At 60.1% G+C, this 57,217-nt stretch carries 50 protein-coding genes and 1 pseudogene (1 of these 51 running past the window's edge); 17 read left to right on the top strand and 34 right to left on the bottom strand.

Annotated elements, in window-relative coordinates:
• Positions 1-217: 217 nt before the first annotated feature.
• Entirely contained in the window at positions 218-916 is a 699-nt protein-coding gene (pyrF, locus tag ACWHXD_RS10175; protein ID WP_003190068.1) for an orotidine-5'-phosphate decarboxylase, read from the bottom strand.
• Between the two features lie 259 nt (positions 917-1,175).
• On the opposite strand from pyrF, the gene ACWHXD_RS10170 reads away from it, so the two are divergent.
• Both ACWHXD_RS10170 and ACWHXD_RS10165 read left to right on the top strand, forming a co-directional pair.
• Positions 1,176-1,940 (top strand): response regulator, encoded by a 765-nt coding sequence (locus tag ACWHXD_RS10170; protein WP_014717756.1) that lies wholly within the window; start codon positions 1,176-1,178, stop codon positions 1,938-1,940.
• The gene (locus tag ACWHXD_RS10165) at positions 1,940-2,971 is read left to right on the top strand and encodes a sensor histidine kinase (protein WP_044273032.1); all 1,032 of its coding nucleotides are present in this window, start codon (positions 1,940-1,942) and stop codon (positions 2,969-2,971) included. The genes ACWHXD_RS10170 and ACWHXD_RS10165 overlap by 1 nt, the downstream gene beginning before the upstream one ends.
• Before the next feature lie 564 nt (positions 2,972-3,535).
• On the opposite strand, the gene ACWHXD_RS10160 is transcribed toward ACWHXD_RS10165, so the two are convergent.
• The 9 genes from ACWHXD_RS10160 to ACWHXD_RS10120 all read right to left on the bottom strand — a co-directional run bounded on the left by ACWHXD_RS10160 (position 3,536) and on the right by ACWHXD_RS10120 (position 12,082).
• Positions 3,536-4,600 carry an AI-2E family transporter gene (locus ACWHXD_RS10160; protein ID WP_003190063.1) on the bottom strand — a complete coding sequence of 355 codons (1,065 nt, stop codon included), beginning with the start codon at positions 4,598-4,600 and terminating at the stop codon, positions 3,536-3,538.
• A gap of 72 nt (positions 4,601-4,672) precedes the next feature.
• Positions 4,673-5,491, bottom strand: coding sequence for a DUF4892 domain-containing protein (locus ACWHXD_RS10155; protein ID WP_098952220.1), 819 nt, complete (start codon positions 5,489-5,491; stop codon positions 4,673-4,675).
• A gap of 102 nt (positions 5,492-5,593) precedes the next feature.
• On the bottom strand, positions 5,594-6,448 hold the full coding sequence (locus ACWHXD_RS10150) for an alpha/beta hydrolase (RefSeq protein ID WP_098952222.1): 855 nt from the start codon (positions 6,446-6,448) through the stop codon (positions 5,594-5,596).
• Positions 6,445-7,248, bottom strand: a complete 804-nt coding sequence (locus ACWHXD_RS10145; RefSeq protein ID WP_056788499.1) for an alpha/beta fold hydrolase — start codon at positions 7,246-7,248, stop codon at positions 6,445-6,447. The genes ACWHXD_RS10150 and ACWHXD_RS10145 overlap by 4 nt, the downstream gene beginning before the upstream one ends.
• Positions 7,249-7,345: 97 nt before the next feature.
• Positions 7,346-7,789: a hotdog fold thioesterase gene (locus ACWHXD_RS10140; RefSeq protein ID WP_098952224.1), complete on the bottom strand. Its 444-nt coding sequence runs from the start codon at positions 7,787-7,789 to the stop codon at positions 7,346-7,348.
• Positions 7,790-7,819: 30 nt separating this feature from the next.
• Complete coding sequence (locus tag ACWHXD_RS10135) at positions 7,820-9,469, bottom strand: AMP-binding protein (protein WP_138763460.1); 1,650 nt, start codon at positions 9,467-9,469, stop codon at positions 7,820-7,822.
• A gap of 783 nt (positions 9,470-10,252) precedes the next feature.
• Positions 10,253-10,702 (bottom strand): phosphohistidine phosphatase SixA, encoded by a 450-nt coding sequence (gene sixA, locus ACWHXD_RS10130; protein WP_138763461.1) that lies wholly within the window; start codon positions 10,700-10,702, stop codon positions 10,253-10,255.
• On the bottom strand, positions 10,699-11,046 hold the full coding sequence (locus ACWHXD_RS10125; protein WP_003190047.1) for a DUF4389 domain-containing protein: 348 nt from the start codon (positions 11,044-11,046) through the stop codon (positions 10,699-10,701). Before ACWHXD_RS10125 ends, sixA begins: the two co-directional genes overlap by 4 nt.
• Before the next feature lie 10 nt (positions 11,047-11,056).
• Positions 11,057-12,082 carry an NAD(P)H-dependent glycerol-3-phosphate dehydrogenase gene (locus ACWHXD_RS10120; protein ID WP_044273025.1) on the bottom strand — a complete coding sequence of 342 codons (1,026 nt, stop codon included), beginning with the start codon at positions 12,080-12,082 and terminating at the stop codon, positions 11,057-11,059.
• A 195-nt stretch (positions 12,083-12,277) separates the two neighbouring features.
• Between ACWHXD_RS10120 and ACWHXD_RS10115 the strand changes: the two genes are divergently transcribed.
• The 5 genes from ACWHXD_RS10115 to fabB all read left to right on the top strand — a co-directional run bounded on the left by ACWHXD_RS10115 (position 12,278) and on the right by fabB (position 19,221).
• A complete protein-coding gene (locus tag ACWHXD_RS10115) occupies positions 12,278-14,398 on the top strand; it encodes a TonB-dependent receptor plug domain-containing protein (RefSeq protein WP_138763462.1) in 2,121 nt (706 codons plus the stop codon).
• 1 nt (position 14,399) lies between these two features.
• Positions 14,400-15,326, top strand: a complete 927-nt coding sequence (locus ACWHXD_RS10110) for an ABC transporter substrate-binding protein (protein WP_138763463.1) — start codon at positions 14,400-14,402, stop codon at positions 15,324-15,326.
• On the top strand, positions 15,323-17,224 hold the full coding sequence (locus tag ACWHXD_RS10105; protein WP_138763464.1) for an ATP-binding protein: 1,902 nt from the start codon (positions 15,323-15,325) through the stop codon (positions 17,222-17,224). The genes ACWHXD_RS10110 and ACWHXD_RS10105 overlap by 4 nt, the downstream gene beginning before the upstream one ends.
• A gap of 249 nt (positions 17,225-17,473) precedes the next feature.
• Positions 17,474-17,989 (top strand): 3-hydroxyacyl-[acyl-carrier-protein] dehydratase FabA, encoded by a 516-nt coding sequence (gene fabA / locus ACWHXD_RS10100; protein ID WP_003190035.1) that lies wholly within the window; start codon positions 17,474-17,476, stop codon positions 17,987-17,989.
• Between the two features lie 11 nt (positions 17,990-18,000).
• On the top strand, positions 18,001-19,221 hold the full coding sequence (gene fabB / locus ACWHXD_RS10095) for a beta-ketoacyl-ACP synthase I (RefSeq protein WP_003190033.1): 1,221 nt from the start codon (positions 18,001-18,003) through the stop codon (positions 19,219-19,221).
• Between the two features lie 696 nt (positions 19,222-19,917).
• Here the strand turns inward: fabB and ACWHXD_RS10090 are convergent.
• The 3 genes and pseudogenes from ACWHXD_RS10090 to ACWHXD_RS10080 all read right to left on the bottom strand — a co-directional run bounded on the left by ACWHXD_RS10090 (position 19,918) and on the right by ACWHXD_RS10080 (position 22,662).
• A complete protein-coding gene (locus ACWHXD_RS10090; RefSeq protein WP_414478951.1) occupies positions 19,918-20,781 on the bottom strand; it encodes a methyl-accepting chemotaxis protein in 864 nt (287 codons plus the stop codon).
• Positions 20,773-21,543 (bottom strand): annotated as a pseudogene (locus ACWHXD_RS10085) (MCP four helix bundle domain-containing protein); the annotation flags it as partial. The gene ACWHXD_RS10090 and the pseudogene ACWHXD_RS10085, both read right to left, overlap by 9 nt.
• A gap of 96 nt (positions 21,544-21,639) precedes the next feature.
• On the bottom strand, positions 21,640-22,662 hold the full coding sequence (locus tag ACWHXD_RS10080) for an amidohydrolase family protein (RefSeq protein WP_138763466.1): 1,023 nt from the start codon (positions 22,660-22,662) through the stop codon (positions 21,640-21,642).
• A gap of 139 nt (positions 22,663-22,801) precedes the next feature.
• On the opposite strand from ACWHXD_RS10080, the gene ACWHXD_RS10075 reads away from it, so the two are divergent.
• Both ACWHXD_RS10075 and ACWHXD_RS10070 read left to right on the top strand, forming a co-directional pair.
• Positions 22,802-23,218 (top strand): OsmC family protein, encoded by a 417-nt coding sequence (locus tag ACWHXD_RS10075; protein ID WP_003190027.1) that lies wholly within the window; start codon positions 22,802-22,804, stop codon positions 23,216-23,218.
• Positions 23,219-23,281: 63 nt separating this feature from the next.
• Positions 23,282-24,148: a pirin family protein gene (locus ACWHXD_RS10070; RefSeq protein WP_138763467.1), complete on the top strand. Its 867-nt coding sequence runs from the start codon at positions 23,282-23,284 to the stop codon at positions 24,146-24,148.
• A gap of 98 nt (positions 24,149-24,246) precedes the next feature.
• Here ACWHXD_RS10070 and ACWHXD_RS10065 read toward each other — a convergent pair whose 3' ends face one another.
• The 4 genes from ACWHXD_RS10065 to ACWHXD_RS10050 all read right to left on the bottom strand — a co-directional run bounded on the left by ACWHXD_RS10065 (position 24,247) and on the right by ACWHXD_RS10050 (position 28,077).
• Positions 24,247-24,975, bottom strand: a complete 729-nt coding sequence (locus tag ACWHXD_RS10065) for a dienelactone hydrolase family protein (RefSeq protein WP_138763468.1) — start codon at positions 24,973-24,975, stop codon at positions 24,247-24,249.
• Between the two features lie 182 nt (positions 24,976-25,157).
• Positions 25,158-27,062 (bottom strand): molecular chaperone HtpG, encoded by a 1,905-nt coding sequence (gene htpG / locus ACWHXD_RS10060; protein ID WP_032897536.1) that lies wholly within the window; start codon positions 27,060-27,062, stop codon positions 25,158-25,160.
• 89 nt (positions 27,063-27,151) lie between these two features.
• Positions 27,152-27,604 (bottom strand): PaaI family thioesterase, encoded by a 453-nt coding sequence (locus ACWHXD_RS10055; RefSeq protein WP_499083896.1) that lies wholly within the window; start codon positions 27,602-27,604, stop codon positions 27,152-27,154.
• Complete coding sequence (locus ACWHXD_RS10050) at positions 27,601-28,077, bottom strand: PaaI family thioesterase (RefSeq protein ID WP_032892630.1); 477 nt, start codon at positions 28,075-28,077, stop codon at positions 27,601-27,603. Before ACWHXD_RS10050 ends, ACWHXD_RS10055 begins: the two co-directional genes overlap by 4 nt.
• Before the next feature lie 157 nt (positions 28,078-28,234).
• Here ACWHXD_RS10050 and ACWHXD_RS10045 point away from each other — a divergent pair, with 157 nt between their 5' ends.
• Positions 28,235-28,492, top strand: a complete 258-nt coding sequence (locus ACWHXD_RS10045; protein WP_003190018.1) for a hypothetical protein — start codon at positions 28,235-28,237, stop codon at positions 28,490-28,492.
• A gap of 84 nt (positions 28,493-28,576) precedes the next feature.
• On the opposite strand, the gene ACWHXD_RS10040 is transcribed toward ACWHXD_RS10045, so the two are convergent.
• The 11 genes from ACWHXD_RS10040 to sdhC form a co-directional block, all read right to left on the bottom strand.
• Positions 28,577-29,317: a DUF599 domain-containing protein gene (locus ACWHXD_RS10040; protein ID WP_138763470.1), complete on the bottom strand. Its 741-nt coding sequence runs from the start codon at positions 29,315-29,317 to the stop codon at positions 28,577-28,579.
• Between the two features lie 231 nt (positions 29,318-29,548).
• Positions 29,549-30,862, bottom strand: coding sequence for a branched-chain amino acid transport system II carrier protein (brnQ, locus tag ACWHXD_RS10035; RefSeq protein ID WP_138763471.1), 1,314 nt, complete (start codon positions 30,860-30,862; stop codon positions 29,549-29,551).
• Between the two features lie 428 nt (positions 30,863-31,290).
• Positions 31,291-32,172 (bottom strand): succinate--CoA ligase subunit alpha, encoded by an 882-nt coding sequence (sucD, locus tag ACWHXD_RS10030; protein WP_003190013.1) that lies wholly within the window; start codon positions 32,170-32,172, stop codon positions 31,291-31,293.
• Entirely contained in the window at positions 32,172-33,338 is a 1,167-nt protein-coding gene (sucC, locus tag ACWHXD_RS10025; RefSeq protein ID WP_003190011.1) for an ADP-forming succinate--CoA ligase subunit beta, read from the bottom strand. The genes sucD and sucC overlap by 1 nt, the downstream gene beginning before the upstream one ends.
• A 204-nt stretch (positions 33,339-33,542) precedes the next feature.
• Entirely contained in the window at positions 33,543-34,979 is a 1,437-nt protein-coding gene (lpdA, locus tag ACWHXD_RS10020) for a dihydrolipoyl dehydrogenase (RefSeq protein ID WP_003190010.1), read from the bottom strand.
• Positions 34,980-35,078: 99 nt separating this feature from the next.
• Positions 35,079-36,299, bottom strand: coding sequence for a 2-oxoglutarate dehydrogenase complex dihydrolipoyllysine-residue succinyltransferase (odhB, locus tag ACWHXD_RS10015; RefSeq protein WP_003190009.1), 1,221 nt, complete (start codon positions 36,297-36,299; stop codon positions 35,079-35,081).
• A gap of 44 nt (positions 36,300-36,343) precedes the next feature.
• Positions 36,344-39,175, bottom strand: coding sequence for a 2-oxoglutarate dehydrogenase E1 component (locus tag ACWHXD_RS10010; protein WP_032892637.1), 2,832 nt, complete (start codon positions 39,173-39,175; stop codon positions 36,344-36,346).
• Positions 39,176-39,437: 262 nt separating this feature from the next.
• The gene (locus tag ACWHXD_RS10005; protein ID WP_003172807.1) at positions 39,438-40,142 is read right to left on the bottom strand and encodes a succinate dehydrogenase iron-sulfur subunit; all 705 of its coding nucleotides are present in this window, start codon (positions 40,140-40,142) and stop codon (positions 39,438-39,440) included.
• An 11-nt stretch (positions 40,143-40,153) separates the two neighbouring features.
• On the bottom strand, positions 40,154-41,926 hold the full coding sequence (sdhA, locus tag ACWHXD_RS10000) for a succinate dehydrogenase flavoprotein subunit (RefSeq protein WP_010211741.1): 1,773 nt from the start codon (positions 41,924-41,926) through the stop codon (positions 40,154-40,156).
• 3 nt (positions 41,927-41,929) lie between these two features.
• Complete coding sequence (sdhD, locus tag ACWHXD_RS09995; protein WP_003172805.1) at positions 41,930-42,298, bottom strand: succinate dehydrogenase, hydrophobic membrane anchor protein; 369 nt, start codon at positions 42,296-42,298, stop codon at positions 41,930-41,932.
• Complete coding sequence (gene sdhC, locus ACWHXD_RS09990) at positions 42,292-42,666, bottom strand: succinate dehydrogenase, cytochrome b556 subunit (protein ID WP_014717729.1); 375 nt, start codon at positions 42,664-42,666, stop codon at positions 42,292-42,294. The genes sdhD and sdhC overlap by 7 nt, the downstream gene beginning before the upstream one ends.
• A 365-nt stretch (positions 42,667-43,031) precedes the next feature.
• Between sdhC and gltA the strand changes: the two genes are divergently transcribed.
• The gene (gene gltA, locus ACWHXD_RS09985; protein ID WP_003172803.1) at positions 43,032-44,321 is read left to right on the top strand and encodes a citrate synthase; all 1,290 of its coding nucleotides are present in this window, start codon (positions 43,032-43,034) and stop codon (positions 44,319-44,321) included.
• A gap of 792 nt (positions 44,322-45,113) precedes the next feature.
• Here the strand turns inward: gltA and ACWHXD_RS09980 are convergent.
• The 3 genes from ACWHXD_RS09980 to ACWHXD_RS09970 form a co-directional block, all read right to left on the bottom strand.
• Complete coding sequence (locus tag ACWHXD_RS09980; RefSeq protein WP_032892639.1) at positions 45,114-46,772, bottom strand: cation acetate symporter; 1,659 nt, start codon at positions 46,770-46,772, stop codon at positions 45,114-45,116.
• Complete coding sequence (locus ACWHXD_RS09975) at positions 46,769-47,080, bottom strand: DUF485 domain-containing protein (RefSeq protein WP_003190001.1); 312 nt, start codon at positions 47,078-47,080, stop codon at positions 46,769-46,771. The genes ACWHXD_RS09980 and ACWHXD_RS09975 overlap by 4 nt, the downstream gene beginning before the upstream one ends.
• 232 nt (positions 47,081-47,312) lie before the next feature.
• Positions 47,313-48,164 (bottom strand): glycine betaine ABC transporter substrate-binding protein, encoded by an 852-nt coding sequence (locus ACWHXD_RS09970; protein ID WP_003233255.1) that lies wholly within the window; start codon positions 48,162-48,164, stop codon positions 47,313-47,315.
• A gap of 332 nt (positions 48,165-48,496) precedes the next feature.
• Between ACWHXD_RS09970 and ACWHXD_RS09965 the strand changes: the two genes are divergently transcribed.
• Positions 48,497-50,050, top strand: coding sequence for a glycoside hydrolase family 17 protein (locus tag ACWHXD_RS09965; RefSeq protein ID WP_138763473.1), 1,554 nt, complete (start codon positions 48,497-48,499; stop codon positions 50,048-50,050).
• A 105-nt stretch (positions 50,051-50,155) separates the two neighbouring features.
• Here the strand turns inward: ACWHXD_RS09965 and ACWHXD_RS09960 are convergent, their stop codons facing one another.
• Positions 50,156-50,527, bottom strand: coding sequence for a hypothetical protein (locus ACWHXD_RS09960; RefSeq protein WP_138763474.1), 372 nt, complete (start codon positions 50,525-50,527; stop codon positions 50,156-50,158).
• Between the two features lie 233 nt (positions 50,528-50,760).
• On the opposite strand from ACWHXD_RS09960, the gene ACWHXD_RS09955 reads away from it, so the two are divergent.
• Together ACWHXD_RS09955 and ACWHXD_RS09950 are read left to right on the top strand one after the other, a co-directional pair.
• Positions 50,761-52,059 (top strand): serine/threonine protein kinase, encoded by a 1,299-nt coding sequence (locus tag ACWHXD_RS09955; protein ID WP_138763475.1) that lies wholly within the window; start codon positions 50,761-50,763, stop codon positions 52,057-52,059.
• The gene (locus tag ACWHXD_RS09950) at positions 52,052-52,840 is read left to right on the top strand and encodes an MlaA family lipoprotein (RefSeq protein ID WP_003189993.1); all 789 of its coding nucleotides are present in this window, start codon (positions 52,052-52,054) and stop codon (positions 52,838-52,840) included. Before ACWHXD_RS09955 ends, ACWHXD_RS09950 begins: the two co-directional genes overlap by 8 nt.
• A gap of 56 nt (positions 52,841-52,896) precedes the next feature.
• Here the strand turns inward: ACWHXD_RS09950 and ACWHXD_RS09945 are convergent, their stop codons facing one another.
• The gene (locus tag ACWHXD_RS09945) at positions 52,897-53,811 is read right to left on the bottom strand and encodes a DUF808 domain-containing protein (protein ID WP_098952250.1); all 915 of its coding nucleotides are present in this window, start codon (positions 53,809-53,811) and stop codon (positions 52,897-52,899) included.
• Between the two features lie 134 nt (positions 53,812-53,945).
• On the opposite strand from ACWHXD_RS09945, the gene ACWHXD_RS09940 reads away from it, so the two are divergent.
• Positions 53,946-54,551, top strand: coding sequence for a TetR/AcrR family transcriptional regulator (locus ACWHXD_RS09940; RefSeq protein WP_032897537.1), 606 nt, complete (start codon positions 53,946-53,948; stop codon positions 54,549-54,551).
• A 213-nt stretch (positions 54,552-54,764) separates the two neighbouring features.
• Positions 54,765-55,223, top strand: a complete 459-nt coding sequence (locus ACWHXD_RS09935) for an REP-associated tyrosine transposase (RefSeq protein WP_138763480.1) — start codon at positions 54,765-54,767, stop codon at positions 55,221-55,223.
• Between the two features lie 110 nt (positions 55,224-55,333).
• Here the strand turns inward: ACWHXD_RS09935 and ACWHXD_RS09930 are convergent, their stop codons facing one another.
• Positions 55,334-55,774: a GlcG/HbpS family heme-binding protein gene (locus tag ACWHXD_RS09930; protein WP_073521695.1), complete on the bottom strand. Its 441-nt coding sequence runs from the start codon at positions 55,772-55,774 to the stop codon at positions 55,334-55,336.
• Positions 55,775-56,030: 256 nt separating this feature from the next.
• Here ACWHXD_RS09930 and gcl point away from each other — a divergent pair, with 256 nt between their 5' ends.
• Positions 56,031-57,217: the 5' portion of a glyoxylate carboligase gene (gcl, locus tag ACWHXD_RS09925; protein ID WP_003189987.1), read on the top strand. 589 nt of this gene lie beyond the right edge of the window; the window shows 1,187 of its 1,776 coding nt (coding positions 1-1,187); it begins with the start codon at positions 56,031-56,033; its stop codon lies beyond the right edge, outside the window.

Genomic DNA, 57,217 nt, shown 5'->3' with positions numbered 1-57,217 from the left:
AACCCTAGGTGGCCGTTACCTAAATAACGGATATGTACCGGGTCTAACTGCGTTGACTATCAGGCCGTCACGGGAGCAAGCTCCCTCGCCACAGGTCCAGTGTCGTCCCAAAATTGTGTAGATACCTATGGCCATCGCGGGCAAGCCCGCTCCCACAGGGGATCTGTTCCTTGCACTGATTCTGTGGGCAGCCCACATTTTTTGCTCACTCTAAAAATCAGGCGATCTCGGCGACGACCGCTGCCAACGCTTTTGCAGGATCCGCCGCCTGGCTGATCGGACGGCCGATCACCAGGTAATCCGAGCCCGCATCCAGGGCCTGGCGCGGGGTCAGGATACGGCGCTGGTCGTCCTGGGCGCTGCCGGTGGGGCGGATACCCGGTGTCACCAGTTGCAACGACGGGTGAGCGTTCTTCAGGGCCTGGGCTTCCAGGGCCGAGCACACCAGGCCGTCGAGGCCGGCTTTCTGCGCCAGGGCTGCCAGGCGCAACACCTGCACCTGCGGCTCGATATCCAGGCCAATGCCCGCCAGGTCTTCGCGCTCCATGCTGGTGAGCACGGTCACGCCGATCAACAACGGTTTGGGGCCGCTGCGCTGTTCCAGCACTTCGCGGCAGGCGCTCATCATGCGCAGGCCACCGGAGCAGTGCACATTGACCATCCACACGCCCATCTCGGCCGCGGCTTTGACGGCCATCGCCGTGGTGTTGGGGATGTCATGGAATTTCAGGTCAAGGAACACTTCGAAGCCTTTGTCACGCAGGGTGCCGACGATTTCCGCCGCGCAACTGGTGAATAATTCCTTGCCGACCTTGACCCGGCAAAGCTTCGGGTCCAACTGGTCAGCCAGCTTCAGTGCGGCGTCACGGGTGGGGTAATCCAGGGCGACGATGATAGGAGTCTGGCAGACGGACATTGGAATGGGCTCTCAGGCAAGTCGAAATCGGCGCGGATTGTAGCGCAAGCAGCGCCGTTGCGGGATCCGATGATCGGTAAATACCGATCAAGCGCCCAATACCGGCGATTCAAGGCAATTGTTTCAACCCCGATACATTCACGACACGCCCCCAATACGCCGCCCGGCTAGCCTCGCGCACATGACCGCCCGCCCAGCACTTCCAGCCCTGGAACTGGGCGCCTATGCTGACAGCCACAACCAGGCAGATGACCTCGCTATGCATACCCCTTGCGACCCTGTAAACGAAGCGCCAAAAGACGCGGTGATCGCCGAAGACAAGCGCTGGAACACCCGCGCACTGATTGTCGACGACGACGTGCCGATCCGCGAACTGCTGATCGACTACCTGGCACGCTTCAATATTCTCGCCTCGGGTGTCACCGACGGCACCGCCATGCGCCAGGCCATGCAAGCGGAGACCTTCGATGTGGTGGTGCTCGACTTGATGTTGCCGGGCGAAGACGGGCTGACCTTATGCCGCTGGCTGCGCGCCGAGTCGGACATTCCGATCCTGATGCTTACTGCCCGTTGCGAACCTACCGATCGCATCATCGGCCTGGAACTGGGCGCTGATGACTATATGTCCAAGCCGTTCGAACCCCGAGAACTGGTCGCGCGTATCCAGACCATCCTGCGCCGGGTGCGTGATGACCGCACCGAACAGCGGGCCAATATCCGTTTCGACACCTGGCGCCTGAACAGCGTCCTGCGCCAGCTGGTGGCCGATGATGGCCTGGTGGTGCCGTTGTCCAACGCCGAGTTTCGTTTGTTGTGGGTGTTTATCGAACGCCCGCGCCGCGTACTGAGCCGCGAACAGCTGCTGGACGCGGCCCGTGGGCGCTCCATCGAGGCTTTTGATCGCAGCATCGACTTGCTGGTGTCGCGCCTGCGCCAGAAGCTGGGGGATGACCCCAAGGCTCCGCAATTGATCAAGACCGTACGCGGCGAAGGCTACCTGTTCGACGCCCGGGATATCGGTTGATGCGCGCCCCCTTCAATACGCTGTTCGGGCGACTGTTCGGCCTGTTGTTGGTGGCGATTGTGCTGGCCCACGTGCTGGCATTCTTCTGGTTCCACCACTACGGCCCGCCGCCACCGCCCCGCGCGGCGTTCGTCGAACAACCGGACGGCAGCCTCACGCCTTTGCGCAAAGCGCCTCGCCCCTGGTTTGGCGGCCCGGTGGTGCCCCTGACGTTTCAATTTATCTCGCTGATCATCGCCGCCTGGTACGGCGCCAAACTGCTGAGCCGGCCGATCCAGCGCCTGAGCGCGGCGGCCGAGCGCTTGAGCGTCGACCTCGACAGCCCGCCCTTGGTGGAATCCGGCCCTCGCGAAGCACGCCAGGCGGCCTCCACCTTCAACCTGATGCAAAAGCGCATCCGCGAACAAGTCAGCCAGCGCGCCCGCATGCTCGGCGCGGTCTCCCACGACCTGCGCACCCCGCTCTCGCGCCTCAAGCTGCGCCTGGAACAGATCGAAGACCCCAAGCTGCAAGGCCAGATGCGCCAGGACCTGGACGACATGATCGGCATGCTCGATGCCACCTTGAGCTACCTGCACGAACAGCGCACCAGCGAGACACGGCATTGGCTCGATGTGCAGGCATTGGTGGAGTCTTTAAGTGAAAACGCCCAGGACCAAGGCCGCGACGTGCAATTTTCCGGCACCTGTACGCCATTGCAGGTGCAGCCGATGGCCCTGCGTTCCTGCCTGAACAATTTGATCGACAACGCCCTGCGCTATGCCGGCACCGCCCGGGTAGAACTGGCCGACAGCCGTGGCGCCCTGGTGATCCGGGTGATCGACCACGGCCCGGGGATCGCCGCCGATAAGCGCGAAGCGGTGTTCGAGCCGTTCTTTCGCCTGGAAGGGTCGCGCAACCGCAATTCCGGAGGGGTCGGTTTGGGGATGACCATTGCCCGAGAGGCCGTCGAGCGACTCGGCGGCCACCTGAGCCTGGAGGACACACCGGGCGGTGGGTTGACGGCGGTGATGTGGTTGCCGAGGGTTTAAGCACTCCCATTACCTGACGCGCCGCGATCCAAATGTGGGAGCTGGCTTGCCTGTGATTGCGCAGTGTCAGTCGATGAAGTGTTGGCTGGCCCACCGCTATCGCAGCATAGGTATCTACACAACCTTGAAGGTTGTTGCAGCCAACGGTAACCACGATGCGAAGCGAGCCGCTCTTGATCTTGCTCTTGATCTGCTTTTGATCTTAGGCGCCCCGTCAAACCACGCTGGCCGGAATTCGACAGGGATTTGGGGGTAAACCGGCAGGGATGCCGGTTTAGCCGCCCCGCGCCATGGATGGCGCGTGGCGGCGGCCCCCCAAATCACTGGCGGATTACGGGCACACCGAGCCTAAGCGAGGTGCCGAGTGGTGGGGCAAGAGCGTTTTGCTTACTTTTGCGCTTTTCAAAAGTGAGCCGCCGTCAGGGCGGAACCCTAAGTGGCCGTTACCTAAATAACGGATATGTACGCGGTCAAATCCAACATCCCGGTCGGCTGTCAGGCCGTCTTCGCAGGCAAGCCAGCTCCCACAGGTGCAGCGTCGCATGACAGTTATGTAGTCACCGATCAGTTACACGGCTTGTCTTCACGGCGCACCTGCGCCTGGCTCGCGCTCCAGTCTGTCAGCAGGCTGTAAGCCACCGCCAACAACGTCGGGCCGATAAACAGGCCGATAAAGCCGAACGCTATCAACCCGCCAAACACGCCCAACAACACAATCACCAACGGCAGGTTGCCGCCACGGCTGATCAGGTACGGCTTGAGCACGTTATCCACGCCGCTGATCACGAACGTGCCCCACACGCCCAGGAACACCGCGTAGGTGTAGTCGCCCTTCCACGCCAGCCACGCCGTGGCCGGGATCCACACCAGCGGCGGGCCCATGGGAATCAGGCTGAGCAAGAAGGTCACGATACCCAGCACCAACGCGCCCGGTACGCCAGCGATCAGAAAGCCGATCAGCGCCAGCAGCGCCTGGGCCGCAGCGGTGCCGATCACACCATTGACCACCCGCTGCACCGTACCGGCCACCAGTTCGATGTAATAGCCCGCGCGCTCGCCAATCAGACGCTCCAACAGGCGGTGCACAAACATCGCCAGGCGCGGCCCGTCACGGTAGAAAAAGAACACGAAGACCAGGCTCAGGGTCAGCTCAAGAATGCCGCCGCCGATTTGCGCACTGCGCGCCAACAACCAATTGCCGACCTGGCCCAGGTACGGCTTGATGCTCACCATCAGCGCCGCGCCTTGTTGATCAATACTGTCCCATGTCGCCACCAGGCGCTCGCCTACGAAGGGGATCGACCCCAACCAGGTCGGCGCCTCGGGCAAGCCGTCGACCTGGATGTCCTTGATCAGCGCCACTGCATCACGCACATGGTCCGCCAGGTTGAACCCCAGCCATACCAATGGCACTGCCACCAGCAACATCCAGCCCAACGTCAGGATGCCAGCCGCCAGGGATTCCCGACCGCCGAGCCAGCGGGTGAGCAAACGCATCAGCGGCCAACTGGCAAAGGCCAGCACCGCGCCCCAGAACAGCGCCGACCAGAACGGCGCCATGACCCAGAAGCTGGCACCAAACAGCACCAGCAGCAGGATTTGCACCAGCAGGCGATCGTTATTGAGCATCGGGTATCTCGAGAAGAAGGCTGTAGAAAGAGAGCTTAGGCGAACGGCGCGGGTCCGTTCGCCCTGTGGTGCTTAGCGTATCAGATGCAGATGCAGTCCTTGGGTTTCACCGCTGCCGGTTTCCAGACGGGCGGTGCGCACGCCCTTCTCTACCAGTGCCTGGCGCCAGGCCTCAGCCTTCGGCCCGCTCAGGCTGACGCGCAGGGTGGTGTCGAGGTTCAAGGCTCGGGATATCAAGGTCAGCCAGGTGTCATCCGGTTCGGCGCCCAGCGCGGGGAAATCCAGCTCGCCGGTGCTTTTGAGTTCACGCAGCAGGGTGGCCGAGGTGGGCAGCAGGTCGCCCAAGGGCGCGCTGGCGTCGAGTTGCTCCACATGCAGGTAGGCGCGGCGGTTACCACGGGTGATGCCGTACAGCGCGACCAGGGAATTGTCCTGCGGGGCGGCCAGGCGTAGCAGCAGGTATTCCTGTTGGCCGTCGGCGCCCACCAGCTTGGCGTTGCCGAACACTTCGTTGGCCCACAGGCTGCTTTCGCCACAATCGCGGGCCTTGCACCAGAACAACAACTGCGCACCCTTGGCCTGCAAGGCTTCGCGCGTTGCGGTAAAGGCAGCGCTGGAGCTGTGTTCGGCGGGCAGTTCATAGGTGATTGCAGTGGCCGGGCCGCGTGCGATGGCCTGGCCTTCGTAACGCAACTGGCCGCTGATCTTGCGAATCGCGCCCATGGGGTAGATGCGTTCCTTGTCTTCAGCGGGGCGGTAATCGACGATTTGCGCATCCACCTGGCGGGCTACCGCCGGCAGATCCTGGCTGCCCGGCAGGTCGGCGGCAAATACCAGGGGGCTGAAACAGCAAAGGCCAAGGGCACGGATACTTCCTTTACCCAGGCTCATCGGATCAGTGAGCCCTGGCCAATGTTGGTCACAGCGATATTGAGTGTGTTCATGGTTGACTCCCTTTCAATCCGCCCAGCCTCGGCAGTTGACCCCGCCAAGTCAAGGCGTGGAGAAGAACCGATTGAAACAGTCTGCAACAAGAGCCGCGCCGGGCTCGTCATTCAGGTGTAAATGATGGCCGCCTGGCAGCGTGGTAACCGTGAAGGGTAGCTGAGAAAGCAATTCGGGATGTTTCGCCAGCATGCCGTCAGCCGCGACCACCAACTGCGTAGGGCACCCTACCCGTCGCACGAAAGCCATGGCTTGTTCTTCGGTCAGGCGCATCGGTGACGCCAGGGTCAGGCGGCTGTCGCTGCGCCAGGTGTAACCGCCCGGTACCGGCATCAAACCGCGCTGGGCCAGGAGCTGCGCCGCTTCACGGCTGACCGCCACCACGCCTTTCATCCGCGCCTCAACCGCTCGATCAAGGCTGTTGTAGACCGGCTTGCGCTTATCTTGCAGGCTCAATTGCGCCTGCAAGGCCATGCCCAGGCGCTCGGCCGCGTTCTCGCCGCTGGCGGTCGGTGGGATCACGCCGTCGATCAGGCCCAAGTGCGTCACCCGCTCCGGCAAGGCTCCGGCTAATACCAGAGAGACGATGGCGCCCAGGGAGTGGCCAAGTAATGCAAAACGTTTCCAGCCCAGTTGCTCGGCCACCTGCAGCACGTCGTAGACGTAATCCCACAAGGCATAACCGGCGCCGGCCGGGCGGTGCGCCGAATGCCCATGCCCTGCCATGTCCAGGGCAACGATGCGCAAACCGTGCAACTTGGGCGCAAGGCGCGCAAAGCTGTTGGCGTTGTCCAGCCAGCCATGCAGGGCAATCACCGGCAGGCCGTCCTCAGGCCCGAACAGATGCGCGGCCAGTTCGATATGCGGCAGGCTCAGGCGAACCTCTTCGACAGGCGTGCTCATGCGCAATTTCGCTCACGGGCCTGCCAGCGAGCGAACAGCGTCTTGATCAAGGCAGCAGTGTCCTGAGGGCGTTCGAGCGGGAACATATGGCCGCCGGGCATGGTGAGCATTTCGCCCATGGGCAGGCGGTCGACGCCACTGGCATGGTGACGCATCACCACCCGGCTCTGGCGACCACGCACCACGGCCAGCGGCACCTTCAACTGGCGCACCTGGCCCGGGCTGGTGTGCGGCACGCCGCGATAGATGCTGATTTCGGTGGCCGGGTCGAACCGCAGGCGCAGGCGGTCGCCCACTTGCTGCAGGCCATGTTGCAGGTACGCGTCAAAGCAATCGGGGTCGAAGCCACGGAACAGGGTCTTGCCGGCGAAGTAGCTGCGCGCGGTGTCCAGGTCGGTGAATTCTTCGCGCCGGCCAAGGGTGCGCCCGGCTGGGGTGAGGCGGTCGATAAAGCCAAAGCGCTTGGCAGCGCGGATCACCCAGCGGTCTGCGCGGGTGAGCACCGGTGAATCCAGCATCACCACGCCCCGGTACAGGTGCGGGCAGCGCATGGCCGCGTGCAAATGCAGCACGCCGCCCAGGGAGTGGCCCACGCCCCACACTGGCTCTGGCTGCTGCTCCAGATGGTGGATGAGTTCGTCCACCAGGTTCTGCCAGTTATCATCCACCGGGAACCTGGGGTCGTGACCGTGCTGCGGCAGATGTGCCACTGCATATTCCGGGGCCAAGGCGGCAAACAGTTTGCCGTAGGTGGCCGAAGGGAAGCCATTGGCGTGGGTAAAAAACACGTGCTGCGACATACAGTTTCCATCAACCAAAACAGAGGGGGATTGTCACCATGCCCGGCGCCTACAGCAATGACTGTAACTGCCAGGAATGATGACACTCACGCCACGCCTATCGCGCCGGCTGTTGTTCACCCAGCGGCACCACGGCCATGGTCAGGCGTGAGACACAACTGGCCTTGCCCTCGTCGCTGCTCAAGCGGATGTCCCACACCTGGGTGGTGCGCCCGATATGAATGGCCTTGGCCACCGCCGTCACCCGCCCGCTGCGCACGCCGCGCAGGTGGTTGGCGTTGACCTCCAGGCCCACGCAATAGAACTTGCTGGCATCAATGCACAAATAGGCAGCCATGGAGCCGACACTTTCGGCCAGTACCACCGAGGCGCCACCGTGCAGCAGGCCGTAGGGCTGATGGGTGCGGTGGTCGACCACCATACTGGCGGTGAGGGATTCGTCGTCGAAGCTTTCGAAACGAATATCCAGCAATTCACCGATGGTGTTTTTCTGGATCGCGTTGAGGTGTTCGATATTCGGTTGGGTACGCCACAGGCTCATACGGTTGTCCTTGTTGGTTTTATTACGGCCCTAATCCTGCCACAGAACGGTTTCGCCGCGCGCGCTCCACGCTTGCAAATGTGGCCCGTACGTCGACTCGATCACGTTGCGCTTGATCTTCAAGGTCGGCGTGAGAAAGCCGTTTTCCACCGCCCAGTGATCTTTCACCACCACCAACTGCCCCATGCGCTCATGCTTATCCAGGCCGGCATTCACCTGTGCCAGCCAACGCTGAAGGCCACTGCCCAGGGCGTGGCGGTCCTCGCCCGGCCCCGACAACACGCACAGCCCGATCGGTGCGCTGAGCCCCTCGCCGACCACACACACCTGTTCAATCCGTGCATGTTCGGCCAGGCGGTTTTCAATCGGCGCCGGGGCCACGTATTTGCCTTTGCTGGTCTTGAAGATCTCCTTGAGGCGCCCGGTCAGGCGCAGACGACCGTCAGCGTCCTGCTCGCCCTTGTCCCCCGTGCGCAGGAAGCCATCTGCGGTGAGCGTATCCGCGGTTTTCTGCGGGTCCTTGAAATACCCCAACATGGTCGCGCCACTGTGTACCTGCACTTCCCCTGACGGGTCGATGCGCACTTGCACACCTGGGCAGGGCTGGCCGATCCAACCGAGCGTTTGCCCGCCTGGGCGACACACATGGGAATAGCCGCAGTTTTCGGTCATGCCATACACCTCCAGCACATCCAGGCCCAGGCGCTGATACCAACGCAGCAACGCCTCGGGCACCGGCGCCGCGCCGGACAGAGCGATACGCAGCGCATCCAGCCCCAGACCGGCGAGGACTTTATGGCCGACGCGCTTGCCGATAAAAGGCAGGCGTAACAGGGTATCAAGGCGTTTTTCCGGGATTTTGGCGTAGACGCCCAGTTGGAATTTGGTCCAGATGCGCGGCACACCAAACAAGGCCGTCGGCCGCGCCCTGCGCAGATCGGTGAGGAACGTCTCCAGGCTCTCGGCGAAAAAAACGGTTTGCCCGGTATAGATCGACGCCATTTCAACAAACATCCGCTCCGCCACATGGCACAGCGGCAGGTACGACAGCAACCGGTCACCCTCCCCCAGGCCGAACAACTCAGTACCGCGCGTGGCAGCAAAACCCAAGGCGCCGAAACTGTGCATCACCCCTTTAGGCAGGCCGGTAGTACCGGAGGTGTAGATAATAGTGGCCAGGCTGGCGGCATCCGGCAGCGGGTTGTCCTGGATAGGAGAACAGGCTTGCAGGTCCATCCAACTGAAATCGAAAGTCCCCTCCGGACACAGCGGCAGGCTGATAGTCGGCACCCCCGCAGGAACGCCAGGCGCCATCGCCGGCCAGTCATCGAGTTTACCGATCAACGCCAACCGCGCCTGCGAATGGGTCAACACATGGGCGACGGACTCAGCGGTAAGGTTGGGATAAAGCGGCACCGACACATGCCCGGCCATCCAGATCGCCAGGTCGGCGATGATCCAGTGGGCGCAGTTTTTTGAAATCAGCGCAATGTGCGAGCCCAGGGGCAACTTCCGCGCACGCAGCCAGTGCGCAGCGCAACGCGCCTGGTGGCCCACCTCGCCCCAGGTGAGGGTCTGCACCTCACCGCCGCCGATGGGCTGAACAAGAAAAACTTTACGCGGGTGCCGCGCTTCACGCTCAAAGAAGACCTGCAACGGCAAACGAAAAGCGACAGGCATGGGACGCGCTCCTTTGTGATCCGAGATACAGCCAACCAAGCACTTGCTTGGTTGACTGTATAGCACAGACAAAGGAAACGGCCTGCCGCTAACCACGATGCGAAGCGAGCCGCTCTTGATCTGGCTCTTGATCTGCTCTTGATCTGCTCTTGATCTTGATCTTAGGCGCCCCATCAAACCACGCTGGCCGGAATTCGACAGGGATTTGGGGGGTAAACCGGCAGGGATGCCGGTTTAGCCGCCCCGCGCCAAGGATGGCGCGTGGCGGCGGCCCCCCAAATCACTGGCGAATTACGGGCACACCGAGCCCCAGCGAGGTGCCGAGTGGTGGGGCAAGAGCGTTTTGCTTACTTTGCCGCTTTTGCAAAGTGAGCCGCCGTCAGGGCGGAACCCTAAGCGGCCGTTACCGCAGCAATGGATATGCACCCAATCCAACTGTGTTGACTGCCAAGCCGCCTTCGCGAGCAAGCCCGCTCCCACAGTTGGATTGTGGGGTGTCAGGTGGACAGGTGTCGGCTGGGAGGCTGTCATCGCAGGCAAGCCAGCTCCCACAGAGGGATCGTTGGGGTGTCAGGTAGACAGGCGCCGGCTGGCGGGCCGTCATCGCAGGCAAGCCAGCTCCCACAGAGGGATCGTTGGGGTGTCAGGTAGACAGGCGCCGGCTGGCGGGCCGTCATCGCAGGCAAGCCAGCTCCCACAGAGGGATCGTTGGGGTGTCAGGTAGATAGGTGTTGGCTGGCAGGCCGTCATCGCAGGCAAGCCAGCTCCCACAGTTGGAGTGCGTTAGGGATTCTTCACATCCACCAGACTCATCAACCCCGCCAACGGAAAGTCCCCCTCAAGCTGCGCCAAGCTGGCCGTATACATCGGCTGTGGCTGACGCTGATGCCCATGCTGCAAAAAACTGATCAGGTTGCCCACCAACGGTTGGTGGCTGACCAACAGCACGTCGTCATCAGTATCGAGCTTCTCCAGCACCTGTCGAACATCCTCATCGGGCGTCAGCCACGGCACCGTAAGGATCTCGCGCTCAAACCCCAGCACATCGCGCACCAACTGCGCCGTCTGCTGCGCCCGTACATAAGGGCTGGCAATAATGACGCCCAAGGGCTGGCCAATCAGGTGCGCAGCACTGCGCAAGACTTCGGCACGCCCATGCTCGGTAAGGTTGCGCTCGGCGTCCGTGCGCGCCTGCGCTTGGGCCTCACCGTGACGCAAAATCCATACCTTCATAGCTTCGGCTCTTCATCACGCACCGGGTGCGGTGCCGGCGGTACGCTGTGGGCCGCTTCACCTTCGGGCGCACGCGGGGTTGGCCAATCGGCGAACGGCCAAGGCTTTTGTTCAGTGTGGAAGCTGCCAAAGCGGCCGATCTGCGCCAGGAACTGGCTGAGGCTGTCGCCAAAATTCATCAGGCCCAGGTTCGGTGCGCCGTAGATCAGCCGGTAAATCAATTGCACCACCACCAGCGCGCCGAGCAGGAATTGCGCCACCTGCCATACCAGCGCAAACACCAGCATCCACAGGATGCGCAAGACAATCGACTCGTAAGGAGGGGCAGCTTTGGGATCGTTCATGACGCGTTCCTCAGTTGAAACCACTGGTGGAAATAAAGTCGACATCGGTCTTGGGCTCGGCCCGCATCAGCAACTCGATGACCTGGTTCAAGGTGCGCCCTTCGAACAGGATCGCGTGCAGCCCGGCGACCAGCGGCATATATACGCCCACTTCCTGGGCCTTGGCCTTCAAGACCTTGAGGGTGTTGACCCCTTCGGCCACTTCGCCCAGGCGCGTCACCGCCTCGTCCAGGCTCAGCCCTTGGCCCAGGGCAAACCCGACTTGATAATTGCGGCTTTTAGGCGATGAACAGGTGACGATCAGGTCGCCCACGCCCGCCAGGCCGAGGAAGGTCATGGGGTTGGCGCCCTGGTTCACCGCAAAACGGGTCATCTCGGCCAGGGCACGGGTGATCAGCATGCTCTTGGTGTTTTCGCCCATGCCCAGGGCCACGGCCATGCCGGCAATGATCGCGTAGACGTTTTTCAACGCCCCGCCCAATTCGACGCCGAAGCGATCGGCGCTGGCGTAGACCCGGAAAGTACGGCCATGCAGCACGGCCTGGACGCGCTCGCACAAGGCCTCGTCTTCACTGGCAACCACGGTGGCGGTCAATGCGTGCTCGGCAACTTCCCGCGCCAGGTTCGGCCCGGACAGCACGCCAATACGCGCCTGCGGGGCGATTTCGGTGAGGATTTCACTCATCAACTTGAAGGTGTGGGCCTCGATGCCCTTGGTCAGGCTGACCAGCAGCTTGCCGGCCAGGCGTTCGGCGTGGGGTGCCAATACCGAGCGCAAGGCGCTGGAAGGCAGCGCGACGAAGCACAGGTCGCAGGCCGTGAGGGTTTCCAGCAGGTCGGTCACCGGCTCGACAGCAGGATGAATCTTGATACCTTTAAGGTAACGGGGGTTTTCGCGATGCACGCGAATGGCTTCGGCCTGCTCGGGGTCGCGCATCCACTGGCGCACCGCGTGGCCGTTCTCGGCCAGCAGGTTAGCCACGGCGGTACCAAAACTTCCGCCTCCCAGGACCGCAATAGGGCGCTGTTCAGTCATATGCAATCCGTTAATCCATACCAGTGGCGATGGCGGCATTATACGGGGCGCCCGGCTTGCGGCCAGCCCCCGTATCAATTCGCGGGGTTGTCGGAAAATGCCATGCAGGTGCGAAGTAATTGCAAGTCCTACGACTGGCAAATAGCCGCGCCTCGGTTAACATGGGCGGCTATCCGCAATTAACAAGGCCGTGCCGTGTATCTAGGCCCCCCTCCTCGCTCATCACTGTTATTGATGCTGGCGTGCGCTACCTGCGCGCAAGCCGACGATCTATTCCTCGACAGCCAACCGCTGCCGCAGGTCTTGACCGCCACGCGCCTCAAGCAATCGGCCGCCGCCGTGCCCGGCAGCATGACGGTGATCGACAGTGAGCTGATCAAGGCCAGCGGCGCCCGGGACATCTCGGAACTGCTGCGGCTGGTCCCGGGGATGATGGTCGGCTACACCAGCGGTAACCAGGCCTCAGTGAATTACCACGGCACCAGCGCCAGCGATGCACGGCGCATGCAGGTGCTGATCGATGGGCGCTCGGTCTACCGCGCCGGCCTGGCCACGGTGGACTGGAGCGATATCCCGGTGGCCATGGAGGATATCGAGCGCATCGAGGTGTTTCGCGGCCCCAACACGGTCAGCTACGGTGCCAATGCGCTGATGGCGGTGGTGAATATCCTGACCCGCTCGCCGGCCAACAGCCACGGCTCGCGGGTAAAGGTCATCCGTGGCGAGCGTGGCATCAATGACTTCTATGCCAGCCAGGGTGTGGGCTGGGAGACCGGCGATTTGCGCTTGTCCCTGTCCGGGCAACAGGACGATGGTTTTGACAGCGACGCGGCCGGCGCCGACCGCCGTGACGGGCGCCGTCTCAACCGTTTCAGCCTGGCGGTGAGCCAGACCTTGAACGCGCAACAAAGCCTCGACTGGCAACTGAACGTCAAGGAAGGCACCAACCAACGCCCATACACCTACACCCCAGTGTTTGCCGGGATTACCGAAGGCGGCACCAATTCCGACGTCACCGCCAAAGACTACGCCGGCTCCCTGCGCTGGAACTTCGACTTCAACCCCGATCACAGCCTGTATATCCAGGGCTCGGCACAGCAATGGGACCGCAAGCAAATCTGGAAAGCCTGTGACGCCAAGGCCTCGTTCAGCCCTGAATTGACCCAGCTATGGCAGCTCAACCCCAACTATGCCGAATTGCTGGCGCGGCACATGGACACTTACAGCCAAGGCTCCGCCCCTCCAGGTAACGCCGCCGAACAGGCCTTGGCCAACCAGGTGCTGGACCAGTGGCGCAACGGCGCCAACCAGAGCGTGTGTGGCGATATCGACCAGAGCACCCGTGAAAGCCGCTACGACCTGGAGATCCAGGACACGCTCAGCCTCTCCGACAGCCTGCGCCTGGTCAGCGGCATGAATTACCGCTACGACCGCGCCGATTCCGAGACCTACTTCAATGGCACCCTGGACGACACCACCTGGCGCCTGTTCGGGCACCTGGAATGGCGCGCCAGCGAGCACTGGCTGCTGCAAGGTGGCGCCATGTACGAAGACACCCACCTGAGCGGCAACTCGCTGACGCCACGGGTGGCGGTCAATTACCTGATCAACCCCCGCCACGGCTTGCGCGCGGTTTACTCCGAGGCGATCCGCTCGCCGGACATGTTCGAGAACAACGTCAATTGGAGCTATCGCGTCACCAATCTCAGTTCGCCGACCTATGGGCAAAACGCCGGGCAATATTTTGTCGTGACGCGCGGCCCCGGCAACCTCGACAAAGAGTTGATGCGCTCGCGCGAGCTGGGCTACAACGGCTTCTTTGCCGAGCTGGGGCTGAATGTCGACGTGAAGCTGTTCTATGACGAAATCACCGACATGATCAGCTCGCCGCTGCGCAACAACCAATACATTGCCAGCAACGCCAACAGTGCGCGCTTTAGCGGTGCCGAGTCGCAGTTCGACTGGCGCGTGAGTAACGCCGACCGCCTGCGCCTGACCTATGCTTATGTAGACGCCACCTCCAGCAACCCGCGGGACAAGGCGCAAACCGCGCGTAACAGCGGCTCGGCCGGTTGGCTGCGTGAATGGGGCCAGGGTTGGTCCAGCGCCTTGTTCTACTATGGCGACGACGCGCTCAACCAGTATCGCTTCCAGCGGGTCGACCTGCGGGTGGCCAAGCGCATCGCCGTAGGCAAAACCAATGTGGAGCTGGCGGGCATGTTGCAACAACGCCTGGACAACCAGCCCACCACCTGGGCCGACAACAACTACGACCATCGCCACGTTCTCTACTTCAGCGCCGAGCTGGACTTCTGACATGGCCGATCAGTCACGGATGACCCTCTTGGTTTCACGGTTTTGGCGCCGTGGCCTGCTGCTCGCGTGCCTGTTGCTGGCGGCGCCGGCGTGGAGCGCCAACATCCTGCTGACGGCCGCCGAAGACAGCGCCGGCGTGCACGCCTTTACCCAGGCCCTTGCCCAGCAGCGCCCCGACGACCAGGTCAGCTTCACCCCCCTCAACGCGTTGCCGGCGCCCAAGGACTTGCCTGCCAGCACCCGCCTGATCCTCCTCGACCTGCCCGGCCTGGACTGGCGCCTGCAGGATGAACAAGGGCCGCCCACCCTGGTATTGCGCATCAGCCGCCTGCAGGCCCGGCAACGCCTGGGCAACACCCATCCGGCGAAAATCAGCCTGCTCTGGAGCGACCCGCCCCTGGACCGTCAGTTGCGCCTGATCGCCCATATCCTGCCCCAGGCCCAGCGGGTTGGCGTGCTTTACGAAGCTGGCAGCGAGTTCCTGCTGCGCGAACTGACTCAATCCGCCAAGCCCATGGGCCTGGAAATCGTGCCCCAGCTCTGGGAGAACACCAGTGACAGCCGGCCGCTGCAAAACCTGTTCAAGAACAGCGACGTGCTACTGGGCCTCGACGACCCGAACCTGTACAACCCCAAGACCGTAAAAAACCTGTTGCTGAGCAGTTATGCCCAACAACTGCCGTTGGTAGGGCCCAATGCCGGGTTTGTGCGGGCCGGCAGCCTGGCCAGCACCTACAGCGATCAGGCCGACTGGCTCGCCGTGCTGAATCACCTGCTGGACCAGCCGCCGGCCAATTGGCCGCACACGCTCTACCCGCAACACTTCAAAGTCGTGGGCAACCCGCAAGTCGCACGCTCACTGGGCATCGAACAGGTCGATGAAGTCGCCGTTGCCGCCCGCCTGGCAGAAGGAGAAAAACGCCCATGACCTTGCGCCGTCGTTGGGATATCAACACCCGCACCCAGCTCATTACCCTGGGCCCCGCGCTGCTGTTGACCCTGCTGCTCATCACCTTCTTCACCTTCGTGCGCATCCAGGATTTGCGCCAGGAGCTGGACCACACCGGTCAATTGATCGCCAACCAGCTGGCGCCTGCCACTGAGTACGGCGTGATTTCCGGCAACAACGATGTGCTTGAAACCCTGCTGCGTGCGACCTTGGCCACCCCCCATGTGCGCTTCCTCGAGATCCAGGACAGCGCCGAGAACATCCTGGTGTACGTGGAGCAGCCGTCCGAGCGACATGATCGCTCGCTGTCGGTGAAGGTGTTCCAGGCACCGATCCGCCTGCAACACATTCAGCTCAACAATGACTTTTTCCAGGACAACCTCAACGAACCCAAGGCCCCCCGCGCGGACTACCTGGGTCGGGTGATCGTGGGTATGTCCAACGATGCGTTCAGCCAGCGCCAGCAGGAAATCCTGTTCAAAGCCGGGATCCTGGCGCTGTTCGCCCTGCTGTTTACCTTCCTGCTGGCGCGACGCTTGTCGGCGAGCCTGTCAAAACCGATCAGCGCCATGGGGCATGCGGTCAAGGCCATCCAGCAAGGCGACTACAAAACGCCACTGCCGATCGTCGATGACTCGGAATTGGGCGACCTCTCGCGGCATATCAACAACCTGGCCGAGGGCCTTCAACAGGCCAGTCGCGAACAGCAGCAAGCCATGGCCCAGCTGATCCAGACCCGTGAAGAAGCCGAGCGGGCGAACAACGCCAAGTCGGATTTCCTGGCGATGATGAGCCATGAACTGCGCACGCCCATGAATGGCGTGCTGGGCATGCTGCAACTGTTGGAAACCACCGAGATGACCGACGAGCAGACCGAGTATGCGGCGCTGGCGTCCGAGTCCACCGAGCATTTGCTCAAGGTGATCAATGACATCCTTGATTTCTCGCGTATAGAACGCGCCGCCCTGGAACTGGAACATATTGCGTTCAACCTCGCCGACCTTATCAACAGCTGCGCCCAGGCTTTCCAGCACAGCGCCCAGCAGCGTGGGCTGAGCCTGGAACTGCCGATTCCCATGGGCATGGAGGCCCTGCGGGTGCGCGGCGATCCGACACGGATCCGCCAGATCCTGGTGAACCTGATCGGCAACGCACTCAAATTTACCGAACGTGGCAGCGTGACCGTCGAGCCCCACTGGCAAACCCTGGACCATGAGCTGGTGTGGTTCACCTGCACCGTGCGCGACAGCGGCATTGGTATTTCCACTGAGCGCCTGGAATTGATGTTCGATGCATTCCAGCAGGCCGACAGCTCGATTTCCAGGCGTTACGGTGGAACAGGCCTGGGCCTGCCGATTGCGCGCACCCTGGCCGAGCGCATGGGAGGTACCTTGCGCGCCCAGAGCGAAGAGGGTCGAGGCTCGGTGTTCACCCTGGAAATTCCGCTGGCCATCGACCAGCAGCATGTGCCGGTGGCCGCGCCTGACGCACTCGGCAAAGCCAGCGCCGGCGACGGGCGCCACGTGCTGCTGGTGGAAGACAACCCGGTCAACCGCACCGTGGTCGAAGCGATGCTGCGCAGCCTGGGCTTTGAAGTCAGCCTGGCCACGGACGGCGCCGAGGCGATCCGCAGTGCCGAGAGCCTGATTTTCACCGCCATCCTGATGGACTGCCGCCTGCCCTTGATCGACGGCTACGAAGCCACGCGGCAGATTCGCCAACTGCCCGGCTGCGCCGACCTGCCGATCATCGCCCTGACCGCCAACGCCTTGCAGGGCGACCGCGAAGCCTGCCTGGCAGCCGGAATGAACGATTACCTGGCCAAGCCGTTCAAACGCACGGATTTGCAGCAAATCCTGCAGCGCTGGGTGCAATAGCGCCGCGCCATCAGCCAACTGCGACTGGCGTGAAAGACGAAAGTGCGGCAGTCTTAGGCACCCGAACGGGCCGATAAACAGGCCCGGTTTAAAATTTCAGTGAACAAGTGTACATTCAGTGCCTTGCCGCTGTGACTTTCACTACAACGCAATAGTCTATGTGTAGGCTGCCGCTATGAGGCATGAACGCTTCATTCGGTTCGGGAAGATTTGCCCTACCCTGCCGCATGGGATTATTGAGGAGCTCGCATGACCAAACAAAACGCCTTTACTCGGGAAGACCTGCTGCGCTGCAGTCGCGGTGAGCTGTTCGGCCCAGGTAACGCGCAACTGCCCGCCCCGAACATGCTGATGGTGGATCGCATCACCCATATCAGCGAAGAGGGTGGCAAGTACGGCAAAGGTGAATTGGTCGCCGAGCTGGATATCACCCCTGACCTGTGGTTCTTCGCTTGCCACTTCGAAGGTGACCCTGTGATGCCAGGCTGCCTGGGCCTTGACGCCATGTGGCAGCTGGTCGGTTTCTACCTGGGCTGGCAAGGCCTACCGGGCCGCGGTCGCGCCCTGGGTTCGGGCGAAGTGAAGTTCTTTGGCCAGGTACTGCCGAGCGCCAAGAAAGTCACCTATAACATTCAAATCAAGCGCGTCCTCAAGGGCAAGCTGAACCTGGCCATCGCCGACGGTTCGGTGACTGTCGACGGTCGCGAGATCTATACTGCCGAAGGCCTTCGGGTCGGCGTATTCACTTCCACTGACAACTTTTAAGGGTTATCCGCATGCGCCGCGTCGTTATCACTGGTCTGGGCATCGTTTCTTGCCTGGGCAATGACAAAGAGACCGTCACCGCTAACCTGCGTGCAAGTCGCCCTGGCATCCGCTTCAACCCGGAATATGCCGAAATGGGTCTGCGTAGCCAGGTTTCCGGCTCCATTGACCTGCCCCTCGAAGAACTGATCGATCGCAAGATCTATCGCTTCGTCGGCCACGCTGCCGCCTACGCCTACCTGGCCATGAAAGACGCCATCGCCGACTCCGGCCTGAGCGAAGACCAGGTTTCGAACGTACGCACCGGCCTGATCGCCGGCTCCGGCGGCGCATCGACCCTCAACCAGATGGAAGCGCTGGACATCCTGCGCGAAAAAGGCGTGAAGCGCGTCGGCCCGTACCGTGTCACGCGGACCATGGGCAGCACCGTTTCCGCCTGCCTGGCCACGCCCTTCCAGATCAAGGGCGTGAACTACTCGATCTCCTCCGCGTGCGCCACCAGCGCCCACTGCATCGGGACTGCCGTTGAGCAGATCCAGCTGGGCAAGCAGGACATCGTGTTCGCCGGCGGCGGTGAAGAAGAGCATTGGAGCCAGTCGTTCCTGTTCGACGCCATGGGCGCATTGTCCACCCAGTACAACGAAACCCCGGAAAAAGCCTCCCGCGCCTACGACGCCAAGCGTGACGGTTTCGTCATCGCCGGCGGTGGCGGCATGGTCGTGGTCGAAGAGCTGGAACACGCCCTGGCCCGTGGCGCCAAGATCTACGCGGAAATCGTGGGCTACGGCGCGACGTCCGACGGCTACGACATGGTTGCGCCAAGCGGTGAAGGCGCCATCCGCTGCATGCAGATGGCAATGTCCACCGTCGACACCCCAATCGACTACCTGAACACCCACGGCACCTCGACCCCGGTCGGCGATGCCAAGGAAATGGAAGGCGTGCGTGCGGTATTCGGCGACAAGGCTCCGAAGATCAGCTCCACCAAGAGCCTGTCGGGTCACTCCCTGGGCGCCGCTGGCGTTCACGAAGCGATCTACTGCCTGCTGATGATGGAAGGCAACTTCATGGCCGGCTCGGCCAACATCGACGAGATTGATCCGGTTGTGGCTGATATGCCGATCCTGACCAAGACCGTTGAAAACGCCAAGATCGACACCGTGATGAGCAACAGCTTTGGCTTTGGTGGCACCAATGCCACCCTGGTACTGAAGCGCTGGCAGGGCAAGTAAGCCCCGCAGGTTGATCACATGAAAAAGCCCCGACTGGTTCGGGGCTTTTTTTTGCGCGTTGATTTGAAACCGCGTCGCCTTCATCGCAGGCAAGCCAGCTCCCACCTTTGAATTGTGAATACCGTCAAATGTGGGGGCTTGCCTGGGAATAGCATAGGTATCTACACAACTCTGTAGCGCTCAACGGTAACCACGATGCGAAGCGAGTCGCTCTTGATCTGCTTTTGATCTTGATCTTAAGCGCCCCGTCAAACCACGCTGGCCGGAATTCGACAGGGATTTGGGGGGTAAACCGGCAGGGATGCCGGTTTAGCCGCCCCGCGCCATGGATGGCGCGTGGCGGCGGCGCCCCAAATCACTGGCGGATTACGGGCACACCGAGCCTAAGCGAGGTGCCGAGTGGTGGGGCGAGGACCTTTTGGTTACTTTTGGGTCCTTCCAAAAGTGACCCGCCGTCAGGGCGGAACCCTAAGCGGCCGTTACCGCAACAATGGATATGTACACAATCCAACTGCGTTGACTGCTAGGCCGCCTTCGCGAGCAAGCCCGCTCCCACAGTTGGATCGTGGGGTGTCAGGTGGATAGGTGTCGGCCGTCAGACCGTCACGGGAGCAAGCTCCCCTCGCCACAGGTTCGGCGTCATCCCGAAGTTGTGTGGATACCTATGCTGCGAATGGGCCAACCCGCCCCCCAGCCCTACACCGAAAACCGCGCCACCATCGAATTCAGATCCACCGCCAACCGCGACAGCTCCTGGCTCGCCGCACTGGTCTGGTTGGCCCCGGTCGATGTCTGGTGCGCCAGGTCGCGGATATTCATCAGGTTGCGATCCACCTCTCGGGCCACCGCCGCCTGCTCCTCCGAGGCACTGGCAATCACCAGGTTGCGTTCGTTGATCAAGGTAAACGCCGAGGCAATTTCTTCCAGGGCCATGCCCGCCGATTTGGCGGTGTCCAACGTGGACCGCGCCCGCGTGTTGCTCTGCTGCATCGAGCTGACGGCCAGGTCGGTGCCCTGCTGAATGCCGCTGATCATCTGTTCGATTTCCTGGGTCGACTGTTGCGTGCGATGGGCCAAGGCCCGCACCTCATCGGCCACCACCGCAAACCCGCGCCCGGCATCCCCGGCTCGCGCCGCTTCAATTGCCGCGTTCAGGGCCAGCAAGTTGGTTTGCTCGGCAATCGAGCGAATCACGTCCAGCACTGTGCTGATGCCATAGACCTTTTGCGCCAACTCCTCGACCTGGGTCACATTGGCGGTCACATCGGTCGCCAGGGCTTCAATCGACACCACCGTCTGCTGCACCTGTTCACGCCCTTGCTGGGCAATCCGGTCGGATTCGCGAGATGCCTGGGAAGTGGCCACGGCATTGCTCGCCACCTCCTCCACCGCCACCGTCATCTGATTGACTGCCGTGGCCGCCTGTTCGATTTCCTGGTTCTGCTGGTGCAAACCACGGGTCGCATCCTCAGTGACGCAACTGAGCTCTTCAGACGCGGACGCCAATTGGTTCGACGATTCAGATATGCGCCGGATAGTGTCGCGCAAACTCTCCTGCATGCGCTTGAGCGCCTGCTGCAAGCGCGCCGGCTCGTCGCTGCCACTGAGCCTGATCTCGCCGGTCAAGTCGCCACTGGCAACGCCCTGGGCCACTTTCAACGACTGTGCCAGTGGCAGCACGATGCTGCGCGTGAGCCACACCGCCAGGCCGATCGTGATCAACGCTGTGACGCCAATCATGACCATCACCCAGACCCGCGACTGGCTGAACACCTGCTGTGCCAGCCGGGCGGCCTCGTTGGCGCTGGACTTGTTCAGATTAACCAGCTCACGCAGGGTGACAGCCATTTGGTCGGCCATCTGATTCATTTCGCCATTGACCACCGCAATGGCCTCCTCCAGCCGATTGGCCTTGGATAGGCCCACCACCTGCTCCTGGCGTTGCAGGTACTGCTGCTGCTCGACCTTGAAGCGATCAAACAGCACGCGCTCCTCAGGCAAGACAATCAACGCCTCGTACACGCCTTCAGCGTGATGCAAATCGGTTTTGATCTCGGCGATTTTCTGCTCATTCTGCGCCACCGCCTGAGGGTCGCGGTTGACCAGCAAGCGCAACGTCAGGGCCCGAATGCGCAACACATCCTGGTTCATCTCCCCCACCGCCATCACGCTGGGCAGCCAGTTGGTTTCCACCTGGTCCGACTGCTGGCGCATATTGGCCATCTGCAACAGGGCAAAGCCGCCCAAGACGAACACCATCAACGCCAGCACACCAAAGCCCAGGCCGGCGCGAGGGGCGATATTCAAACTGCGGATATTCATGCCAGGGTTCCTTCCAAAAGTACTGCATCCACCTGCAGCGGGTCTCTTGGACGTTATCGGCACCTCAGGTCATTGGCGTAAGACCAAAACGCGATATCAACGCGCGTCACCATCGCGAGGCGGCTTGGGCAGGATGGCCAGGAAATTGTCGCGCGCGACCTTGTGGGCAACGTCTTCAGGCAACGCATCGAGGAAAGGGTCGAAGCGGCGCATTTCCTTACCCAACTTGTTGAAGCGCCCGACAACGTCTGAGCCGAGCATGAACCGATCCGGGAAGCGCTCTACCAGCGCTACCCATTGCGGCCGGGGCTGGCCAGCGTCATCCAGCAGATAGGGCGTGAGCATGCTCCAGGACAGGTCGATATACAGGTTGGGGTACGCCTCAAGCAGGCGCGTCAGGGTAGGCAACAAAAAATCCATCTGCACCTGATGACGGTGGATTTCCTTGCTGGTACCGGCATGGGCCCAGATAAAACGCGTGTGCGGGTGGTTGCGTAACGGCTGCTCGACTTCCGCCAGGTACAGCGGGTTGCGCTCACGTTTGGAGGTGATGTTGGAATGCAGCATCACCGGCAGATCGTTTTCGGCTGCCAGGTGGTAGATGCGCGTCATGGCTTCGTTATTGGCGCGCGGCGTATCACCCGAGGTAAGGGCGGTAAGGTCATCGTGGCGGGTGAACACTTCCCCAATGCCTTGCCACAGCCCTGGGTTGAGGTCGAGCATGCGCTGGATATGGGCCGCAGAGTTCTTGTCGTTGGGATTGAAACCGGCCAGGAACGGATGAAAGTGCTGGCGTTGCTCGGGGGAAAGTTTATTGACCGCCGCCGCGACGATCACATCCGTTGCGCTGTACCAATAGGCATCGGCGTCGTCACCAGCGTAGTAGCGCGGGCGCTTGGGTTCGTCTTCGTGCCATTTCTTGGCCACGGGAATCCCGGAAATCATGACGTGCTCAATGCGGTTGTCCGCCATGGCCTTGAGCAGCTTGTCCATGCCGGCAGTTTCCTGGAAAAAATCCACGTAATGCAGGTGCGCGTCGCTGTAGGCATAGTCACGGGCCTGCGCGGCAAGGCTGCTGGCGGCGAGCAACAAGGCGAGACTCAGGCGGGCTCCAAACACGTTAAAACCTCAATAAGGGCGGATACGGGTAGACCTTGCGCCAGCCTTGCGGGTTCAGCATGGAAAAAACCGGAACACTGAAGTGCCAGCATGCTCTATAACTGCATGACCTTCATCCTGCGCCCTTACGAGGTTTGCCATGCCTGTTACCGTCAATACGCTCAACGCTGAAAACTTCCGTCACAGCGTGAATATCAATAATCACGAGCTGTTTACCGACCTGCCCAAGAGCCTGGGCGGTGACGATTCGGCCCCCTCCCCTCACGATTATTTCGATGCTGCGCTGGCGTCGTGTAAAGCCTTGACCGTAAGGCTCTACGCGCAGAAAAAAGATATCCCGCTGACCGGCGTGACCGTGGAGGTCACCCACGACAGCACTGAGGAGCAGAAGGGTAAATACAAGCTCAACGTCAAGCTGACCCTCAAGGGCGTACTCACCGACGCCCAGCGCGATGAACTGCACCGCGTCGCTGATAAGTGCCCGGTACATAAGCTGATGACCACCGCCGAAGTCACTATCGAGACGAAATTGTCGGAAGGCGCCTTCAGCCAATAGCCCCAACTTCCCACCGAGCGGGTTATGCTTCATCGCATCCAACCCGCTCAGACTGGGATGCCCATGACCACCCTCACCGTAATTCGCCCTCGCCCCGAAGATGTAGAAGGCCAGCCCATCCTGCGCCCCCTGCCCTCGCGTGAATGCCGTAGCGTCGGGCCCTTTGTGTTTTTCGACCATATGCTGCCGACCCGCTATGCGCCCGGTACCGGCATGAATATCCGCCAGCATCCCCACATTGGCCTGTCCACTCTCACCTACCTGTTTGAAGGCGCCTTGCAGCATAAGGACAGCCTTGGCTCGGACCAGGTGGTGCAAGCCGGCGATGTCAGCTGGATGACCGCCGGCAGCGCGATTGCCCACGTCGAACGCACACCGCAAGCGATCAAGGCCAGCGGTTTCAACCTGCATGGCCTGCAGGTGTGGCTGGCCTCGCCCAAGGACCATGAGACGGGGCCGGGACACTACAGCCATCACCCAGCTGCGAGCTTGCCGATAAGCGATAACCTCGGTGTGCAAATCCGCTTGATCGCCGGTGATGGTTTTTGCCTCAGATCCCCGGTGCCGGTGCTGTCGCCGACGCTGTATGCCGAGGTACAGATGCAAACCGCCACGACCCTGCTGATTGCCGATGAGCATGAGGAACGTGCGGTGTATGTGCTTGAGGGTGAGGTGCAGTTGGATGGTGAAGCGCTGGAGGTGAACAGTTTGGTGGTATTGCCGACTGGGCAGGAGATGACCCTGTATGCCGAGAGTGATTGCCACCTGATGGTATTTGGCGGGGCGCCGTTGGATGGGCCACGGCGGATCAACTGGAATTTTGTGGCGAGTGATCCGGCGGTGATCGAGCAGGCGAGACAGCGCTGGGCGGCTGGGGATTGGCCCACTGTGCCGGGGGAGTCAGAAAGAATCGAGTTGCCTGTTAAATAACATTCGCGAGCAAGCCCGCTCCCACATTTCGACCTGTGAACGCAGTCAAATGTGGGAGCGGGCCTGCTCGCGAAAAGGCCGCAACAGGCGCCGAAGCATCAACCCGTGAACACTTCATCCAACAAGTTATGCATCGCCTGGAACGCCCGAGCAGCGGTCTTCGCGTCGTACATCATCTTGCCTGGCACATTGGCATGGGGGTCGGTGAAGGAATGCACTGCGCCGCCGTAGCTGAGCAACTGCCAATCCACACCCGCCGCGTTCATTTCATCTTCGAACGCCGGCAGTTGCTCTTTGGGCACCAACGGGTCCGCGGCGCCATGCAGCACCAGCACTGAACCCTTGATGTTCTTCGCGTCCGCCGGGTTCGGCGTATCCAGCGTGCCGTGGAACGACACAGCGGCCTTCAACGGCGCACCGGTACGGGCCAGTTCCAGGGAGCAGCAACCGCCAAAGCAGAAGCCGAAGGTGGCCAGTTTCGACGTGTCCACTGCTGCTTCAGTCTGGCCTTGCAGTTGCTCGAAGGCCGCTTGCATGCGTTTGTTCAGCAGCGGGCGATCATTCTTCAACGGCATCATCGCCGCACCGGCCTCATCGCCATTTGAAGGCCGTACGTTTTGCCCGTAGAGGTCGGCAATCAACACCACGTAGCCTTTGCCAGCAACGGCCTTGGCGATCTCTTCGGCCCCTGCACTCACGCCCATCCAGTTCGGCGCCATCAGCAAGCCCGGAAGCGGGGCTTTGTGGCTGGCATCGAACGCCAGACGGCTTTCATAAGACTGGCCATCAATCTGATAGACCACGGAACGTACAGTGACTTGGCTCATGATTCACTCCAGTTGAGGTACACGCAGAAACGGTAATGCGACTGTAGGAGCGAGCTTGCTCGCGAAAAACTTCAGGGCACCGCGTTGATTCAGGATGTACGCGTTATCGTTGACGTTTTTCGCGAGCAAGCTCGCTCCTACAAATGAAAAAACCCGCCGAAGCGGGTTTTTCTACATCGGTGTTAAACCGACAATTCAACCAACAGCTTGTTCAGTCGGCGCACATACGCGGCCGGGTCCTTCAAGCTGTCGCCGGCTGCCAGGGCGGCCTGGTCGAAGAGGATGTGCGACAGGTCGCCAAACCGCTCTTCGCTCTGCTCGCCATCGAGTTTCTCGATCAGCGGGTGAGACGGGTTGAATTCGAAGATCGGCTTGGAGTCCGGCACTTTCTGCCCGCTGGCTTCGAGGATCTGGCGCATCTGCATGCCCAGGTCCTGCTCGCCGATGGCCAGGATCGCCGGGGATTCAGTCAGGCGGTGGGAAACCCGCACTTCGCTGACTGCTTCGCCCAGGGAAGCCTTGATGCGTTCCACCAGGCCCTCTTTGGACTTGGCGACCTCTTCGGCCTCCTTCTTGTCTTCTTCGGAGTCCAGGTTACCCAGGTCCAGGTCACCACGGGCCACGTCGACAAAGGTTTTGCCGTCGAACTCGGTGAGGTAGCTCATCAGCCACTCATCGATACGGTCGGTCAGCAGCAGCACTTCGATGCCTTTCTTGCGGAAGACTTCCAGGTGCGGGCTGTTCTTGACCTGGGCATAGGTTTCGCCGGTCAGGTAGTAGATCTTGTCCTGACCTTCCTTGGCGCGCGCCAGGTAGTCAGCCAAGGACACAACCTGCTCGCCGTCTTCGCCCTGAGTCGAAGCAAAACGCAGCAAGCCGGCGATTTTTTCCTTGTTGGCAAAATCTTCCGCCGGGCCTTCTTTCATCACCTGGCCGAAGTTTTTCCAGAAGCTCTTGTATTGCTCAGGCTCGTTCTTCGCCAGTTTTTCCAGCATGTCGAGTACGCGCTTGGTCAGCGCCGACTTCATGGAGTCGATGATCGGGTCTTTCTGCAGGATTTCCCGCGACACGTTCAGCGACAGGTCGTTGGAGTCGACCACACCTTTGATAAAGCGCAGGTACAGCGGCAGGAAGGATTCCGCCTGGTCCATCACGAACACACGCTGCACGTAGAGCTTCAGGCCTTTTGGCGCTTCACGCTGGTACAGGTCGAACGGAGCACGGGCCGGTACGTAGAGCAGCGAGCTGTATTCGAGCTTGCCTTCAACCTTGTTGTGGCTCCAGCTCAGCGGGTTCTCGTAGTCGTGGCCGATGTGCTTGTAGAACTCCTGGTATTCCTCGTCCTTGATCTCGGTACGCGGACGGGTCCACAGGGCGCTGGCGCGGTTGACGGTTTCCCACTCCACCGCCGGGGCTTCTTCGCCTTCGGCAACGGTCTGTTCCTTGGGCAACTCGATCGGCAACGCGATGTGGTCGGAGTACTTCTTGATGATGTTGCGCAGGCGCCAGCCATCGGCGAATTCGTCTTCACCGGCTTTCAGGTGCAGCACGATGCGGGTGCCGCGGTCAGCCTTGTCGATCGTGGCGATTTCAAATTCGCCTTCGCCCTTGGAAGCCCAGTGCACACCTTCGCTGGCGTCGAGGCCGGCGCGGCGGCTGAAAACTTCAACCTTGTCGGCGACGATGAAGGCCGAATAGAAGCCCACGCCGAACTGGCCGATCAGGTGAGAGTCTTTTTTCTGGTCGCCCGACAGGTTCTTCATGAAATCTGCGGTGCCGGATTTGGCGATGGTCCCCAGGTGGGTGATCGCATCGTCACGGCTCATGCCGATACCGTTGTCTTCGAGAGTGACGGTTTTGGCGTCTTTGTCGTAGCTCACACGGATCTTCAGTTCCGCGCCGCCTTCCAGCAACTCAGGCTTGGACAGGGCTTCGAAACGTAATTTGTCGACAGCGTCAGAGGCGTTCGAGATCAATTCGCGAAGGAAAATTTCCTTGTTGGAATACAGCGAATGGATCATGAGGTGCAGCAGTTGCTTCACCTCGGTCTGGAAGCCCAGGGTTTCCTTTTGAGTTTCCACACTCATGGTCATCAAACTCCAATTGGATGGCAGTGGCCGCGCCCGAAAGGGTTGGCGGCGGGTTGTCATCAAAGTTGGGGGCTCAGGCCAGGATTTCAAGGGCGGGCCAATTCCTCAATTTTGAAATGTGCCCGGGCGGTGGCAATCGGCTCGGCCGGGGTGCTCTGCCAGGCGGTAATCGCCACGTTGGCCACGCGCCGGCCCTGGCGCCACACCTGGCACTTGGCATAGGTGTCACGAAACTGGCCGACGCGCAGGTAATCCAGGGAGAAGTCGATGATTTTCGGCAGGCCCGGAGCGCCCGTGAACACCAGCAAGTGCAGGGCGGCGGCCAGCTCCATGAAGCCGGCGATCACCCCGCCATGCAACGCTGGCAATATCGGGTTACCAATATTGTCCTTGTTGGCCGGCAGGCGAAACAGCAACTCATCCCCCAGACGGGTGCATTCGATGCCGATCAACCTGGCATAGGGCACCAACTCGAGCAGCGCGTCATAGTCGCCACGATCAAGGGCTTGCTCCAGGCGGGTCTTGAACCGATGCGTCATGCCTGCTCTCCCTTGATGACCGTGCCCAAGCCTTGGGTGCCTTTGAGGCGCTTGCCCATGCGCATGAACGTACCCACCACATGGGCAATAGGTTGTTGCGGGTCATCCTGATAGGCAACGCCACGGGTGAAGATCACGTCGGTGGTCACCCGGTAGCATTGCGCGAAGCCATAGACCGGCTTGTGGGGTTCGGCGGGATGCATGTAGTCGATGCGCAGGTCCAGGGTGGGGCACACTTCGAATTCGGGCAATACGCACAGGGTCGCCATGCCGCAGGCGGTGTCCATCAACGAGGTGAGCGCGCCGCCATGGATCACCCCGCTCAGGGGGTCACCGACGATATGCGGCCCATACGGCAGTACGAGGGTCATGCCCTCCTCGCTGGCTTGATGAACACTCACACCCAGCACCTGGCAATGGCGCAGGGCCGAAACGAAGCGCACGGCACGCTCTAACAAAGGGTTTTCGGTCATTGTTTTTAGACTCTTATTAGTGTGAATTCAGCGGACGGGAATGACCGGGTAAAGTTCCTGTACGAAACATGCTATATATCTGTGGGACATAAGGAACTAATGCTGGCCCCTTGGGTTCGAAAGGCCAGTAGATATCTTCAATAAGGAGAAACACCCCATGCGTAAGACATTAGCTATTTCCATGATGCTGGCCGCTGCTCTCGGTCTGGCTGCCTGCGACAAGAAATCCGAAGACAAAGCCCAAGACGCTGCTGCACATTCTGAGCAAGCTCAGCAAGATATGGCTAAAGCACAGGATAAAGTGAACGACGCTGCGAAAGAAAACGCCGAAGCTGCCAAAGCTCAGGCCGAATCGAACGAAGCGGCTGCAAAAGAAGCTGCACCTGCCGCACCAGCAGAACCTGCCAAGCAGTAATCGCAGGGTTTAAAGCTGTATTGCAGCAAAAAGAAAGCCCGCTGACTAAGCGGGCTTTTCTTTGTCTGGGATTTGCTGCCAGCGCTACGATGCGCCGTCTTTTACAGCCTCGACTGCCGGCATATCGGTTGGCGTATACACCATCACCTGCAATACATCCGAATGGAACTCGCGGCGGTACAGCACCAACACCACCCCGCTGCTCATCAACATGAACAACCAGGGGCTGACAAACCAGGCCAGCATGGTCATGCCGAAGTAATAAGCACGCAGGCCAAAGTTGAACTGGTTGGCCGCCATCGAAATCACTCGCGCCGCCCGCAAAGCAAATGCCTTGCGCTCCTGCTCCGACACATGCCGCTCACCGATCATGGGCGCCGAGCCCACCAGCACTGCCGCGAAGTTGTACTGGCGCATGCACCAGCTGAAGGTGAAAAAGGCGTAGACAAACACCAGTGCCAGGCACAGCAATTTGATCTCCGACATGCCCTGGGATGCCTGCTGCACCATGGGAATATCTGCCAGCAGTGACACTGCGCGTTCCGAAGCCCCCAGCACCGTGAGGATACCGGCGAGGATGATCAAGGTGCTGGATGCGAAAAACGAGGCATTGCGCTCCAGGTTACCGATCACACTGGCGTCGGCGATACGGTTGTCGCGCAGCAGCATGCGGCGCATCCAGTCTTCACGGTACAGGTGCAACACACTGGCCAGGCACGCCGTGTCCCGGGCTTTCCAAGTGGCGTAACGGGTGTAGCCGCCCCAGCAGATAACAAACCAGAGGGCTGCAAGTAGATGAACTTGATTGATTTCGACAAACGACATGTAGGTCCTTGTACAGGGTAGCCATGGTGAAAACGCGGTCAAACTGTGGGAGCGGGCTTGCTCGCGAATGCGGTGTGCCAGCTGCATATTAGTTTGCTGACACACCGCATTCGCGAGCAAGCCCGCTCCCACATTACCAGTTCACAAGTTTAGAAATATGTAACGTCATACGCAAAAAAAATGCCCCGTATCGTTTGATACGGGGCATTTCAGTACAGCACGAACCGCGTGTTACGCGATGGCTTCGCTGCGCTTGCCCAGCATACGGTCAATCACCACGGCCACTACCAGTGTCATCACCGACGGCACCAGCCACGCCAAGCCTTGTTCGCTCAACGGCAGGTTTACCAACTGCGTTGGCATCCAACCCGCCAGGCCCGCGCCCTTGAGTGCGTCGATGCAGCCAAAGATGAACGACACCAGCATCACCGGGCCGACAATACGGCCCTGTTCCTGCCAAAACCCTTTGCAGAAGCTCAGGGCCACCAACACGATGCACGGCGGGTAGATCGCGGTCAGCACCGGAATCGAGAAGGCAATCAGTTTGGTCAGGCCCAGGTTGGACACAAACAGCGAGAACAGCGCCAGGATCACCACCAGGGTCTTGTAGGACAGTGGCAGGATCTTGCTGAAGTACTCGGCGCAGGCGCAGGTCAGGCCCACGGCAGTCACCAGGCATGCCAGGGAAATCAGCACGGCGAGGAAACCACTGCCCAGGGAGCCGAACGTGTATTGCACGTAGGCGTGCAGTACTGCCGCGCCATTACTGGCACCCGCGGCCACGGCATGGCTGCCCGAACCCAGGCGGAACAGGCTGACGTACACCAGCGCCAGGCCCACGCCGGCAATCAGCCCGGCAATGATCGCGTAGCGGGTGATCAGCTTGGGCGACTCGACGCCACGGGAGCGGATCGCGTTGACGATCACGATGCCGAACACCAGGGCGCCCAGGGTATCCATGGTCAGGTAACCATTGATAAAGCCTTGGGAGAACGGCGCGGCCACGTATTCCGGCGTGGCAACCCCCACCTCACCCGCAGGCAAGGCAAACGCAGCGATACCGAGAATGGCCAGGGCGATGATCTTCAGCGGCGCCAGGAAACGGCCCACGGTGTCCAGCAGTCGACCTGGGTACAGGGAGACAAGGAACACCACCAAAAAATACACCGAGCTGTAGAGGAACAGCGCCAACGGGCTTTCACCGGTCAAGGGCGCCAGGCCTACTTCAAACGACACGGTTGCGGTGCGCGGGGTCGCAAACAGCGGGCCCACGGCCAGGTAGGCCGCTGCCGCCAGCAGGCCACCGGCGATCTTGCCAATCGGGCTGCTCAGCGCATCCATGCCACCACCGACCTTGGCCAGGGCAATCACCGTGACCACCGGCAAACCGACTGCGGTGATCAGAAAGCCCAGCGCCGCCATCCACACATGCGGCCCGGACTGCAAACCAACGATAGGCGGGAAGATGATGTTGCCGGCGCCCACGAACAGGGCAAAGGTCATAAAGCCCAGCGCCAGGATATCCTGGCTTTTCAACACTTTCATTTGAGGAAATACCACACTACTGAATCGGAATTTAGAGAGGGCTTCCCTATGGATGAGGGAAATGCTGCCGGCCCTTGTGGGGACCGACCGGTCTAGCGCGCAGCTTCCTTTTGGGACGCGGACGCATAAAGAGGCGGCTAGAGTACAGAATTAGCCTGACAAACGCACTGTTGCGGGGCGGACTGTCCGATAAGCGACATTTGAATGTCGCGTTTTCATACTTAATTTGCCCATACAGTTTTTTTGTAGGAGCGAGCTTGCTCGCGAAAAACTCACAGGCGCCGCGCTCATTCAGGAAGCACGCGTTATCGTTGAGGTTTTTCGCGAGCAAGCTCGCTCCTACAGAGGGCAATATTCGCATACCCAGAATGCACAAAGGCCACCCGAAGGTGGCCTTTGTGTGGTGAAGCGTCAGCTAAGCGCGAGGCTTACTTGACAGCCCAACCGGTCAGCTCGGCCAGGGCCTTGCCGATGTCTGCCAGCGAACGCACGGTTTTAACGCCTGCGTCTTGCAGTGCAGCGAATTTCTCGTCTGCAGTGCCTTTGCCGCCAGAGATGATTGCGCCAGCATGGCCCATGCGCTTGCCCGCAGGGGCAGTCACACCAGCGATGTAGGAAACAACCGGCTTGGTCACGTGTGCCTTGATGTAGGCAGCCGCTTCTTCTTCAGCCGAACCGCCGATCTCACCGATCATTACGATCGCTTCGGTCTTCGGGTCTTCCTGGAACAGCTTCAGGATGTCGATGAAGTTGGAGCCTGGGATCGGGTCACCGCCGATGCCGACGCAAGTCGACTGACCGAAACCGGCGTCAGTGGTCTGCTTCACAGCTTCGTAGGTCAGGGTGCCGGAACGGGAAACGATACCGACTTTACCTGGCAAGTGAATGTGACCTGGCATGATGCCGATCTTGCATTCGCCTGGGGTGATCACGCCTGGGCAGTTAGGGCCGATCAGGACTACGCCCAGCTCGTCGCACTTAACTTTAGCGTCCAGCATGTCCAGGGTAGGAATGCCTTCGGTGATGCAGACGATCAGCTTGATGCCGCCGAATGCCGCTTCCAGGATCGAGTCCTTGCAGAAAGGAGCTGGAACGTAGATCACGCTGGCAGTGGCGCCAGTGGCTTCTACGGCTTCTTTCACGGTGTTGAACACGGGCAGGCCCAGGTGCTCGGTGCCGCCTTTGCCCGGAGTTACGCCGCCAACCATCTGGGTGCCGTACTCGATGGCTTGCTGGGTGTGGAAACTACCTTGCGAACCGGTAATACCCTGGCAGATAACTTTGGTGTCTTTATTGATCAGGACGCTCATTACTTGCCCTCCGCAGCTTTGACAACTTGTTGAGCAGCGTCGGTCAGGCTGGTAGCCGCGATGATGTTCAAACCGCTTTCTGCCAGTACTTTAGCGCCCAGTTCAGCGTTGTTACCTTCAAGGCGAACAACAACCGGGATTTTAACGCCGACTTCTTTCACTGCACCGATGATGCCTTCGGCAATCATGTCGCAACGAACGATGCCGCCGAAGATGTTGACCAGTACTGCAGCGACGTTGGAGTCGGACAGGATGATCTTGAACGCTTCGGTAACGCGTTCCTTGGTAGCGCCACCACCTACGTCGAGGAAGTTGGCTGGCTTGCCGCCATGCAGGTTGACGATGTCCATGGTACCCATGGCCAGGCCAGCACCGTTGACCATGCAGCCGATGTTACCTTCCAGGGCTACGTAGTTCAGTTCGAACTTGGCAGCGTGCGCTTCGCGCGGATCGTCTTGCGACGGATCGTGGAAAGTCTTCAGCTTAGGCTGACGGTACATGGCGTTGGCGTCGATGTTGATCTTGGCGTCGAGGCAGTGCAGATCGCCGTCAGCCTTGATCACCAGCGGGTTCACTTCCAGCAGGGCCAGATCGTGATCCTGGAACAGTTTGGCCAGACCAACGAAGATCTTGGCGAACTGGGCAACTTGCTTGCCTTCCAGACCCAGCTGGAAAGCCAGCTCGCGACCCTGGAATGGCTGTGCGCCAACCAGTGGATCGATAGTGGCCTTCAGAATTTTTTCTGGGGTTTCGTGAGCGATCTTCTCGATGTCCACGCCACCTTCGGTGGAAGCCATGAACACGATGCGACGGCTCGAACGGTCAACGACAGCGCCCAGGTACAGCTCTTTAGCGATATCAGTGCACGATTCAACCAGGATCTTGGTGACTGGTTGGCCATTGGCATCAGTCTGGTAAGTCACCAGACGCTTGCCCAGCCACTGCTGTGCGAAGGCCTTGGCGTCTTCTTTGCTGCGAACCAGCTTGACGCCGCCCGCTTTACCGCGACCACCGGCGTGGACCTGGGCTTTGACAACCCACTCGCTGCCGCCGATTTTGTCGCAAGCTTCTGCTGCTGCTTCCGGGGTGTCTACTGCGTAGCCCTTGGAAACTGGCAGGCCGTATTCAGCGAACAGCTGCTTACCCTGATACTCGTGAAGATTCATGCTTTTTACCGTCTTCGTTAGGTACTGCGCATTCGGCGCTGCGCTCATTATGAGTGCCGCGCCACCTGTGACTGCTGCTTGCGCAACTTGCGGGGCTTATGGCCCGTAAAGCTGCGCAAGGCTGCGTCCAGCGGATATTCCGCGGTGAGTCTTGCGCGCAAGGCTCACGACGGGCAACTCCGCCGTGGTTTCTTATTATCTCGCTTAGCGCTTCTTGCGGTTGGCGATGTGGATGGCGCCGCCATTCACTGCCAACGCGGCTTCGTGCAACGCTTCGGACAGGGTCGGATGGGAGAAAACCATCATGCCCAGGTCCTCGGCACTGGTGCCGAATTCCATGCCGATTGCGCCTTGCTGAACCAGTTCTGCAGCGCTTGGGCCAATCACGTGGACGCCCAATACGCGGTCAGTCTTGGCATCAGCGATGACTTTGACAAAACCACCGGTGTCGTTAGCTGCCATGGCACGGCCAGAAGCGGCAAACGGGAAGGTGCCGACGTTAACTTCAACGCCTTCAGCTTTCAACTGCTGTTCGTTCTTGCCGACCCATGCAATTTCCGGGTGGGTGTAGATAACCGATGGGATCAGGTCGTAATTCATCTGGGTCTTGTGACCCTTGATGCGCTCAACGACCATGATGCCCTCTTCGGAAGCCTTGTGGGCCAGCATCATGCCACGAACCACGTCGCCAATGGCATAGACGCCAGGCACGGTGGTGGCGCAATGATCGTCAACGTGGATGAAACCACGCTCGTCGATGTTCACGCCGCTGTCGGAAGCCAGCAGGTCGTTGGTCACTGGGCGGCGGCCCACGGCGACGATCAGCTTGTCGAAGGTGATGGTCTGCTCGCCGTCTTTATCGGTGTAGGTCACTACGACTTCTTCGCCGTTGACCTTGGAACCGGTAACACGGGCGCCGAGCTTGATGTCCAGACCTTGTTTGGTCAGGGTTTTCAGCGCTTCCTTGGACACCGCGGTGTCGGCAGCCAGCAGGAACGTGTCCAGGGCTTCCAGCACGGTGACTTCAGCGCCCAGACGCGACCATACCGAACCCAGTTCCAGGCCGATCACGCCAGCGCCAATCACGCCCAGGCGCTTAGGTACGGCTTGGAATTCCAGGGCGCCGGTCGAATCAACGATCACGTTGTTATCGACAGGTGCAGGCGGAATGTCGATTGGACGCGAACCTGGGGCCAGGATCACGTTTTCGGCTTCGATGACTTCAACCGAACCGTCTGGCTTGGTGACTTCAACTTTCTTGCCAGCCAGCAGCTTGCCGTGGCCTTGAATCGACGTCACGCCGTTGGCCTTGAACAAGGTGGCAACGCCGGAAGTCAGGCCTTTGACGATGTTGGCTTTACGGCCGACCATTGCTGGCACGTCCATGGTCACGCCAGCATGGTTGATGCCGTGGATCGCGAAGCCGTCTTGGGCTTCGTGGAATTTCCAGGAGCTGTCCAGCAGCGCCTTGGACGGAATGCAACCTACGTTCAGGCAAGTACCGCCCAGCGCCAGTTTGCCTTCCTTGTCGGTGTATTTTTCGATGCAAGCAGTGGAGAGGCCCAGTTGCGCGGCCTTGATGGCGGCAACATAGCCGCCAGGGCCTGCACCAATCACTACAACGTCAAATTTCTGTGTCATGAAAATAGATCCTCTATTTGCGACAAGCTTCTAGCCACACGTTGCAAGCCAAGCTGCTTTTTCCTACAGCTTGTAGCTCGCAACGTGCAACTGCTTCTATCAGATGTCCAGGAGCAGGCGAGCCGGGTCTTCCAGCAGGTTCTTGATGGTCACCAGGAACGTCACGGCTTCTTTACCGTCGATCAGGCGGTGATCGTAAGACAGTGCCAGGTACATCATTGGGCGGATCACAACCTGGCCGTTGATGGCCATCGGACGCTGGATGATGTTGTGCATGCCCAGGATCGCGGCTTGCGGTGGGTTGACGATCGGCGTCGACATCATCGAACCGAAGGTACCACCGTTGGTGATGGTGAAGGTACCGCCGGTCATCTCGTCGATGGTCAGCTTGCCGTCACGGGCTTTCTTGCCGAAGCCGGCGATGCCGCCTTCGATTTCGGCCAGGCTCATCAGCTCGGCGTTACGCAGTACTGGAACCACCAGGCCACGGTCGCTGGAGACGGCAACGCCGATATCCGAGTAGCCGTGGTAAACGATGTCGCCGCCGTCGATGGAAGCGTTGACTGCCGGGAAGCGCTTCAGCGCTTCGGTGGCCGCTTTCACGAAGAACGACATGAAGCCCAGGCGCACGCCGTTGTGGGACTTCTCGAACAGGTCCTTGTACTTCGAACGCAGGGCCATGACTTCGGTCATGTCGACTTCGTTGAAGGTGGTCAGCATCGCCATGTTCGACTGTGCTTCAACCAGGCGCTTGGCCACGGTGGCACGTACGCGAGTCATCGGTACGCGCTTCTCGGTGCGGTCGCCAGCGGCAAACACAGGCGCAGCGGCAGCAGGCGCTGCAGCCTTGGCAGGTGCGGCAGCCGGAGCGTTCTTCTTGGCTTCAACGGCGGCAACCACGTCTTCCTTGGTCACGCGGCCATCTTTGCCAGTGCCCTTGATGGAAGCCAGGTTGATGCCGTTTTCTTCCGCCAGTTGACGTGCAGCCGGTGCAGCGATTGGGTCTTCGCCACCCGCAGCCGGTGCAGCAGGGGCAGAAGCAGCCGGTGCAGCGGCGGCAGGAGCAGGAGCGGCAGCAGCGCTGCCCTCTTCGATCGAACCCAGTACCTGGTTCGACAGAACGGTAGCGCCCTCTTCAGCAACGATCGCGCCCAGCACGCCGTCAGCTTCGGCCAACACTTCCAGAACGACTTTGTCGGTCTCGATGTCGACGATCAGGTCGTCACGTTTGACGGCCTCGCCTGGTTTCTTGTGCCAGGTGGCAACGGTGCCATCGGCAACCGATTCCGGGAATGACGGGGCTTTGATTTCGATAGCCATTATCTGTAGGTCCTTAAAATTCGGTTTCAGTCAGCGCGAAGGCGTTAAACAGTGAAAGCATCTTGCAGCAGTTTTTCCTGCTGCTCGGCGTGCATCGACGCATAACCACAGGCAGGTGCAGCAGAAGCATCACGACCGGCGTACTCAAGGACCAAGGCCTTGTTGTGGTTGCCGATGCTGCGACGCAGATGATGCTGGCTGCTGTACCAGGCGCCCTGGTTCATCGGTTCTTCCTGACACCACACAACGTTAGTGAGGTTGGTGTAAGGCGCGATGATCTCCATGAGGTCATCTTCCGGGAACGGATAAAGCTGCTCGATACGCACGATGGCGATGTCTTCGCGGCCTTCGGCACGGCGTTTTTCCAGCAGATCGTAGTAGACCTTGCCGCTGCACAGGATCAGGCGAGTGACCTTGGCGGCGTCCAGCGTGTCGATCTCTGGAATCACGGTCTGGAACGAACCTTGGGCCAGATCTTCCAGGGTCGAAACGGCCAGTTTGTGACGCAACAGCGACTTCGGCGTGAGCACCACCAGCGGCTTGCGCAGCGGACGGATCACCTGGCGACGCAGCAAGTGGTAGATCTGGGCCGGGGTCGTCGGCACGCACACCTGGATGTTGTGCTCGGCGCACAGTTGCAGGTAACGCTCCAGACGGGCCGAGGAGTGCTCTGGCCCCTGACCTTCATAACCGTGTGGCAGCAGCATGGTCAGACCGCACAGACGGCCCCACTTGTGCTCGCCGCTGGTGATGAACTGGTCGATCACCACTTGGGCACCGTTGGCGAAGTCGCCGAACTGGGCTTCCCAGATCACCAGCGCATTAGGCGTGGTGGTCGAGTAACCGTATTCGAACGCCAGGACGGCTTCTTCGGACAGGAACGAATCGTACAGGTCGAAACGTGGCTGGCCTTCATACAGGTTCTGCAACGGGATGTAGGTGCCCGCGTCTTTCTGGTTGTGCAATACAGCATGACGGTGCGAGAACGTACCGCGGCCGATGTCCTGGCCGGTCATGCGGATCGGGTGACCTTCGAACGCCAGGGTCGCGTATGCCATGGTTTCGGCGTAACCCCAGTTGATCGGCAGGCCGCCGGCTTGCATCTTCTGACGGTCTTCGTAGATCTTCGCAACCTGGCGCTGTACGACGAAGCCTTCGGGAATCTCCAGCAGCTTGGCGGACAGTTCCTGCAACGTCTTCAAATCGAACGAGGTATCGTGACGTGCAGTCCAGGTGTGCCCCAGGTAGGGGCGCCAGTCAACGAACAGCTCTTTGTTCGGCTCTTTGACCAGGCTTTTCACTACATGCAGGCCGTTGTCCAGCGCGTTGCGGTATTCGTCGACTTTCGCCTGAACACGCGCATCGTCAACCACGCCGGCCTTGGTCAGGCTTTCGGCGTACAGCTCACGGGTGGTGCGCTGCTTGGTGATCTGCTGGTACATCAACGGCTGGGTGCCGCTTGGCTCGTCCGCTTCGTTGTGACCGCGACGGCGGTAGCAGACCAGGTCGATGACCACGTCACGCTTGAACTGCATGCGGTAGTCGACAGCCAGTTGGGTCACGAACAGCACGGCTTCCGGATCATCGCCATTCACATGGAGGATCGGCGCCTGGATCATCTTGGCAACGTCGGTGGCGTACTCGGTGGAGCGCGCATCCAACGGGTTGCTGATGGTGAAACCCACCTGGTTGTTGATGACGATGTGAACGGTACCGCCGGTCTTGAAGCCGCGGGTCTGCGACATCTGGAACGTTTCCAGGACCACGCCTTGACCGGCGAATGCCGCGTCACCGTGGATGGAAATCGGCAGCACTTTCTCACCGGTGGCGTCGTTACGACGATCCTGGCGAGCACGTACCGAACCCTCGACCACTGGCGAAACGATTTCCAGGTGGGAGGGGTTGAATGCCATGGCCAGGTGAACTTCACCGCCGGTGGTCATCACGTTGGACGAGAAGCCCTGGTGGTATTTAACGTCACCGGAACCCAGCTCGACCTTCTTCTTGCCTTCGAACTCGTCGAACAGCTCGCGCGGGTTCTTGCCGAAGGTGTTGACCAACACGTTCAGGCGACCACGGTGAGCCATGCCGATCACGATTTCCTTGGTGCCATAGGAACCGGAACGCTGGATCAGTTCGTCGAGCATCGGAATCAGGCTTTCGCCGCCTTCCAGGCCGAAACGCTTGGTGCCTGGGTATTTGGTGCCCAGGTATTTCTCGAGGCCTTCGGCCGCGGTCACGCGCTCCAGCAGGTGGCCGCGCACATCGGCGGACAATACCGGACGGCCACGCACGCCTTCCAGGCGGTGCTGGAACCAGTGGCGCTGCTCGGAATCGGTGATGTGCGTGAATTCAGCGCCGATGGTGCGGCAATATGTCTGCTGCAACGCTTCGTGAATTTCGCGTAGGCTCGCTTCCTCTTTGCCGATGAACAGGTCGCCGGCACGGAAGGTCGTATCAAGATCGGCATTGGTCAAGCCGTAATGATTGATCGACAGGTCTGCAGGTGCAGGACGCTGCCACAGCCCCAGCGGGTCAAGCTGGGCTGCCTGGTGGCCACGCATACGGTAGGCCTGGATCAGTCGCAGTACTTCAACTTGCTTCTTCTCATGCTCACTGCTCACGCTGCCGGCGGAAACCGGTTGGGCGCGGCGCTGGTTCTTTGCCAGCAGCACGAACTGATCGCGAATTGTTGCGTGCGATACATCGGTGGCAGCGTTGCCGTCTGAAGACAACGTCTGAAATTTGGTGCGCCATTCTTCTGGCACAGCGTTAGGGTCGTGCAGGTAGAGCTCATAAAGCTCTTCCACATAGGCAGCGTTACCACCTGAAAGATAGCCGCTGTTCCACATGCGCTGCATCACGCTTTCTTGCATGCTTGGTCACCCTCGATTTGGGGACACCACCGGCGAAAACACCGAGTTTGCTTGCAAAAGGCCAAGTGCAGCGACCAAAACAAGCCACTTAGGATCACGCTGATAGTTCGGGTACCAACCCGAATGCCCCTGCTTGTCTCATTTCTTCAAAATAAGAGCCGCGGCTTTGTAAGTCGCTGCTCAAGTTAAAACTACGGCGCCGGTTGAAGCCTGCGCCGTAGCATTTACGGGCACAACGGTCCTGCTTTTACTACAACGTCAGTTACACGCCGCTCTGCAGCAGCATGTTACGGATGTGACCAATGGCCTTAGTCGGGTTCAGGCCTTTAGGACATACGTTGACGCAGTTCATGATCCCGCGGCAGCGGAATACGCTGAACGGGTCATCCAGCGAAGCCAGACGCTCGGACGTCTTGGTATCACGGCTGTCTGCCAGGAAGCGGTAGGCTTGCAGCAGCGCAGCTGGACCCAGGAACTTGTCCGGGTTCCACCAGAAGGACGGGCAGGATGTCGAGCAGCAAGCGCACAGGATGCACTCGTACAGGCCATCGAGCTTTTCACGTTCTTCCGGGGACTGCAGACGCTCGATGGCCGGAGCCGGCGTGTCGTTCTGCAGGAACGGCTTAACTTTCTCGTATTGCTTGTAGAAGATGCTCATATCGACGACCAGGTCACGGATAACCGGCAAACCTGGCAGTGGACGAACGATCAGCTTGTTGCCTTTGACTACGGCGGACAGCGGCGTGATGCACGCCAGGCCGTTTTTGCCGTTGATGTTCATGCCGTCGGAACCGCACACACCTTCACGGCAAGAGCGACGATAGGAGAAACCTTCGTCCTGCTCTTTGATCAGTGCCAGTACATCCAGCACCATCAGGTCTTTACCGCCGGTATCGACCTGGAATTCCTGCATGAACGGCGCAGCGTCCTGATCAGGGTTGTAGCGATAAACACTGACTTTCAACATGGCAGCCACCCTTAGTAAGTCCGAATCTTCGGTTCAAACGTCGGCACCGTCTTCGGCGAGAAGTTCACGGCACGCTTGGTTACGCGCTTGTCACCCGGGAAGTACAGGGTGTGGCACAACCAGTTTTCGTCGTCGCGATCTTCAAAGTCTTCACGAGCGTGAGCACCACGGGATTCTTTACGAACCTCGGCGGCGATCGCAGTCGCTTCAGCCACTTCCAGCAGGTTTTGCAGTTCAAGGGCTTCGATACGAGCAGTGTTGAACGCCTGGCTCTTATCGTTGATCTTGACGTTGGCGATACGCTTGCGCAGGTCTGCCAGCTGGGCAATACCCTTCTGCATGTATTCGCCGGTACGGAACACACCGAAGTAGTTCTGCATGCAGCTTTGCAGCTCGCGACGCAGGGTTGCTACGTCTTCGCCATCCGTACGCTCGTTCAGAGCGTTCAGGCGCGCCAGGGCAGCTTCGATGTTGGCGTCGGTGGCGTCATCGTATTCGATGCCGTCGGTCAGCGCCTTTTCCAGGTGCAGGCCGGCCGCGCGACCGAATACCACCAGGTCGAGCAGCGAGTTGCCGCCCAGGCGGTTGGCACCGTGAACCGATACGCAAGCCACTTCACCTACCGCGAACAGACCATGAATGATCTCGTCTTCGCCTTCGGCGTTCTGGGTGATTGCCTGGCCATGAATGTTGGTCGGCACGCCGCCCATCATATAGTGGCAAGTTGGAACCACCGGAACCGGAGCAACTACCGGGTCAACGTGGGCAAAGGTCTTGGACAGCTCGCAGATACCAGGCAGACGGCTGTGCAGCACTTCTTCGCCCAGGTGATCGAGCTTGAGCAGTACGTGGTCGCCATTCGGGCCACAGCCGTTACCGGCGATGATCTCTTTAACCATCGAACGGGCCACAACGTCACGACCGGCCAAGTCTTTGGCGTTCGGAGCATAACGCTCCATGAAACGCTCGCCGTGCTTGTTGATCAGGTAACCACCTTCACCACGGCAACCTTCGGTCACCAGTACACCGGCGCCGGCGATGCCGGTCGGGTGGAACTGCCACATTTCGATGTCTTGTACCGGTACGCCAGCACGCAGAGCCATGCCGACGCCGTCACCGGTGTTGATCAGGGCGTTGGTGGTCGACGCGTAGATACGACCTGCACCACCGGTCGCCAGAACAGTTGCCTTGGCGCGGATGTAGGTGGTTTCACCGGTTTCGATGCAGATGGCGATCACACCGACGAACTCGCCCTGGGCGTTCTTGACCAGGTCAACAGCGTAGTACTCGTTCAGGAACGTGGTACCGGCTTTCAGGTTGCCTTGGTAAAGGGTGTGCAGCAGCGCGTGACCGGTACGGTCGGACGCAGCGCAGGTACGGGCAGCCTGCCCGCCTTTACCGTAATCCTTGGACTGGCCGCCGAATGGACGCTGGTAGATACGGCCTTGCTCGGTACGGGAGAACGGCAGGCCCATGTGGTCCAGCTCGAACACCGCGGCCGGGCCTTCCTGACACATGTATTCGATAGCGTCCTGGTCACCGATATAGTCGGAACCCTTGACGGTATCGTACATGTGCCAGCGCCAGTCATCGTTCGGGTCGGCGGAGGCGATGGCGCAGGTGATGCCACCCTGGGCCGATACGGTGTGGGAACGCGTCGGGAACACCTTGGTGATCACGGCAGTCTTGTGACCGCCCTGGGCCAGCTGCAGCGCAGCGCGCATGCCAGCACCGCCGCCACCAATAATGATGGCGTCGAATGAAATAGTTGGAATGTTAGCCATGAATCAGATACCCCAAAGAATCTGCACACCCCAGACGAAGTAAGCGAACATCGCGACGCCGCATACTGCCTGGAAGAGGAAACGTACTGCAGTCGCGGACTTGCCCAGCGCCATCGGCGTCAGGTAGTCAGTCGCGATGGTCCACATGCCGACCCAGGCGTGAGCGCCCAGGGCTACAAGGGCCAGCAGACTGAAGATTCGCATCGCATTGTGGGAAAACAGGCCATGCCATTGCTCATAGCCGATGCCCGGGTTTGCGACGAGGTATCCGATCAGGAAAATGAAATAAGCCGCGAGAACGACCGCAGACACACGCTGTGCCATCCAGTCATAGAGGCCCGAACGCGACAGATTCGTTACGCTGGTTACCATATCCAAACTCCTGCCAGAACGATCAGCACCACGGAAATGGCGACGATGATTTTCGAGCCCAGGCGGCCGCCTTCCAGCGTCTCACCGATGCCCATGTCCATGATCAAGTGGCGCACACCGGCTACCAGATGATACAGAAGAGAGGACAGGAGGCCCCATGCTACGAACTTGGCCAGCGGGCTGGTCAAGCATGCCTTCACCTCGGCGTATCCTTCCTCGGAACCCAGGGATTTGCTCAATGCATAAAGCATGATGCCCAAGCCCAGGAACAGGATGATGCCGGAAACACGGTGCAGGAACGACGTAACGCCGGTGATGGGGAGTTTGATGGTCCTTAGGTCTAGGTTTACAGGTCGTTGGCTATTCACGGCTTTTTTTCACACTGAAGAGCCCCTAACAATCAGGGCAAAGTTGTTGGGGAGTGCGACTGGTCAGGTAAGCACCACCCAGGGAGTGCGACCCCCAATGAAAGCAAGCCCAAAAGCCCTTGGCGGTCGGTGGCCGAGTATAGACAGTTAGGTTACTAATGACAACGCGCACACCTCACCCTAATAGCTGATTGCGCTGGCGGGATAAAAGGCGTAAATGGCAGGCAATTTCGACGAAAAAGTACGGTTAAAGCCTTCTGGCGCAAGACTTTAGGCAAATTGACATCTGGATTTATATCAATATAGTGGTGCGGGCCCTGCGTGGGGGGTCTGTCTGATGATTTGAAGCATAAATAGGAGGCCACATGGCTGACAAAAAAGCGCAGTTGATCATCGAGGGCGCAGCCCCCGTCGAGCTGCCCATTTTAACCGGCACCGTTGGTCCCGATGTTATCGACGTACGGGGCCTGACGGCCACGGGCCGTTTTACTTTCGACCCAGGCTTCATGTCGACCGCTTCCTGCGAGTCGAAGATCACCTATATCGATGGTGATAATGGCATTCTGCTTCATCGCGGCTACCCGATCGAGCAACTGGCTGAAAAGTCGGACTACCTGGAAACCTGCTACCTGCTGCTAAATGGCGAATTGCCAACAGCCGAGCAGAAAGCCCAGTTCGTCAGCACCGTGAAGAACCACACCATGGTGCACGAGCAGTTGAAGACCTTCTTCAACGGCTTCCGTCGCGACGCCCACCCAATGGCCGTCATGTGCGGTGTAGTAGGCGCCCTGTCGGCCTTCTATCACGACTCCCTGGACATCAATAACCCGCAGCATCGCGAAATTTCGGCGATCCGCCTGGTTGCCAAGATGCCGACTCTGGCCGCAATGGTTTACAAGTACTCCATGGGCCAACCCATGATGTACCCGCGCAACGACCTGACGTACGCGGAAAACTTCCTGCACATGATGTTCAACACCCCGTGCGAGATCAAACCGATCAGCCCGGTGCTCGCCAAGGCCATGGACCGGATCTTCATCCTCCACGCCGACCACGAGCAGAACGCTTCCACCTCTACCGTGCGCCTGGCGGGCTCGTCGGGTGCCAACCCGTTCGCCTGTATTGCCGCCGGCATCGCCGCACTGTGGGGCCCTGCCCACGGCGGTGCAAACGAAGCCGTATTGACCATGCTCGATGAAATCGGCGATGTGTCCAACATCGACAAATTCATCGCCAAGGCCAAGGACAAGAACGATCCGTTCAAGTTGATGGGCTTCGGTCACCGGGTCTACAAGAACCGCGACCCGCGCGCTACCGTCATGAAGCAGACCTGCGACGAAGTGCTGAAGGAACTGGGCATCAAGAACGATCCGCAACTCGAACTGGCCATGCGCCTGGAAGAGATCGCCCTGACCGACCCGTACTTCATCGAACGCTCGCTGTACCCGAACGTCGACTTCTACTCGGGGATCATCCTCAAGGCGATCGGCATTCCAACCAGCATGTTCACCGTGATCTTCGCCCTGGCGCGGACCGTGGGCTGGATCTCCCACTGGAAAGAAATGCTCTCCAGCCCGTACAAGATTGGCCGCCCGCGCCAGCTGTACACCGGCTACGAGTCGCGTGACATCACCAAGCTGGAAGATCGCAAGTAAGCACCTGATTGCTTGTTTGTACTGAGAACGGCCTCCCTTAGTGGAGGCCGTTTTTGTTTGTGTGGCCTGATCTACCGCCATCGCAGGCAAGCCAGCTCCCACAGTTGACCGGGTTCACACAGTCGGGCTTGCCCGCGAATCTACACAACTTTGGTGCGACGCTGACCCTGTGGCGAGGGAGCTTGCTCCCGTGACGGCCTTATAGCTGGCGCTTATCTACCTGACACACCACCATCCAAATGTGGGAGCTGGCTTGCCTGCGATAGCGACCTGCCAGCCGACACCTATTTACCTGACGCCCCACGACCCAACTGTGTGGGCTTGCTCGCGAAGGCGGCCTGGCGGTCAACACGGTTGGATTGTGTGCATATCCATTGCTGCGGTAACGGCCACTTAGGGTTCCGCCCTGACGGCGGGTCACTTTGGAAAAGCCCCAAAGTAACCAAAGGGCTCTTGCCCCACCACTCGGCACCTCGCTTAGGCTCGGTGTGCCCGTAATCCGCCAGTGATTTGGGGGGCCGCCGCCACGCGCCATCCATGGCGCGGGGCGGCTAAACCGGCATCCCTGCCGGTTTACCCCCCAAATCCCTGTCGAATTCCGGCCAGCGTGGTTTGACGGGGCGCCTAAGATCAAAAGCAGATCAAGATCAAGAGCGGCTCGCTTCGCATCGTGGTTAGCGTTGGCTGCTACCACCTACAAAATTGTGTAGATACCTATGCCGCGATGAGGCTAGCCCTGGCAAAAAAATACCCCAGCCTTACGACCGGGGTATCTCTTATACAACTGACAACTTAGTGATTAACCGCCCCGCTCGCCCCCAGGCCAGTCTGCGAACGCACAAACTGCGGGAAGTACAGCGCACGCTCTTTCTCTGCCGCCGCCGACTTGTCGGTGATGGAGAAGAACCAGATGCCGACGAACGCAATGATCATCGAGAACAGCGCCGGGTACTCGTACGGGAAGATCGCTTTTTCATGGTGCAGGATCGAGACCCAGATGGTCGGGCCGAGGATCATCAGGCCCACGGCGCTGATCAAGCCCAGCCAGCCGCCAATCATGGCGCCACGGGTGGTGAGGTTTTTCCAGTACATGGAAAGCAGCAGCACCGGGAAGTTACAGCTGGCAGCGATGGAGAACGCCAGGCCGACCATGAACGCAATGTTCTGGCTTTCGAACAGGATACCCAGGCCGATGGCCAATACACCCAAGGCTACAGTGGTGATCTTCGACACGCGAATCTCATCTTTCTCGTTGGCCTTGCCTTTTTTGATCACGCTGGCATACAGGTCATGGGACACCGCCGAAGCACCCGCCAGGGTCAAGCCGGCAACCACCGCGAGGATGGTGGCAAACGCCACGGCCGAGATGAAGCCCAGGAAGATACTGCCACCCACCGCGTTGGCCAGGTGCACCGCCGCCATGTTGTTACCACCAAGCAAGGCGCCCGCTGCGTCCTTGAACGCCGGGTTGGTGCTGACCAACAGGATCGCGCCGAAGCCGATGATGAAGGTCAGGATATAGAAGTAGCCGATGAAGCCGGTTGCGTACAGCACGCTCTTACGCGCTTCCTTGGCGTCGCTCACCGTGAAGAAGCGCATCAGGATGTGCGGCAGCCCAGCGGTACCGAACATCAGTGCCAGGCCCAGGGAGAATGCCGAGATCGGGTCTTTCACCAGGCCGCCAGGGCTCATGATCGCTTCACCTTTGGGGTGAACCTTGATCGCCTCGGAGAACAGCATGTTGAAGTCGAAGTTGACGTGCTTCATTACCATCAGCGCCATGAACGAGGCACCGGACAGCAACAGTACCGCCTTGATGATCTGCACCCAGGTGGTCGCCAGCATGCCGCCGAACAGCACGTACAGGCACATCAGGATACCCACCAGGATTACCGCCACATGGTAATCAAGGCCAAACAGCAGCTGGATCAGCTTGCCCGCGCCGACCATCTGCGCGATCAGGTAGAACGCCACCACCACCAGCGAGCCACAGGCCGACAGGCTGCGGATCTGGGTTTGCCCCAGGCGATAGGACGCCACGTCGGCAAAGGTGTATTTGCCCAAGTTACGCAGGCGCTCGGCGATCAGGAACAGAATGATCGGCCAGCCCACCAGGAAGCCGATCGAGTAGATCAAGCCGTCGTAGCCGGAAGTGAACACCAGCGCGGAAATCCCCAGGAAGGACGCCGCCGACATGTAGTCACCGGCAATGGCCAGGCCGTTCTGGAAACCGGTGATCTTGCCGCCGGCCGCATAGTAGTCCGCCGCCGATTTGTTGCGCTTGGACGCCCAGTAGGTGATGCACAGGGTGGCGCCGACAAACGCGACGAACATCACAATGGCCGAGACGTTCAGCGGTTGCTTGTGCACTTCACCGGTCAACGCGTCCGCCGCCCAAACGGCCGGAGCCAACAGCGAAGCGCCGAATAGAGCCAATAGACGCCGGATCATTGCGCAGCCTCCTTGAGAATCGCATTGTTCAGGTCGTCAAATTCGCCGTTGGCCCGACGCACGTAGATGCCGGTGAGAATGAAGGCCGACACAATCAGCCCGACGCCCAGGGGAATGCCCCAGGTAATCGAGGAACCGGGGCTGATCTTGGCCCCCAGTACTTGTGGCCCGTAGGCAATCAACAGGATGAAAGCGGAGTAAAGCCCTAGCATGATCGCCGAGAGAATCCAGGCGAACCTTTCCCTTTTCCTGACCAGCTCCTTGAAACGCGGGCTGTTTTGAATCGAGAGGTAAATGCTGTCGTTCATTGTTTTTATCCTCGCAGCACAGCTTTTTATTATTTTGGAACGTATCCACTGTATGCGGCTGCGCAATGGGTTCCAGACGACCTTAGTAGTAGATCGAGCTTAGCGAGGATTTGAAAAAAATGTAGGAGCGAGCTTGCTCGCGAAAAACGTCAACGATAACGCGTTCATCCTGGATGATCGCGGTGCCGGTGCGTTCTTCGCGAGCAAGCTCGCTCCTACAGTTGGGGCGGGGTTATTTAGCGGTCCATTCGGCGACGCGCTCGGGGTGCTTGGCTACCCAGTCCTTGGCCGCGGCGTCCGGCTTGGCGCCTTCTTGAATCGCCAGCATGACTTCACCGATTTCATCCTTGGAGGCCCACTGGAATTTCTTCAGGAAGGCCGCGACTTCCGGCGCTTTCTTCTCCAGGCCCTTGCTGCCGATGCTGTTGACGGTTTCAGCAGCACCATAAATCCCTTTTGGGTCGTCCAGGAAACGCAGTTTCCACTTGGCGAACATCCAGTGCGGCACCCAACCGGTGACCGCAATCGACTCCTGCTTGTCTTCGGCGCGGGTCAGTTCGGCAATCATCGCCGCACCCGAGCTGGCTTGCAGTTTGTAGTCCAGGCCATATTGCTTGATGGCTTCGTCGGTCTTGAGCATCACGCCTGAACCGGCGTCGATGCCGACGATCTTGTTCTTGAAGGTGGTATCGGTCTTGAGGTCTTCAATGGACTTGGCCTTGACGTACTCCGGCACGATCAGGCCGATCTTGGCGTCCTTGAAGTTGGGGCCGTAGTCGACCACCTTGTCCTTGTTCTTGGTCCAGTATTCACCGTGGGTCACCGGGAGCCAGGCGGAGAGCATGGCATCGAGTTTGCCGGTGGCAACACCCTGCCACATGATCCCGGTGGCAACCGCTTGCAGTTTTACGTCATAGCCGAGCTTTTGCTTGATCACCTCTGCCGCCACATGAGTAGTGGCAACGCTGTCGGACCAGCCGTCCACGTAGCCGATGCTCAGGGTCTTGCTGTCGGCACTGGCCAGTGTGGAGCCCATCGCAACTACCAGAGTGGCAGCTGCGCCCAAGAGTCGTCGCATCTTCATAGTACTTCCCCGAAAGTGCTGCGCCCGACGGATGCCGAGCGACGTCAAACTGTTGTTATAGGGTGCACCGCGCCCCCTTCACGCGCATCGATCCGGTTGCTGAGGCATCAGTGGAGTACTGACAGTTTTATCTTCAACCTGCGTGGGCATTTGCCCTGCTCTGTCAGCGACCTTGGTTGAGCAAGAAACGACATCACATCGCCAGTAGGACGCTTTGTAGGCGTTATCGCCAGAATCCCGCCCGAAGTTTGCATGTCAAAATTATGCAGCCGCACTGGGCTGCGGCAAATCCGGGTAAGATGCGCGCCTTTGCTCCCCCAGATAAGCCGACCATGCCCGCGACTGCCCGCTTCCCTGCCCTGCCCTATTTCTTCGCCTTGATCCTCGGCGTGCTTGCCCTTGCCGGCTACTGGTACGGCCTCGGCCGGCCCGTGGTATTGCCGGACGTCGCCAGCGCCAGCCATAAGCTGCAATGTGCGTCCTACACGCCATTCGACAAGGACCAATCCCCGTTCGACCAGCCGTTCAGGTTACGCCCCGAGCGCATGGACGCCGACCTGGCGCTGCTCGCCACGCGTTTTGAATGCATTCGCACCTATTCCATGACCGGCCTGGAAGCCCTGCCGGACATGGCGCGCAAGCATGGGTTGAAGGTGATGGCCGGGGCCTGGGTCAGCAGTGACCCCGTGGCGACTCAAAAAGAGATCAACGAGTTGATCGCGGCGGCCAACGCCAGCCCGGACGTGGTGACCTCGGTGATCGTCGGCAACGAAGCCCTGCTGCGCAAGGAAGTCACTGCCAAGCAGCTGGTGGCGCTGATCCATCAGGTTAAAAGCCAGATCAAGCAGCCCGTCACCTATGCCGATGTCTGGGAATTTTGGTTGCAACACCCAGAAATCGAGCCGGCGGTGGACTTCCTGACCATTCACCTGCTGCCGTATTGGGAAGATGACCCGTCCGGCATCGACCAGGCGCTCAAGCACGTGGGCGATGTGCGCCAGACCTTCGGCCATAAATTTGCACCCAAGGACATCGTGATCGGTGAAACCGGCTGGCCTAGCGAGGGCCGCCAGCGCGAAACCGCCGTGCCCAGCCGGGTCAATGAAGCCAGGTTCATGCGCGGCTTCGTGGCCATGGCCGAAGCCAATGGCTGGCGATACAACCTGATCGAAGCCTTTGACCAGCCATGGAAGCGCGCCAGTGAAGGGGCTGTGGGCGGTTACTGGGGGCTGTTCGATGCAGACCGCCAAGACAAAGGCGTTCTCGCAGGTCCTGTGACCAACGTGCCGTACTGGCCGCTGTGGCTGGGCGTCGGCGGGCTCATCCTGCTTGGCACCCTGGTGCTCGGCGGCCGCGTTCGCAGCACGCGCTCTGCATTAATACTGCCGTTGCTCGGTGCCGTGGCGGCATGCTCCATCGGCAGTTGGGCCGAACTGACCCGCGTTACCGCGCGCTTCAGCGATGAATGGGTATGGGCAGGCTTGCTGGTGGCGTTGAACCTGCTGGTGCTGGCCCACGCCGCACTGGCACTCAGCGCCCGCGAAGGCTGGCGTGAGCGCGGGTTCAACTGGCTGGAGCAGCGCGCCGGCTGGCTGGTGGCAATCGCCGGGTTTGCCGGTGCGGTGATGATGCTGGCGCTAGTGTTTGACCCGCGCTATCGCAGCTTCCCAAGCGCAGCGCTGGTGCTGCCGGCCCTGGTGTATCTGGTACGCCCGGTGACCGGGCCGCGTCGGGAGATTGCGTTGCTGGCCTTTATCATCGGTGCCGGCATTGCGCCGCAGTTGTACCGTGAAGGGCTGTTGAACCAGCAGGCCTGGGGTTGGGCCGTGGTCAGCGTGCTGATGGTTGCGGCTTTGTGGCGTTGCTTGCGGGTGCGCAAGGTTTAACCCAATCGCCTGTAGGAGCGAGCTTGCTCGCGAAAAACACCAAGATAACGCGGGGCATCAGGTACCCCGCGTTATCGTTAACGACCCTCGCGAGCAAGCTCGCTCCTACAAGGCGCCGCGCGGCTTCCTGACCAACCGCAACCCCGCAACCACCACCGCAAACACCGCAAACGTCGTGTTGTACAACGCCAGCGCCGGCAACCCGAACACCAACCCCACCACCGCCAACGCCCACCCCGCACGCCCCGGTACAAAAAAGCCCAGCACCGAGGTGATCAACGCCGCCCACCCCAGCAGCTTGAAATGAATCATCAAACCCAAATTCGAACGCACCTGGCATTCCCAGCGGCTGGCCTCATCCGCGCAGATGCCAACCCATTGCCCATCCTCCATGAAGCCATAGCGTGCGGCATAACTGGCGGCCAGCCATAACGGCAGGGCAATAAGCAGCAGGATCAACGGCAAACGACGGGACATAGGGCACTCCGATAGGCAAAAACGGCGCCCAGCTTAATCCCACGGCGGCCGTTAGCAAGGTGTTCGCACAGATATCTGTTCAACAAAGCCTGGCAAAGTGTATCGTCTCGCTACTATTACCCCGATTCCGACGTTTTTTCCGACTTTTCGTGCCGAGTGCTGGCACTTCGGTGACAAGGCGGTGGTCATAGCCTGCGAACTTCATTCAGCCCGTTCCTCTTAGGGATTAAGTCATGCTCCGTTCCTTGCGCTGTGCTGCCTTGCTGGGCAGCCTATTTTTGAGTGCGTCAGCACTGGCCGTCGATATCGACCAAGCCAGCTATGGCTACCCTTTGACCAACCCGTTCGAAGCGACCATTGCCACCACACCTCCCGATCTGCGGCCAACCCTGCCGACCGATGACGAGATCAAGCAGTCCGACTACACCCTGACGATGCGCCCTGAGCGCGAGTTCAGCCTGCCGGACAATTTCTGGGCGGTGAAGAAACTCACCTACCGCATTGCCAAGCAGGACCGTGCTGCGCCGTTGATCTTCCTGATCGCCGGCACCGGTGCACGCTTTGACAGCAGCATCAACGAATACCTGAAAAAGCTGTATTACCAGGCCGGCTACCATGTGGTGCAGCTGTCCTCGCCAACCAGCTTCGACTTCATCAGCGCCGCTTCGCGCTTCGCCACCCCGGGCATCACCCAGGAAGACGCCGAAGACATGTACCGCGTGATGCAAGCCGTACGCGCGCAGAACGCCTCGTTGCCCGTGACCGACTTCTACCTCACCGGCTACAGCCTGGGCGCCCTGGATGCGGCGTTTGTCAGCAAGCTGGACGAGACCCGCCGCAGCTTCAACTTCAAGAAAGTGCTGCTGCTCAACCCGCCGGTCAACCTCTACACCTCGATCACCAACCTCGACAAGCTGGTACAGACCGAGGTCAAGGGCATCAACAACAGCACCACTTTCTATGAGTTGGTGCTGAGCAAACTGACGCGTTACTTCCAGCAAAAAGGCTACATCGACCTCAACGATGCCCTGCTTTATGACTTCCAGCAGTCCAAGCAGCACCTGACCAACGAACAGATGGCCATGCTGATCGGCACCTCGTTCCGCTTCTCGGCCGCCGACATTGCCTTCACTTCGGACTTGATCAACCGCCGTGGCCTGATCATTCCGCCCAAGTACCCGATCACTGAAGGCACCAGCCTCACGCCGTTCCTCAAGCGTGCCCTGCAGTGTGACTTCGACTGCTACCTCACCGAACAAGTGATCCCGATGTGGCGCGCGCGTTCCGATGGCGGCAGCCTGCTGCAACTGATCGACCAGGTCAGCCTGTACGCCCTCAAGGACTACCTGCGCGACAGCCCGAAAATCGCCGTGATGCATAACGCCGACGATGTGATCCTCGGCCCTGGCGACCTGGGCTTCCTGCGTAAAACCTTCGGCGATCGCTTGACCGTCTACCCGCTGGGCGGCCATTGCGGCAACCTTAATTACCGCGTCAACGCCGACGCCATGCTGGAGTTCTTCCGTGGCTAAATATCTTCTGCTGCTCGCCGCGCTGATGTGCGCAGGCGTGGCCAATGCCGACAACAGCAAGGCCCAGGAACCCGTCAAGGTCGATGCCGACGGCTTCAAGGAGCCGCTGACCAAGCTCAAGTTCAACCCAGGCTTGGACCAGCGTGAATTCGAGCGTTCCACGCTCACCGCGCTCAACGTCTACGACCCATTGGAGTCATGGAACCGCCGCGTGTACCACTTCAACTATCGCTTCGACCAGTGGGTGTTCCTGCCGGTCGTAAACGGTTACCGCTACGTCACGCCGAGCTTTCTGCGCACCGGCGTGAGCAACTTCTTCAACAACCTGGGCGATGTGCCCAACCTGATGAACAGCTTGTTGCAGCTCAAGGGCCACCGCTCGCTGGAAACCACCGGACGCCTGCTGGTCAACACCACCATTGGCATCGCGGGCCTGTGGGACCCGGCCACCGCCATGGGCCTGCCGCGCCAGAGCGAAGACTTCGGCCAGACCCTGGGCTTCTACGGTGTACCGGGGGGTGCTTACCTGATGCTGCCGATCTTCGGCCCGTCGAACCTGCGTGATACCGGCGGCCTGCTGGTGGACTACAGCGCCGAATCGCAGATCAACTTCCTCAACGTGTCCGAAGTCAGCTCCAACCATCCGGAAGTCTGGGCCCTGCGCGCCGTCGACAAGCGCTACCAGACCAGCTTCCGCTACGGCCAGATGAACTCGCCGTTTGAGTATGAGAAGGTGCGGTATATCTACACCGAATCGCGCAAGTTGCAGATTGCCGAGTAAACCGCAGCGATAAAAAAAGGCCATTCGATTGAATGGCCTTTTTTGTGCCTGCGGTTTCACCCTCGCAGTGCTTTCCAACCTTTACCTGCCACGCTGACCACTGCCAGGACGACAGCGCCGGCAATGATCCCCGCCACCGCATTGAGCAGCGTCGGCATCAGCCACGCGAACGCGCCAGTGCTTTGGCTCACGGTTTCGATCCAGTGATGCACCACGGGCACGCCATGGGTAAGGATGCCGCCACCGACCATGAACATCGCCGCCGTGCCGATCACTGACAGGCTCTTCATCATGTAGGGTGCCGCACTCAAGATAGCGCCGCCAATACTGCGCGCCACCTGGCCCGGCTTCTGCGTCAGCCACAGCCCCAGGTCATCGAGCTTGACGATACCGGCCACCAATCCATATACGCCGATGGTCATAACAATGGCGATACCCGACAGCACGATCACCTGCTGCGTGAGCTGCGCGTCGGCGACGATGCCGAGGGTGATAGCGATGATCTCGGCGGAGAGAATGAAGTCGGTGCGGATCGCGCCCTTGATCTTGTCTTTTTCGAAAGCCACCAGATCGGTTGCTGGATCGGCTACCGCCTCAGTCAATTGTGCGTGTTCGGCCTGGTCTTCAGCCTTGCTGTGCAGGAACTTGTGAGCGAGTTTTTCGAAGCCCTCGAAACACAAATAGGCACCGCCGAGCATCAATAACGGTATCACCGCCCAGGGGGCAAAGGCGCTGATCAACAGGGCCGTCGGCACCAGGATCAGCTTGTTGATAAACGAGCCCTTGGCCACCGCCCACACCACGGGAATTTCCCGCTCGGCGCGCACGCCGGAGACCTGCTGGGCGTTCAGTGCAAGGTCATCGCCCAGCACGCCCGATGTCTTCTTGGCGGCCATTTTTGTCATCAGCGCAACGTCATCGAGTACCGCGGCGATATCGTCGATCAACACCAATAAGCTGCTTCCTGCCATGAACCGGACTTCCGTTAGAGAGAGATGGCGCGAGCATAACGCGGCGCAAGGCCTTGCGGGCAGATTGTTGAGGCCTGCGGATGGCCGGTGCTACCATGCGCAACCGCCTGTCATGGCAAGGAAACGTCTGGTTTATGAGCAGCATTCGCGAGCGCAACAAAGAAAAAATCCTGCGGGCGGCGAGCGAGGAGTTTGCCGACAAGGGCTTCGCCGCGACCAAAACCAGCGACATCGCCGCCAAGGCCGGGCTGCCCAAGCCCAATGTCTATTACTACTTCAAATCCAAGGACAACCTCTACCGCGAGGTGCTCGAAAGCATCATCGAGCCGATCCTGGCCGCCTCCACGCCGTTCAACCCCGAAGGCGAGCCCAAGGAAGTATTGAGCAACTACATCCGCTCCAAAATCCGCATCTCCCGCGACCTGCCGTTCGCCTCCAAGGTGTTCGCCAGCGAAATCATGCACGGCGCCCCACACCTGAGCGCCGACCAGGTTGAACAGCTCAATGCCCAGGCCAAGCACAATATCGACTGCATCCAGAGCTGGGTTGACCGTGGCCTGATCGCAGCGATTGACCCCAACCACCTGATGTTCAGCATATGGGCAGCCACCCAGACCTATGCCGATTTCGACTGGCAGATCTCGGCAGTGACCGGCAAGGCCAAGCTGGATGAAGCCGATTATGAGGCGGCGGCGCAGACGATTATTCGGTTGGTACTCAAGGGGTGTGAGCCGGACTGATAGACCGCGGCGCCTGTAAAATTCGCGAGCAAGCCCGCTCCCACAGGTAGGTGCAAAGCCAGACACACATTGTATAAACCGCACAAATCTCCCTGTGGGAGCGGGCTTGCTCGCGAAAACGCCCTCCCAGACACATCCTGCCAAAAGTCCACAGATCAGCCTCAGCCACCAAGATCTAGCCTCTCAGAACCCCATCTGAAGAGAGGCCAAGGAATTCCTGATCGAGCTACATCACACCGCCTGCGTATCGGCAGATTCAGCGAGTCCAACCGCATCTATCTGATCACCACCAACACCCATGAACGTGTGCCGCTGTTCAATGACTTTCATCTGGGTCGCTTGGTCGTCTGGCAATTCAGACTCGCCCAATACCAAAGGTTGGCACACTCTCTGGCTTGGGTGGTGATGCCCGACCACTTCCACTGGCTGATCGAACTGCAACAAGGCTCGCTGGGAGATTTAATGTGTCAGGTGAAATCCAAAAGTACCCGTAGCGTAAACGGCGCTACCGGCCGCAAGGGCCGACTATGGCAAACCAGCTTTCATGACCGGGCCCTGCGCAAAGAAGATGACTTGGTAAAAATGGCCAGGTATGTGGTTGCCAATCCCCTGAGAGCTGGGCTGGTAAAGCGGATTGGCGACTATCCGCTGTGGGATGCCGTTTGGGTATAGCGCCAAGACCGAGGCGCCCCTTTCGCGAGCAAGCCCGCTCCCACATTTGGAACGCATTCCCCTGTGGGAGCGGGCTTGCTCGCGAAGAGGCCCGATCCATCAGCCCCGATTCAAGCCGACACTCCCGCATCCGCCATCAACCCCACCCCCTCTATCGCGGTGATCGCACACTGCTCGTCAATATCGGACGTGTCCCCGCTGATCCCGATTGCGCCCAGCACCACGCCGCTCTGATCCCGAATCAACACCCCACCCGGCGCCGGAACGACGCTGCCCTGCCCCAGGCTGTTCAACGCGGCGATAAACGCCGGGCGCTGTTGGGCGTCCAGGGCCAGCAAACGTGAACCCTTGCCCAGGGCGATGGCGCCCCAGGCCTTGCCGATGGCGATTTGCGGGCGTAGCAGGCTGGCGCCGTCTTCGCGTTGCAGGGTGACCAGGTGGCCACCGCTGTCGAGCACGGCGATGGTCAGGGGCGCAGCCGAAATGGTGCGGCCTGCCGTGAGGGCCTGGGTGGCCAGTTGAGTGGCGAGTTTCAAGGTTAAAGCGCTCATAGGTGCCGTCCTTATCTTGTTATGGGTAAAGCGGTGAGGTCTGTGTGATCAGATGCTCGATCACATAAATAGAACACAATGATATTTGTTTTTGTATACAATATTTTCAAACAAAGGCTCCATACGTCGAAAAAAGCGCTTCCGACGAACGCAAAGGTCAGTTTACGAAAGGCATTGACCAACGCAGCTCGGCGTGAATACACTTTGGACAGACACCACTTGTATACAATTACAAAACGCAAGAGGCACCAAAACCATGAGCAAAATGAGAGCAATCGAAGCCGCCGTCCTGGTGATGCGCCGTGAAGGTGTGGATACCGCCTTCGGTATCCCAGGCGCCGCGATCAACCCGCTGTATTCGGCCTTGCAGAAGGTGGGTGGCATCGATCACGTCCTTGCTCGCCACGTTGAAGGCGCCTCGCACATGGCCGAGGGCTACACCCGCACCAAGGCCGGCAATATCGGCGTGTGCATCGGCACTTCCGGCCCGGCGGGCACCGACATGGTCACCGGCTTGTACAGCGCCTCGGCCGACTCCATCCCGATCCTGTGCATCACCGGCCAAGCCCCTCGCGCCCGGATGCACAAGGAAGATTTCCAGGCCGTGGACATCACCAGCATCGTCAAGCCGGTGACCAAGTGGGCAACCACGGTGCTGGAACCCGGCCAAGTGCCTTACGCGTTCCAGAAAGCCTTCTATGAAATGCGCTCCGGCCGCCCTGGCCCGGTGCTGATCGACCTGCCGTTCGACGTCCAGATGGCCGAGATCGAATTCGACATCGACGCCTACCAGCCACTGCCCCTGGCCAAGCCGCTGGCGACCCGTGTGCAGGTAGAAAAAGCCCTGGCCCTGCTCGATGCAGCCGAACGCCCATTGCTGGTAAGCGGTGGCGGCGTGATCAACGCCGATGCCAGCGAGCTGCTGGTGGAGTTCGCTGAATTGACCGGCATTCCGGTGATCCCGACCCTGATGGGCTGGGGCACTATCCCGGACGACCACCCGCTGATGGTGGGCATGGTCGGTCTGCAAACCTCGCACCGCTACGGCAACGCGACGATGCTCAAGTCGGACGTGGTGCTGGGCATCGGTAACCGCTGGGCCAACCGTCACACCGGTTCGGTCGAGGTGTACACCGAAGGCCGTAAATTCATTCATGTCGACATCGAGCCGACCCAGATTGGCCGCGTATTCACGCCAGACCTGGGCATCGTTTCCGACGCTGGCTCCGCGCTGACAATGTTCATTGAAGTGGCCCGCGAGTGGAAAGCCGCCGGCAAGCTCAAGGACCGCAGTGCCTGGTTGCATGACTGCCAACAGCGCAAGGCCACCCTGCACCGCAAGACTCACTTCGACAACGTGCCGGTCAAGCCGCAGCGCGTATACGAAGAGATGAACCAGGTGTTCGGCAAAGACACTTGCTACGTCAGCACCATCGGCCTGTC

The sequence above is a fragment of the Pseudomonas fjordensis genome (assembly GCF_976987115.1).
The sequence above is the reverse complement of the archived record's forward strand: the minus strand, read 5'-3'. Positions and strand labels throughout refer to the sequence as shown.

Excerpts from the sequence above, each read along its gene's own strand:
- htpG (WP_032897536.1), bottom strand. The coding sequence starts at position 27,062 with ATGAGTGTGGAAACTCAAAAGGAAACCCTGGGCTTCCAGACCGAGGTG.
- sdhD (WP_003172805.1), bottom strand. The coding sequence starts at position 42,298 with ATGGTAACCAGCGTAACGAATCTGTCGCGTTCGGGCCTCTATGACTGG.
- lpdA (WP_003190010.1), bottom strand. The coding sequence starts at position 34,979 with ATGACACAGAAATTTGACGTTGTAGTGATTGGTGCAGGCCCTGGCGGC.
- ACWHXD_RS10160 (WP_003190063.1), bottom strand. The coding sequence starts at position 4,600 with ATGCTCAATAACGATCGCCTGCTGGTGCAAATCCTGCTGCTGGTGCTG.
- sdhA (WP_010211741.1), bottom strand. The coding sequence starts at position 41,926 with ATGGCTAACATTCCAACTATTTCATTCGACGCCATCATTATTGGTGGC.
- fabA (WP_003190035.1), top strand. The coding sequence starts at position 17,474 with ATGACCAAACAAAACGCCTTTACTCGGGAAGACCTGCTGCGCTGCAGT.
- sucD (WP_003190013.1), bottom strand. The coding sequence starts at position 32,172 with ATGAGCGTCCTGATCAATAAAGACACCAAAGTTATCTGCCAGGGTATT.
- ACWHXD_RS09965 (WP_138763473.1), top strand. The coding sequence starts at position 48,497 with ATGCCCGCGACTGCCCGCTTCCCTGCCCTGCCCTATTTCTTCGCCTTG.
- ACWHXD_RS10045 (WP_003190018.1), top strand. The coding sequence starts at position 28,235 with ATGCGTAAGACATTAGCTATTTCCATGATGCTGGCCGCTGCTCTCGGT.
- ACWHXD_RS10120 (WP_044273025.1), bottom strand. The coding sequence starts at position 12,082 with ATGACTGAACAGCGCCCTATTGCGGTCCTGGGAGGCGGAAGTTTTGGT.
- ACWHXD_RS10170 (WP_014717756.1), top strand. The coding sequence starts at position 1,176 with ATGCATACCCCTTGCGACCCTGTAAACGAAGCGCCAAAAGACGCGGTG.
- brnQ (WP_138763471.1), bottom strand. The coding sequence starts at position 30,862 with ATGAAAGTGTTGAAAAGCCAGGATATCCTGGCGCTGGGCTTTATGACC.
- sucC (WP_003190011.1), bottom strand. The coding sequence starts at position 33,338 with ATGAATCTTCACGAGTATCAGGGTAAGCAGCTGTTCGCTGAATACGGC.
- ACWHXD_RS10125 (WP_003190047.1), bottom strand. The coding sequence starts at position 11,046 with ATGAACGATCCCAAAGCTGCCCCTCCTTACGAGTCGATTGTCTTGCGC.
- odhB (WP_003190009.1), bottom strand. The coding sequence starts at position 36,299 with ATGGCTATCGAAATCAAAGCCCCGTCATTCCCGGAATCGGTTGCCGAT.
- ACWHXD_RS09975 (WP_003190001.1), bottom strand. The coding sequence starts at position 47,080 with ATGAACGACAGCATTTACCTCTCGATTCAAAACAGCCCGCGTTTCAAG.
- ACWHXD_RS09930 (WP_073521695.1), bottom strand. The coding sequence starts at position 55,774 with ATGAGCGCTTTAACCTTGAAACTCGCCACTCAACTGGCCACCCAGGCC.
- ACWHXD_RS10135 (WP_138763460.1), bottom strand. The coding sequence starts at position 9,469 with ATGCCTGTCGCTTTTCGTTTGCCGTTGCAGGTCTTCTTTGAGCGTGAA.
- ACWHXD_RS10065 (WP_138763468.1), bottom strand. The coding sequence starts at position 24,975 with ATGAGCCAAGTCACTGTACGTTCCGTGGTCTATCAGATTGATGGCCAG.
- pyrF (WP_003190068.1), bottom strand. The coding sequence starts at position 916 with ATGTCCGTCTGCCAGACTCCTATCATCGTCGCCCTGGATTACCCCACC.
- sixA (WP_138763461.1), bottom strand. The coding sequence starts at position 10,702 with ATGAAGGTATGGATTTTGCGTCACGGTGAGGCCCAAGCGCAGGCGCGC.
- ACWHXD_RS10005 (WP_003172807.1), bottom strand. The coding sequence starts at position 40,142 with ATGTTGAAAGTCAGTGTTTATCGCTACAACCCTGATCAGGACGCTGCG.
- ACWHXD_RS10150 (WP_098952222.1), bottom strand. The coding sequence starts at position 6,448 with ATGAGCACGCCTGTCGAAGAGGTTCGCCTGAGCCTGCCGCATATCGAA.
- ACWHXD_RS10155 (WP_098952220.1), bottom strand. The coding sequence starts at position 5,491 with ATGAGCCTGGGTAAAGGAAGTATCCGTGCCCTTGGCCTTTGCTGTTTC.
- gltA (WP_003172803.1), top strand. The coding sequence starts at position 43,032 with ATGGCTGACAAAAAAGCGCAGTTGATCATCGAGGGCGCAGCCCCCGTC.
- ACWHXD_RS10105 (WP_138763464.1), top strand. The coding sequence starts at position 15,323 with ATGACCTTGCGCCGTCGTTGGGATATCAACACCCGCACCCAGCTCATT.
- ACWHXD_RS10055 (WP_499083896.1), bottom strand. The coding sequence starts at position 27,604 with ATGACGCATCGGTTCAAGACCCGCCTGGAGCAAGCCCTTGATCGTGGC.
- ACWHXD_RS10070 (WP_138763467.1), top strand. The coding sequence starts at position 23,282 with ATGACCACCCTCACCGTAATTCGCCCTCGCCCCGAAGATGTAGAAGGC.
- ACWHXD_RS10010 (WP_032892637.1), bottom strand. The coding sequence starts at position 39,175 with ATGCAAGAAAGCGTGATGCAGCGCATGTGGAACAGCGGCTATCTTTCA.
- ACWHXD_RS09970 (WP_003233255.1), bottom strand. The coding sequence starts at position 48,164 with ATGAAGATGCGACGACTCTTGGGCGCAGCTGCCACTCTGGTAGTTGCG.
- ACWHXD_RS10110 (WP_138763463.1), top strand. The coding sequence starts at position 14,400 with ATGGCCGATCAGTCACGGATGACCCTCTTGGTTTCACGGTTTTGGCGC.
- ACWHXD_RS09955 (WP_138763475.1), top strand. The coding sequence starts at position 50,761 with ATGCTCCGTTCCTTGCGCTGTGCTGCCTTGCTGGGCAGCCTATTTTTG.
- ACWHXD_RS09980 (WP_032892639.1), bottom strand. The coding sequence starts at position 46,772 with ATGATCCGGCGTCTATTGGCTCTATTCGGCGCTTCGCTGTTGGCTCCG.
- ACWHXD_RS09940 (WP_032897537.1), top strand. The coding sequence starts at position 53,946 with ATGAGCAGCATTCGCGAGCGCAACAAAGAAAAAATCCTGCGGGCGGCG.
- ACWHXD_RS09945 (WP_098952250.1), bottom strand. The coding sequence starts at position 53,811 with ATGGCAGGAAGCAGCTTATTGGTGTTGATCGACGATATCGCCGCGGTA.
- ACWHXD_RS09960 (WP_138763474.1), bottom strand. The coding sequence starts at position 50,527 with ATGTCCCGTCGTTTGCCGTTGATCCTGCTGCTTATTGCCCTGCCGTTA.
- ACWHXD_RS10050 (WP_032892630.1), bottom strand. The coding sequence starts at position 28,077 with ATGACCGAAAACCCTTTGTTAGAGCGTGCCGTGCGCTTCGTTTCGGCC.
- ACWHXD_RS10140 (WP_098952224.1), bottom strand. The coding sequence starts at position 7,789 with ATGAGCCTGTGGCGTACCCAACCGAATATCGAACACCTCAACGCGATC.
- ACWHXD_RS10075 (WP_003190027.1), top strand. The coding sequence starts at position 22,802 with ATGCCTGTTACCGTCAATACGCTCAACGCTGAAAACTTCCGTCACAGC.
- ACWHXD_RS10145 (WP_056788499.1), bottom strand. The coding sequence starts at position 7,248 with ATGTCGCAGCACGTGTTTTTTACCCACGCCAATGGCTTCCCTTCGGCC.
- ACWHXD_RS10165 (WP_044273032.1), top strand. The coding sequence starts at position 1,940 with ATGCGCGCCCCCTTCAATACGCTGTTCGGGCGACTGTTCGGCCTGTTG.
- ACWHXD_RS10040 (WP_138763470.1), bottom strand. The coding sequence starts at position 29,317 with ATGTCGTTTGTCGAAATCAATCAAGTTCATCTACTTGCAGCCCTCTGG.
- ACWHXD_RS10090 (WP_414478951.1), bottom strand. The coding sequence starts at position 20,781 with ATGCAGGAGAGTTTGCGCGACACTATCCGGCGCATATCTGAATCGTCG.
- fabB (WP_003190033.1), top strand. The coding sequence starts at position 18,001 with ATGCGCCGCGTCGTTATCACTGGTCTGGGCATCGTTTCTTGCCTGGGC.